This window comes from Bacillus sp. COPE52 (assembly GCF_003355115.1).
Taxonomy (GTDB): Bacteria; Bacillota; Bacilli; order Bacillales; family Bacillaceae_G; genus Bacillus_A; species Bacillus_A toyonensis.
Genome location: NZ_CP031292.1, coordinates 4,156,444 through 4,214,114, shown reverse-complemented (window position 1 = coordinate 4,214,114; position 57,671 = coordinate 4,156,444). Strand labels below are relative to the sequence as shown.

Annotated in this window: 65 protein-coding genes, 1 pseudogene and 2 other annotated features (2 of these 68 only partly in view); of the genes and pseudogenes, 15 read left to right on the top strand and 51 right to left on the bottom strand. The window is 35.9% G+C overall.

The features are described 5' to 3' along the window. From dnaK to gpr, 8 genes are all read right to left on the bottom strand, one after another. On the bottom strand, positions 1 to 136 hold the 5' portion of the coding sequence (dnaK, locus tag DPQ31_RS21165) for a chaperone protein DnaK (protein ID WP_199631972.1). It extends 1,691 nt beyond the left edge of the window; the window shows 136 of its 1,827 coding nt (coding positions 1–136); its start codon is at positions 134 to 136; its stop codon lies beyond the left edge, outside the window. 26 nt (positions 137 to 162) lie between these two features. Next, positions 163 to 729 (bottom strand): nucleotide exchange factor GrpE, encoded by a 567-nt coding sequence (gene grpE, locus DPQ31_RS21160; RefSeq protein ID WP_000392715.1) that lies wholly within the window; start codon positions 727 to 729, stop codon positions 163 to 165. Between the two features lie 114 nt (positions 730 to 843). After that, positions 844 to 1,860, bottom strand: a complete 1,017-nt coding sequence (gene hrcA / locus DPQ31_RS21155; RefSeq protein WP_000954961.1) for a heat-inducible transcriptional repressor HrcA — start codon at positions 1,858 to 1,860, stop codon at positions 844 to 846. A gap of 133 nt (positions 1,861 to 1,993) precedes the next feature. Continuing rightward, positions 1,994 to 3,133 (bottom strand): radical SAM family heme chaperone HemW, encoded by a 1,140-nt coding sequence (gene hemW, locus DPQ31_RS21150; protein WP_097958097.1) that lies wholly within the window; start codon positions 3,131 to 3,133, stop codon positions 1,994 to 1,996. Positions 3,134 to 3,184: 51 nt separating this feature from the next. After that, a complete protein-coding gene (locus tag DPQ31_RS21145) occupies positions 3,185 to 3,559 on the bottom strand; it encodes a winged helix-turn-helix transcriptional regulator (RefSeq protein WP_001293547.1) in 375 nt (124 codons plus the stop codon). 129 nt (positions 3,560 to 3,688) lie between these two features. Continuing rightward, entirely contained in the window at positions 3,689 to 5,512 is a 1,824-nt protein-coding gene (gene lepA / locus DPQ31_RS21140) for an elongation factor 4 (protein WP_001030961.1), read from the bottom strand. Between the two features lie 210 nt (positions 5,513 to 5,722). Beyond that, positions 5,723 to 6,088 (bottom strand): YqxA family protein, encoded by a 366-nt coding sequence (locus tag DPQ31_RS21135; protein ID WP_001214892.1) that lies wholly within the window; start codon positions 6,086 to 6,088, stop codon positions 5,723 to 5,725. Next, positions 6,085 to 7,188, bottom strand: a complete 1,104-nt coding sequence (gene gpr, locus DPQ31_RS21130; RefSeq protein ID WP_097958099.1) for a GPR endopeptidase — start codon at positions 7,186 to 7,188, stop codon at positions 6,085 to 6,087. Before gpr ends, DPQ31_RS21135 begins: the two co-directional genes overlap by 4 nt. A gap of 181 nt (positions 7,189 to 7,369) precedes the next feature. Here gpr and rpsT point away from each other — a divergent pair, with 181 nt between their 5' ends. Further along, a complete protein-coding gene (rpsT, locus tag DPQ31_RS21125) occupies positions 7,370 to 7,627 on the top strand; it encodes a 30S ribosomal protein S20 (protein ID WP_001274011.1) in 258 nt (85 codons plus the stop codon). 83 nt (positions 7,628 to 7,710) lie between these two features. Here the strand turns inward: rpsT and holA are convergent, their stop codons facing one another. Further along, positions 7,711 to 8,721 (bottom strand): DNA polymerase III subunit delta, encoded by a 1,011-nt coding sequence (gene holA, locus DPQ31_RS21120; RefSeq protein ID WP_208730960.1) that lies wholly within the window; start codon positions 8,719 to 8,721, stop codon positions 7,711 to 7,713. 348 nt (positions 8,722 to 9,069) lie between these two features. Between holA and DPQ31_RS21115 the strand changes: the two genes are divergently transcribed. Further along, a complete protein-coding gene (locus DPQ31_RS21115; protein WP_000997609.1) occupies positions 9,070 to 9,204 on the top strand; it encodes a YqzM family protein in 135 nt (44 codons plus the stop codon). Positions 9,205 to 9,235: 31 nt separating this feature from the next. Here the strand turns inward: DPQ31_RS21115 and DPQ31_RS21110 are convergent, their stop codons facing one another. The 3 genes from DPQ31_RS21110 to DPQ31_RS21100 form a co-directional block, all read right to left on the bottom strand. Beyond that, the gene (locus DPQ31_RS21110; RefSeq protein ID WP_208730959.1) at positions 9,236 to 11,557 is read right to left on the bottom strand and encodes a DNA internalization-related competence protein ComEC/Rec2; all 2,322 of its coding nucleotides are present in this window, start codon (positions 11,555 to 11,557) and stop codon (positions 9,236 to 9,238) included. Positions 11,558 to 11,571: 14 nt separating this feature from the next. Then, positions 11,572 to 12,129 (bottom strand): ComE operon protein 2, encoded by a 558-nt coding sequence (locus DPQ31_RS21105; protein WP_000439772.1) that lies wholly within the window; start codon positions 12,127 to 12,129, stop codon positions 11,572 to 11,574. 63 nt (positions 12,130 to 12,192) lie between these two features. Beyond that, entirely contained in the window at positions 12,193 to 12,789 is a 597-nt protein-coding gene (locus tag DPQ31_RS21100; protein WP_000989943.1) for a helix-hairpin-helix domain-containing protein, read from the bottom strand. A gap of 77 nt (positions 12,790 to 12,866) precedes the next feature. Between DPQ31_RS21100 and comER the strand changes: the two genes are divergently transcribed. Continuing rightward, complete coding sequence (gene comER, locus DPQ31_RS21095; RefSeq protein WP_001020545.1) at positions 12,867 to 13,694, top strand: late competence protein ComER; 828 nt, start codon at positions 12,867 to 12,869, stop codon at positions 13,692 to 13,694. 173 nt (positions 13,695 to 13,867) lie between these two features. Here comER and DPQ31_RS21090 read toward each other — a convergent pair whose 3' ends face one another. The 8 genes from DPQ31_RS21090 to DPQ31_RS21055 all read right to left on the bottom strand — a co-directional run bounded on the left by DPQ31_RS21090 (position 13,868) and on the right by DPQ31_RS21055 (position 19,000). Further along, on the bottom strand, positions 13,868 to 14,617 hold the full coding sequence (locus tag DPQ31_RS21090; protein WP_097958101.1) for a class I SAM-dependent methyltransferase: 750 nt from the start codon (positions 14,615 to 14,617) through the stop codon (positions 13,868 to 13,870). Further along, a complete protein-coding gene (gene rsfS / locus DPQ31_RS21085) occupies positions 14,614 to 14,970 on the bottom strand; it encodes a ribosome silencing factor (RefSeq protein ID WP_000653199.1) in 357 nt (118 codons plus the stop codon). The genes DPQ31_RS21090 and rsfS overlap by 4 nt, the downstream gene beginning before the upstream one ends. Further along, the gene (gene yqeK / locus DPQ31_RS21080; protein WP_001078252.1) at positions 14,967 to 15,536 is read right to left on the bottom strand and encodes a bis(5'-nucleosyl)-tetraphosphatase (symmetrical) YqeK; all 570 of its coding nucleotides are present in this window, start codon (positions 15,534 to 15,536) and stop codon (positions 14,967 to 14,969) included. The genes rsfS and yqeK overlap by 4 nt, the downstream gene beginning before the upstream one ends. Beyond that, the gene (locus DPQ31_RS21075) at positions 15,526 to 16,095 is read right to left on the bottom strand and encodes a nicotinate-nucleotide adenylyltransferase (protein ID WP_208730958.1); all 570 of its coding nucleotides are present in this window, start codon (positions 16,093 to 16,095) and stop codon (positions 15,526 to 15,528) included. The genes yqeK and DPQ31_RS21075 overlap by 11 nt, the downstream gene beginning before the upstream one ends. A gap of 138 nt (positions 16,096 to 16,233) precedes the next feature. Continuing rightward, positions 16,234 to 16,527: a ribosome assembly RNA-binding protein YhbY gene (yhbY, locus tag DPQ31_RS21070; RefSeq protein WP_000955228.1), complete on the bottom strand. Its 294-nt coding sequence runs from the start codon at positions 16,525 to 16,527 to the stop codon at positions 16,234 to 16,236. A 4-nt stretch (positions 16,528 to 16,531) separates the two neighbouring features. After that, positions 16,532 to 17,362, bottom strand: a complete 831-nt coding sequence (aroE, locus tag DPQ31_RS21065; RefSeq protein WP_000812081.1) for a shikimate dehydrogenase — start codon at positions 17,360 to 17,362, stop codon at positions 16,532 to 16,534. A gap of 15 nt (positions 17,363 to 17,377) precedes the next feature. After that, positions 17,378 to 18,484, bottom strand: coding sequence for a ribosome biogenesis GTPase YqeH (yqeH, locus tag DPQ31_RS21060; RefSeq protein ID WP_000140803.1), 1,107 nt, complete (start codon positions 18,482 to 18,484; stop codon positions 17,378 to 17,380). 3 nt (positions 18,485 to 18,487) lie between these two features. Further along, positions 18,488 to 19,000, bottom strand: a complete 513-nt coding sequence (locus DPQ31_RS21055; RefSeq protein WP_000765312.1) for a YqeG family HAD IIIA-type phosphatase — start codon at positions 18,998 to 19,000, stop codon at positions 18,488 to 18,490. Positions 19,001 to 19,246: 246 nt separating this feature from the next. On the opposite strand from DPQ31_RS21055, the gene DPQ31_RS21050 reads away from it, so the two are divergent. Next, positions 19,247 to 19,402: a sporulation histidine kinase inhibitor Sda gene (locus DPQ31_RS21050; protein ID WP_000850093.1), complete on the top strand. Its 156-nt coding sequence runs from the start codon at positions 19,247 to 19,249 to the stop codon at positions 19,400 to 19,402. Between the two features lie 139 nt (positions 19,403 to 19,541). Here DPQ31_RS21050 and DPQ31_RS21045 read toward each other — a convergent pair whose 3' ends face one another. Together DPQ31_RS21045 and sigK are read right to left on the bottom strand one after the other, a co-directional pair. Then, positions 19,542 to 20,330: a phosphatidylserine decarboxylase gene (locus tag DPQ31_RS21045; RefSeq protein WP_001254986.1), complete on the bottom strand. Its 789-nt coding sequence runs from the start codon at positions 20,328 to 20,330 to the stop codon at positions 19,542 to 19,544. A 294-nt stretch (positions 20,331 to 20,624) separates the two neighbouring features. Next, entirely contained in the window at positions 20,625 to 21,338 is a 714-nt protein-coding gene (gene sigK, locus DPQ31_RS21040) for an RNA polymerase sporulation sigma factor SigK (protein WP_000051382.1), read from the bottom strand. A gap of 260 nt (positions 21,339 to 21,598) precedes the next feature. Between sigK and DPQ31_RS29395 the strand changes: the two are divergent. Continuing rightward, positions 21,599 to 21,829, top strand: a pseudogene (locus tag DPQ31_RS29395) (hypothetical protein). A gap of 43 nt (positions 21,830 to 21,872) precedes the next feature. Here the strand turns inward: DPQ31_RS29395 and DPQ31_RS21030 are convergent. The 3 genes from DPQ31_RS21030 to DPQ31_RS21020 form a co-directional block, all read right to left on the bottom strand. Further along, the gene (locus tag DPQ31_RS21030; RefSeq protein WP_208730957.1) at positions 21,873 to 23,369 is read right to left on the bottom strand and encodes a YcdB/YcdC domain-containing protein; all 1,497 of its coding nucleotides are present in this window, start codon (positions 23,367 to 23,369) and stop codon (positions 21,873 to 21,875) included. 88 nt (positions 23,370 to 23,457) lie between these two features. Continuing rightward, positions 23,458 to 23,607, bottom strand: a complete 150-nt coding sequence (rpmG, locus tag DPQ31_RS21025; RefSeq protein WP_001265617.1) for a 50S ribosomal protein L33 — start codon at positions 23,605 to 23,607, stop codon at positions 23,458 to 23,460. Positions 23,608 to 23,742: 135 nt separating this feature from the next. Beyond that, positions 23,743 to 24,378, bottom strand: a complete 636-nt coding sequence (locus DPQ31_RS21020) for a nitroreductase family protein (RefSeq protein ID WP_141402749.1) — start codon at positions 24,376 to 24,378, stop codon at positions 23,743 to 23,745. A gap of 350 nt (positions 24,379 to 24,728) precedes the next feature. Here DPQ31_RS21020 and DPQ31_RS21015 point away from each other — a divergent pair, with 350 nt between their 5' ends. Then, entirely contained in the window at positions 24,729 to 25,379 is a 651-nt protein-coding gene (locus tag DPQ31_RS21015) for a GTP pyrophosphokinase (RefSeq protein WP_000456209.1), read from the top strand. Between the two features lie 28 nt (positions 25,380 to 25,407). On the opposite strand, the gene DPQ31_RS21010 is transcribed toward DPQ31_RS21015, so the two are convergent. Together DPQ31_RS21010 and DPQ31_RS21005 are read right to left on the bottom strand one after the other, a co-directional pair. Next, positions 25,408 to 25,875, bottom strand: a complete 468-nt coding sequence (locus DPQ31_RS21010; RefSeq protein WP_001210412.1) for a hypothetical protein — start codon at positions 25,873 to 25,875, stop codon at positions 25,408 to 25,410. Between the two features lie 54 nt (positions 25,876 to 25,929). Then, entirely contained in the window at positions 25,930 to 27,315 is a 1,386-nt protein-coding gene (locus DPQ31_RS21005) for an alkaline phosphatase (RefSeq protein ID WP_000714919.1), read from the bottom strand. 261 nt (positions 27,316 to 27,576) lie between these two features. Between DPQ31_RS21005 and DPQ31_RS21000 the strand changes: the two genes are divergently transcribed. Both DPQ31_RS21000 and DPQ31_RS20995 read left to right on the top strand, forming a co-directional pair. After that, positions 27,577 to 28,410, top strand: a complete 834-nt coding sequence (locus DPQ31_RS21000; RefSeq protein ID WP_199631808.1) for a GNAT family N-acetyltransferase — start codon at positions 27,577 to 27,579, stop codon at positions 28,408 to 28,410. A 15-nt stretch (positions 28,411 to 28,425) separates the two neighbouring features. Next, a complete protein-coding gene (locus DPQ31_RS20995; protein WP_199631809.1) occupies positions 28,426 to 29,310 on the top strand; it encodes an alpha/beta fold hydrolase in 885 nt (294 codons plus the stop codon). Between the two features lie 41 nt (positions 29,311 to 29,351). On the opposite strand, the gene DPQ31_RS20990 is transcribed toward DPQ31_RS20995, so the two are convergent. The 3 genes from DPQ31_RS20990 to DPQ31_RS20980 form a co-directional block, all read right to left on the bottom strand. Beyond that, on the bottom strand, positions 29,352 to 29,852 hold the full coding sequence (locus DPQ31_RS20990; RefSeq protein ID WP_000236610.1) for a DoxX family protein: 501 nt from the start codon (positions 29,850 to 29,852) through the stop codon (positions 29,352 to 29,354). A 264-nt stretch (positions 29,853 to 30,116) separates the two neighbouring features. Further along, positions 30,117 to 30,653 (bottom strand): hypothetical protein, encoded by a 537-nt coding sequence (locus DPQ31_RS20985; protein ID WP_000935637.1) that lies wholly within the window; start codon positions 30,651 to 30,653, stop codon positions 30,117 to 30,119. A gap of 18 nt (positions 30,654 to 30,671) precedes the next feature. Beyond that, positions 30,672 to 31,274: a histidine phosphatase family protein gene (locus DPQ31_RS20980; RefSeq protein ID WP_097855026.1), complete on the bottom strand. Its 603-nt coding sequence runs from the start codon at positions 31,272 to 31,274 to the stop codon at positions 30,672 to 30,674. Positions 31,275 to 31,443: 169 nt separating this feature from the next. Here DPQ31_RS20980 and DPQ31_RS20975 point away from each other — a divergent pair, with 169 nt between their 5' ends. Next, positions 31,444 to 31,782 carry a hypothetical protein gene (locus DPQ31_RS20975; RefSeq protein WP_000871278.1) on the top strand — a complete coding sequence of 113 codons (339 nt, stop codon included), beginning with the start codon at positions 31,444 to 31,446 and terminating at the stop codon, positions 31,780 to 31,782. A 70-nt stretch (positions 31,783 to 31,852) separates the two neighbouring features. Continuing rightward, positions 31,853 to 31,975, top strand: coding sequence for a DUF4023 domain-containing protein (locus tag DPQ31_RS20970; protein WP_000071861.1), 123 nt, complete (start codon positions 31,853 to 31,855; stop codon positions 31,973 to 31,975). A gap of 41 nt (positions 31,976 to 32,016) precedes the next feature. On the opposite strand, the gene DPQ31_RS20965 is transcribed toward DPQ31_RS20970, so the two are convergent. Further along, entirely contained in the window at positions 32,017 to 33,255 is a 1,239-nt protein-coding gene (locus tag DPQ31_RS20965; protein ID WP_208730956.1) for an eIF2A-related protein, read from the bottom strand. A gap of 230 nt (positions 33,256 to 33,485) precedes the next feature. On the opposite strand from DPQ31_RS20965, the gene DPQ31_RS20960 reads away from it, so the two are divergent. From DPQ31_RS20960 to DPQ31_RS20950, 3 genes are all read left to right on the top strand, one after another. Continuing rightward, on the top strand, positions 33,486 to 36,233 hold the full coding sequence (locus tag DPQ31_RS20960) for a S8 family peptidase (RefSeq protein ID WP_208730955.1): 2,748 nt from the start codon (positions 33,486 to 33,488) through the stop codon (positions 36,231 to 36,233). Positions 36,234 to 36,303: 70 nt separating this feature from the next. Next, positions 36,304 to 36,533 (top strand) — a binding site (T-box leader). Positions 36,534 to 36,584: 51 nt separating this feature from the next. Then, positions 36,585 to 36,812, top strand: a binding site (T-box leader). A 161-nt stretch (positions 36,813 to 36,973) separates the two neighbouring features. Then, positions 36,974 to 38,728 carry an aromatic amino acid hydroxylase gene (locus DPQ31_RS20955; protein ID WP_087970607.1) on the top strand — a complete coding sequence of 585 codons (1,755 nt, stop codon included), beginning with the start codon at positions 36,974 to 36,976 and terminating at the stop codon, positions 38,726 to 38,728. Further along, a complete protein-coding gene (locus DPQ31_RS20950; RefSeq protein ID WP_000979552.1) occupies positions 38,709 to 39,023 on the top strand; it encodes a 4a-hydroxytetrahydrobiopterin dehydratase in 315 nt (104 codons plus the stop codon). Before DPQ31_RS20955 ends, DPQ31_RS20950 begins: the two co-directional genes overlap by 20 nt. 15 nt (positions 39,024 to 39,038) lie before the next feature. Here the strand turns inward: DPQ31_RS20950 and DPQ31_RS20945 are convergent, their stop codons facing one another. After that, a complete protein-coding gene (locus DPQ31_RS20945) occupies positions 39,039 to 39,896 on the bottom strand; it encodes a VOC family protein (RefSeq protein WP_208730954.1) in 858 nt (285 codons plus the stop codon). A gap of 22 nt (positions 39,897 to 39,918) precedes the next feature. Beyond that, positions 39,919 to 40,323 (bottom strand): DoxX family protein, encoded by a 405-nt coding sequence (locus DPQ31_RS20940; protein ID WP_001071553.1) that lies wholly within the window; start codon positions 40,321 to 40,323, stop codon positions 39,919 to 39,921. A 156-nt stretch (positions 40,324 to 40,479) separates the two neighbouring features. Here DPQ31_RS20940 and DPQ31_RS20935 point away from each other — a divergent pair, with 156 nt between their 5' ends. Next, complete coding sequence (locus DPQ31_RS20935) at positions 40,480 to 41,025, top strand: helix-turn-helix domain-containing protein (protein WP_001020691.1); 546 nt, start codon at positions 40,480 to 40,482, stop codon at positions 41,023 to 41,025. Between the two features lie 38 nt (positions 41,026 to 41,063). Here DPQ31_RS20935 and DPQ31_RS20930 read toward each other — a convergent pair whose 3' ends face one another. The 13 genes from DPQ31_RS20930 to DPQ31_RS20870 form a co-directional block, all read right to left on the bottom strand. Then, positions 41,064 to 41,441 carry a hotdog family protein gene (locus DPQ31_RS20930; RefSeq protein WP_000025016.1) on the bottom strand — a complete coding sequence of 126 codons (378 nt, stop codon included), beginning with the start codon at positions 41,439 to 41,441 and terminating at the stop codon, positions 41,064 to 41,066. Positions 41,442 to 41,565: 124 nt separating this feature from the next. Continuing rightward, positions 41,566 to 42,024 carry a GNAT family N-acetyltransferase gene (locus DPQ31_RS20925; protein ID WP_000276121.1) on the bottom strand — a complete coding sequence of 153 codons (459 nt, stop codon included), beginning with the start codon at positions 42,022 to 42,024 and terminating at the stop codon, positions 41,566 to 41,568. A gap of 56 nt (positions 42,025 to 42,080) precedes the next feature. Beyond that, entirely contained in the window at positions 42,081 to 42,587 is a 507-nt protein-coding gene (locus tag DPQ31_RS20920) for a GNAT family N-acetyltransferase (protein WP_000469138.1), read from the bottom strand. A 308-nt stretch (positions 42,588 to 42,895) separates the two neighbouring features. Beyond that, a complete protein-coding gene (locus DPQ31_RS20915) occupies positions 42,896 to 43,291 on the bottom strand; it encodes an ankyrin repeat domain-containing protein (RefSeq protein ID WP_199631816.1) in 396 nt (131 codons plus the stop codon). Further along, on the bottom strand, positions 43,258 to 44,076 hold the full coding sequence (locus tag DPQ31_RS20910) for an ABC transporter ATP-binding protein (RefSeq protein ID WP_000626361.1): 819 nt from the start codon (positions 44,074 to 44,076) through the stop codon (positions 43,258 to 43,260). The genes DPQ31_RS20915 and DPQ31_RS20910 overlap by 34 nt, the downstream gene beginning before the upstream one ends. Next, positions 44,063 to 45,091, bottom strand: a complete 1,029-nt coding sequence (locus tag DPQ31_RS20905; RefSeq protein WP_208730952.1) for a FecCD family ABC transporter permease — start codon at positions 45,089 to 45,091, stop codon at positions 44,063 to 44,065. The genes DPQ31_RS20910 and DPQ31_RS20905 overlap by 14 nt, the downstream gene beginning before the upstream one ends. 5 nt (positions 45,092 to 45,096) lie before the next feature. Next, on the bottom strand, positions 45,097 to 46,044 hold the full coding sequence (locus tag DPQ31_RS20900; protein WP_000748487.1) for an ABC transporter substrate-binding protein: 948 nt from the start codon (positions 46,042 to 46,044) through the stop codon (positions 45,097 to 45,099). Positions 46,045 to 46,202: 158 nt separating this feature from the next. Then, positions 46,203 to 46,430 carry a YrhC family protein gene (locus DPQ31_RS20895; protein ID WP_033657341.1) on the bottom strand — a complete coding sequence of 76 codons (228 nt, stop codon included), beginning with the start codon at positions 46,428 to 46,430 and terminating at the stop codon, positions 46,203 to 46,205. Between the two features lie 123 nt (positions 46,431 to 46,553). Beyond that, positions 46,554 to 49,160, bottom strand: a complete 2,607-nt coding sequence (gene adhE / locus DPQ31_RS20890) for a bifunctional acetaldehyde-CoA/alcohol dehydrogenase (protein WP_208730950.1) — start codon at positions 49,158 to 49,160, stop codon at positions 46,554 to 46,556. A 260-nt stretch (positions 49,161 to 49,420) separates the two neighbouring features. Next, positions 49,421 to 50,554: a bifunctional cystathionine gamma-lyase/homocysteine desulfhydrase gene (locus tag DPQ31_RS20885; RefSeq protein ID WP_001201921.1), complete on the bottom strand. Its 1,134-nt coding sequence runs from the start codon at positions 50,552 to 50,554 to the stop codon at positions 49,421 to 49,423. Positions 50,555 to 50,557: 3 nt separating this feature from the next. Continuing rightward, positions 50,558 to 51,481 carry an O-acetylserine dependent cystathionine beta-synthase gene (locus DPQ31_RS20880; protein WP_097958118.1) on the bottom strand — a complete coding sequence of 308 codons (924 nt, stop codon included), beginning with the start codon at positions 51,479 to 51,481 and terminating at the stop codon, positions 50,558 to 50,560. Positions 51,482 to 51,563: 82 nt separating this feature from the next. After that, positions 51,564 to 52,259, bottom strand: a complete 696-nt coding sequence (mtnN, locus tag DPQ31_RS20875) for a 5'-methylthioadenosine/S-adenosylhomocysteine nucleosidase (protein ID WP_001217044.1) — start codon at positions 52,257 to 52,259, stop codon at positions 51,564 to 51,566. Between the two features lie 14 nt (positions 52,260 to 52,273). Continuing rightward, a complete protein-coding gene (locus DPQ31_RS20870; RefSeq protein ID WP_000536326.1) occupies positions 52,274 to 52,912 on the bottom strand; it encodes a class I SAM-dependent DNA methyltransferase in 639 nt (212 codons plus the stop codon). Between the two features lie 136 nt (positions 52,913 to 53,048). On the opposite strand from DPQ31_RS20870, the gene DPQ31_RS20865 reads away from it, so the two are divergent. Then, positions 53,049 to 53,264 (top strand): YrzA family protein, encoded by a 216-nt coding sequence (locus DPQ31_RS20865; RefSeq protein WP_000010979.1) that lies wholly within the window; start codon positions 53,049 to 53,051, stop codon positions 53,262 to 53,264. A 34-nt stretch (positions 53,265 to 53,298) separates the two neighbouring features. Here DPQ31_RS20865 and DPQ31_RS20860 read toward each other — a convergent pair whose 3' ends face one another. From DPQ31_RS20860 to DPQ31_RS20840, 5 genes are all read right to left on the bottom strand, one after another. Beyond that, positions 53,299 to 53,949 carry a YrrS family protein gene (locus tag DPQ31_RS20860; RefSeq protein ID WP_000897105.1) on the bottom strand — a complete coding sequence of 217 codons (651 nt, stop codon included), beginning with the start codon at positions 53,947 to 53,949 and terminating at the stop codon, positions 53,299 to 53,301. Positions 53,950 to 54,065: 116 nt separating this feature from the next. After that, positions 54,066 to 55,820, bottom strand: a complete 1,755-nt coding sequence (locus DPQ31_RS20855; RefSeq protein ID WP_098710854.1) for a peptidoglycan D,D-transpeptidase FtsI family protein — start codon at positions 55,818 to 55,820, stop codon at positions 54,066 to 54,068. 91 nt (positions 55,821 to 55,911) lie between these two features. Next, complete coding sequence (gene greA / locus DPQ31_RS20850; protein WP_000102593.1) at positions 55,912 to 56,388, bottom strand: transcription elongation factor GreA; 477 nt, start codon at positions 56,386 to 56,388, stop codon at positions 55,912 to 55,914. A gap of 274 nt (positions 56,389 to 56,662) precedes the next feature. Then, on the bottom strand, positions 56,663 to 57,301 hold the full coding sequence (gene udk, locus DPQ31_RS20845; RefSeq protein WP_000537080.1) for a uridine kinase: 639 nt from the start codon (positions 57,299 to 57,301) through the stop codon (positions 56,663 to 56,665). Positions 57,302 to 57,318: 17 nt separating this feature from the next. Then, positions 57,319 to 57,671: the 3' end of a peptidase U32 family protein gene (locus DPQ31_RS20840; protein ID WP_000217960.1), read on the bottom strand. It continues 928 nt past the right edge of the window; 353 of the gene's 1,281 nt are visible here — the last part of the coding sequence; its start codon lies off the right edge, out of view; its stop codon occupies positions 57,319 to 57,321.

Genomic DNA, 57,671 nt, shown 5'->3' with positions numbered 1-57,671 from the left:
CTTCATTTTTGAAAGCTACAACAGAAGGTGTTGTACGGTTTCCTTCTGGATTTGGGATAACCTTTGGTTCTCCACCTTCCATAACAGCTACACAAGAGTTTGTTGTACCTAAGTCAATACCGATAATTTTACTCATGGCGAATCCTCCTACTTTTATGTAAATTATTGATTTACTTTTACCATTGATGGGCGAATCACACGGTCTTTTAGTTTATAACCTTTTTGGAATTCTTCAACTACCGCGTTTGATTCAAATTCACTGTCTTCCACTTGCATAATAGCTTGGTGTTCATTCGGATCAAACTGTTTACCAACAGCTTCAATCGCTTCCACACCTTCTTTAGTCAACGCTTCTAGCAATTGACGATGCACCATTTCCATACCTTGTAACAAGGATTTCGTTTGCTCGTCAGTCGCTTCCACTTGCATCGCTCTTTCAAAATTATCAAGAGCTGGCAAAATATCTGAAACTAGACTTTGTGCTCTATATTTGTCAGCAGCCTGTTTATCCATTTGGACACGGCGCTTATAATTTTCAAAATCAGCTTGTAGACGTAATGTGCGACCTTCCGTTTCCGTTAGTTTCGCTTGTAACTCATCTACTTTTTCTTGTAAAAGAGCAGCCTCACTTTTTTCTTCTACAGTTTTTTCACTGTTTTCTGGCGTGACAGCTTCTTCAACTTGCGCTTCTTTCACTTCTTCTACCACTTGTTCGTTACGCTCTTCCACAATTTTCACCTCCTTAAAAGGTATTAGGTATCATGCTTAGCATGATTACCTAATCATTATATATTACACACAGCAATGAAAATTTCATTACTTGAGCGAATGTATTACTCTCATTTACTTTTTAAGTCCGTCTGTAAACTGTCTTGTAAATAACTGCAGTAAACTAATTACACGAGAGTATTGCATTCTCGTCGGACCTAAAATTGCAATTGTTCCAAGTTGCTCTTCTCCAATCGAATACGTTGCAGAAATCAAACTGCAATCCTCCATTGCCGTAGAAGAATTTTCTCTACCAATTTTCACTTGAATTCCGACTTGTTTATGACGCAAAATGTCATAAAACGCAGCCTCATTATCAATCATCGTCAGCAAAGATCTTACTTTATGAATGTCATGGAACTCCGGTTGCGAAAGCATATTCGCTTTCCCTCCAAAGTATATCTTTTCCGATAACGGAACTTGAAATGTACCATCTAACATTTTTATCGCACTATCGTAATTATGAACATACCCACGTAAAACTGTAACAATCTCTTTAAAGATTTTATTATGAAGTTCTGCCATCGGTACACCAGATAGCTTTTCATTTAAAATGTTAACCATTTTTTCTAAATCTGATAAATCAACAGATTCCGGAACGGTAATCGTTTTACTTTGTACATGCCCTGTATCCGTTACAATAATAGCGACTGCTGTTTGACGATCAAGCGGCACAATTTGTACGTTTTTAAGTTTATTTGTGCTTAACTTAGGCCCTAGAACAATCGCCGTATAGCTCGTAAGCTCTGATAAAATTTGAGCAGATTGCTGTGCAACTTTTTCTGCTTCAAAAATTCTTTCAGCAAATAAATCTTTAATTTGTACAATTTCATCGTTCGGTAAGTTTTGCGGCGCTAAAAGATGGTCTACATAAAATCGGTATCCTTTCTCAGAAGGAACCCGTCCAGAAGAACTATGTGTTTTTTCAATAAAACCTAATTCTTCTAAATCAGCCATTTCATTTCGAATAGTAGCTGAACTAAATGTGATTTCTTCTTTTTTAGCCAACGTTCTAGACCCAACGGGCTGCGCTGATCCAATAAAGTCATCAATAATTGTTTGTAAAATTAAGAGCTGACGTTCCGTAAGCATCTCATCATCACCTCTGTTAGCACTCTTTGTCTTCGAGTGCTAAATCTATTAATAACTTACCAAAATTGACATTCAATTGTCAACGGAAACGTCACGAAATAATGAATTTTTTTCACGTTTATGAAACATTTAATTAGTCAATCAAAAATGACTGGAACACTTCATTCCCTAATAATTTCCCTTTTCGTGTTAAACGCACATATCCATCTCTTTCTTCAAGCAACCCTTGTTCTTGATTGCCTTGTAACTGCTTCGCGAAAACTTGATCCATCTCCATATTGAATTTCTTTTGGAATGCTATTTTAGAAACACCTTTTGTTTTTCGAAGTCCTAAAAACAACTCTTCTTCCATTTTTTCCTTCTCAGTCACTTCATGAACATCTAAATAAGGAAATCCTGTTTCATCAATTTTCGTAAAATACTGCTTGAGCGGTCCTACATTTTGAATACGTTCTCCATTTACATAACTATGCGCTCCAGCTCCAAATCCATAGTACTCTTCATTATTCCAGTATGTGAGATTATGTCTACTTTCATTATCACCTTTTGAGAAATTACTAATTTCATACTGGTTATAACCGTGTTTCTCCATTTCATCCATTACCATTTCATACATTTTCGCTTCATGGTCTTCACCCGGAAGACGCAATTTCCCTTTATTCATTAAGTTATAAAACACTGTTTTGGGTTCCACAATTAATGAATATGCCGAGAAATGTTGTACACCAAGCGTAAAAGCAATGTCTAATGTTTCCTTCACATCTTCTATCGTTTGTCCTGGCAAAGCATAAATAATATCTACATTAATATTTTTAAAGCCTACTTCTTGAGCTTCTCGAATCGCTAGGAATGCATCTTCCCTCGTATGCTTGCGCCCGATTTTCTCCAGCAGTTCATCACGGAACGTTTGCACACCAAAACTAATTCGATTCACTCCACCTTCTAGCAGTACATTCAACTTCTCTTTCGGCAGATCTCCTGGATTCGCTTCAAATGTCAATTCACAATTCGGAGCAAACGGACGCAAATGACGATTAATAATCTCGAGTAATTTTTTTGTCTGTTCCATATTTAATGCTGTCGGCGTTCCTCCACCAACAAAAATCGTTTTCATACTATCAAACGGTACTTTTTGAACCGTATTTATTATTTCTTTCTCTAAGTACTCTAAATATTGATCTACCGGTTGGCGTTCAATAAACACTTTATTAAAATCACAATAGTGACAAATATGCTGACAAAACGGAATATGAATATATGCAGCTTGTACCAAATATAACTCCTACCTTTCTAAAAAGAAAACCTCCGCACTCCGGAGGGTTCTCTACTTCTCTAACGTATTACGGATTTGTTCCATTCGCATTTTTCCCCAATCATACATCATTTCAACGATTGGTAAAAGTGACATGCCTAGTTCCGTCATATAATACTCAACACGAGGAGGAATTTCGGGATATACTGTTCGATCAACAATCCCATCTTCCATTAACTCTTTTAATTGGTTCGACAAAACTTTATGAGAAATGCTTGGGAATAACCGTTGTAATTCGCTAAAACGATGAGGCCCTTCCACACCAAGATGCCACAGTATCACAACTTTCCACTTTCCACTAATAATAGAAAGCGTCAATTCCTTTTCACAATTAAAATTACCATTTTGTAGTTTCTCTTGAATATCTTTTCGAATATTTTCGGACATTAATAATCTCCTAACTCTGTATGAACTAAAAAGCTCTCTCACTATTGTAAATGAGAGATACTAAGATGTCTAAAAAGTAATGATACAGAAAAAAAGAAGCCGCATAAACGACTCCTTCTTTATTTTATATTAGTTGTCATCCATTTTCAGTACAGCCATGAATGCCTCTTGCGGTACTTCTACAGAACCAACAGACTTCATACGTTTTTTACCTTCTTTTTGCTTATCAAGAAGTTTACGCTTACGAGAAATGTCACCACCGTAACATTTTGCAAGTACGTTTTTACGCATCGCCTTAATTGTAGAACGTGCTACAACCTTGTTTCCAATAGTAGCTTGAATTGGCACTTCGAACTGTTGTCTTGGAATCAATTCTTTTAATTTCTCTACGATTACTTTACCACGGTCATACGCTGAATCACGGTGCACAATGAATGATAAAGCATCCACTTGTTCATTATTTAAAAGAATATCCATTTTCACAAGTTTAGACGGTTTATAACCAATTAACTCGTAGTCAAATGATGCATATCCTTTCGTATTTGATTTCAATTGATCGAAGAAGTCATATACGATTTCTGATAACGGGATTTCATATGTTAATGTAACACGCGTTTCATCTAAATATTGCATATCAATAAACGTTCCACGTTTACCTTGGCAAATTTCCATTACAGCTCCAACATAGTCATTCGGAACCATAATTGAAGCTTTAACAAACGGCTCTTCTACACGATCGATAGACTGTGGATCTGGCATATTAGATGGATTATCAACAATAACATCTTCACCGTTTGTTAAATAAACTTTATAAATAACGCTTGGCGCTGTTGTAATTAAGTCAATCTTAAATTCACGTTCAATACGTTCTTGAATGATTTCCATGTGAAGTAAACCTAAGAATCCACAACGGAAACCAAATCCTAGCGCTTGAGATGTTTCTGGTTCAAACTCAAGAGCAGAATCGTTTAACTCTAATTTTTCTAACGCATCACGTAAATCGTTATAACGAGCAGAATCAATTGGATACAGCCCACAGAATACCATCGGGTTTAATTTACGGTAACCTGGTAACGCCTCTGCAGCCGGACGTTTCGCATGTGTAATCGTATCACCAACACGTGTATCACCTACGTTTTTAATAGATGCTGCTAAGAAACCTACATCACCTACAGTTAACTCATCACGCTGCGTTGTTTTCGGTGTAAATACACCTACTTCTGTTACTTCAAACTCTTTACCAGTTGCCATCATACGTACTTTATCGCCAACTTTTACCGTTCCGTTTACAACACGGATATATGCAATTACACCACGATATGGATCATATAAGGAATCGAAAATCATACATTGTAACGGCTCTTCTGAATCACCCGTCGGAGCTGGTACTTTTTCAACGATTTGTTCTAAAATGTCCTCAATACCAATGCCTGCTTTTGCCGAAGCAAGTACAGCTTCCGATGCATCTAAACCAATTACATCTTCTACCTCTTGACGTACGCGTTCTGGATCCGCACTTGGTAAATCGATTTTATTAATAACTGGTAAGATTTCTAAATTATTATCAAGCGCTAAATATACGTTTGCTAATGTTTGCGCCTCAATCCCTTGCGCTGCATCAACAACAAGAATTGCACCTTCACAAGCCGCTAAACTACGAGATACTTCGTACGTAAAATCGACGTGTCCTGGCGTATCGATCAAGTGAAGAATATACTCTTCACCGTCTTTCGCTTTATACGTTAATTGTACTGCATTTAATTTAATTGTAATACCGCGCTCACGCTCTAAATCCATAGAGTCAAGCAACTGAGCTTTCATTTCGCGCTGTGTTAACGCGTTTGTTTTCTCCAAAATACGGTCTGCCAACGTTGATTTCCCGTGGTCAATGTGAGCAATGATGGAGAAGTTACGAATTTTGGACTGTCTTTTTGCTCTTTCTTCTTTATTCATCTATGTTCTCAACTCCTAATAGTCTCGCCAATATACACTAGCACTGATTATATCAATAGAGCAGCAAAGATTCAATGAAAACTCGTGCTGCTTACAAGACAAATCATTCTATCTATATCTTATGCGAACAAACCATAAGAGACAAACCTTTTTCAAATTAAAAAACGGCTGTCGTACAAAACGATAAGACAACCGTTCTTCCTGCTACTCTTAGCTAAAAATCTCTTTCACTTTCCCAACAACTATATCCGTTCCAAACTTTGTTATTTCATAAGCAACACTTGCTATCGCCATACCAATTCCTTCTACGACATTAAAACTTCTTAAACTTTCTAATTGTTTTTGTTTCTCAATAGTTGAAAACGAACTTCCCAAAATTTCTGATTCAGCACTCGCACCCTCTGTCCCTGTCATATGAGCTATTTGTTCATACGACAGCTGCTGATAACCTTTCATACTTTTCAAACCATGATTAGCAAGCGCAACTCCTGCTATCATCATAAGTAAACATAAAACTGCACTACATATACACAGAAGTGCAAAACGACTTAAACTATCATCGTCTCTCCCCCTCAATGTGTATATGCTCCTGTATTATCTTGGTCAATTTGATGATGCAGCGCTGCATTTAACCCACTCGCTATTACATTTGCCATATCCTCTATAAAAGCATCTACTTCTTTTGGGGTCACCATTAAATTATGACCGAGAGGAGACAGTACTTCATAGATCAATTTTCTTTTTTCTTCTTCTTCCAACGTACCAATAGCACCTAAAAACATATTCCGACTTTTTTCATCCGGCATATCTTCTTCTGTTAATTTTTTCTTTTCTCCGAATGAAAATCCCGCTGGTAATAAAGACCGTGACGGCTTATGTCCCTCTTTCATCTCTCTTCCAAAGTGCTTCAAAATAAAATCGATCGTATCACTCGTAATAGAAACTGCGTCTACTACAGTTGGAACACCAATCGCAATAACAGGGATTCCTAATGTTTCTTTACTTAGCTCCTTACGTTTATTCCCAACACCAGATCCAGGATGAATCCCTGTATCCGAAATTTGTATCGTACTATTTACACGTTCAATAGAGCGTGCAGCTAACGCATCAATTGCAATTACAAAGTCTGGCTTCGTCTTCTCAATGATTCCATAAATAACATCGCTCGTTTCAATTCCTGTAATTCCCATTACTCCCGGACGAATTGCACTAACAGGCCTAAAACCTTCTTCTATACTTTCAGGCTGCAATTGAAACAAATGTCTCGTTACCAATACGTTTTCTACAACTATCGGTCCAAGTGCATCCGGTGTTACATTCCAATTCCCAAGACCAACAATTAAACAGCTCGCTTCTTTTGTAACGCCAACCTCTTCTAAGAAATAAGAAAATTCTTTCGCAAAAATACGCTCTACCTTTTGTTGCAGTTCCGTATCTTGTTGACGTATACCTTGCACTTCAAGCGTTAAATAATTTCCAGGTTTTTTACCCATCGATTCAGATGCAACTTCATCAATTGTGACTTTTGTAATTGTAATACCCTCTTCTTCCCTCTCTTTTACAATAACTCCTTGTACCCCTTCTTGTTCTTCTTGGCGTTCTTGCAACATTTGATGCGCTTCTACAGCAAGGTCAGTTCTAATACTATATTTACTTAAATCTAATGGTTCTTTCATCGTATCTCCTCCGTAATTCATAGTAAATATCGTTAGATTTCCCAAAGTTATATAAGGTCATTCTTTCCTTTACGTGAAATTTCATTGATATACTATTGCAATTCTCTTCACCGTTTGATAGAATATCACTTGTTCTATGTTAAGAATCGAGTCATTCGATTGCACCAGGGAGGTGAAAAGTATGGCAAACATCAAATCTGCTATCAAACGCGCTAAACTTAGCGAAGAGCGTCGTGCACATAACGCTTCTATCAAGTCTGACATGCGTTCTGCTGTTAAAACTGTAGAAGCTTTAGTTACTAATAACGATCTTGAAAATGCTAAAGAAGCTTTCAAAACTGCTTCTAAAAAACTTGACAAAGCAGCTCGTAAAGGTCTTATCCACCAAAACGCTGCAGCTCGTCAAAAATCTCGCTTAGCGAAACAAGTAAACGCGTAAGGCGTTTAAAAAACGATCCATTTGGATCGTTTTTTTATATACAAAAAAGTTCACGTAACAAGTACATGAACTTTTTTGTATCACTACATATGATTTAGCCGCAGCAGGAAAAACTCAAGCACAAGTTTCTTATCCATTTTCCCCGTCTTCATACTATAATCAGCTTCCGCTAATTCTATAATAACTTTTTTTAATTCTTCAAAAGAGAAAAACTTCGTTTGATTCATCGCCAACTTTACACGATACGGATGTACACCAATATGAGACGCGATTTGATTTTGTCCGTAACCACGTTGTTGCAACTCTTTCACTTGATGCAGCAAGCGGAATTGACTCACTAATAACGCAAGCAATTTAATCGGTTCTTCCTGCTGCGTAAATAATCCATCTAAAATTTGCATTGCACCCGCAATATCCTTTTTCACTACTTTTTCTGTCAAAGCAAATACATTTTGCTCCACAGACTTCGGCACAAGCTCTGTAACAAGTTTTGGTGTAATCTCTCCGCCCATACCAACGTATAACGTTAACTTGTCCATTTCCTTCGCCAACATCGTTACATTACTTCCCACAAGCTCTAATAACAAACTAACAGCTGCATTATCAATATGCACATGTACTTCATCAGCACGAGCACCAATCCATTTCTGAACATCTTGCACTTGCATCGCATTCGCTTCTACTACATCCGCTGTTTTCTTTAATAGTTTTGTAATTTTTTTTCGTTCATCGAGTTTTTCGTAAGGCGCAACAAAAACAAGAATAGAAAATGGAGAAGGTTCACCAATATATTCTTCTAAAATTTTTATATTTTGTTCTAACTTTTCTTTTTGTGAAGTTAAAAAAAGTGGTGATTTCATTAATAGTACTTTCCGTTCCCCCAAAAAAGGAAGTGTACGCGCATCCTCAACCACATCTTCTAAATAGGATTCTTCCAAATCGTATGTCACAACATTAAATTCTCGATCTTCCTCTTCAAGTGCTTCTGTTGTAATAAGCTTTATCGTTTCATTTATAAAAAACGCTTCCGTTCCATACAGTAAATATAACGGAGCAAACTGCTTCTTTTTAATTTTTTTATGTATATCACTCATACTTTTTTCCTACTCCCTAACTTGGCAATATATATTTATACTAATGCCCTAGCTTTTGTTTTACAAGTACAAAGGAACAGGCTTTACAACCCGCCCCTTTATTTATATTAAACGCCACGCAATAAGTCCCGGGTTTCTTATTGGTGTGCGGTAATCACCTTCCCTTTATTATTCACAATAAAAATCCGAGTATAAGTGCCAACTCTTAACATGCTTGGAAACGAAAAACTCATGTCACTTAACGAACTAGAAAGTAGTAAAAATACTCGGTTCCTCTTCATATGGAAATTGTAGATTTTTTTCTGACAATATTTTATACTAAAGTGGAATGTTGGGGAGGGATTCTAAATGAATGATTTTGAACAAAATGTTCAAAGTAAACGCAATGACGCTATTGATTCAGGGGTAGGATTTATCGTCTCATTTGGTTTTTTCGCAACACTTTTCATTATTGCAACTGTTATTAAATTCATCGGTTCTTAAAGGCTGCCATTTCATGGCAGTCTTCTCTTTTTCATCTATTATGTATTTCATCATATGTGATTTTACTTTTAAAGGTTCCGGTTTCCCCTTTAAAAACATAGGAAATAGCACCTTGTTTATCCGTTCGCCATATTTCAGTACCCATCTTCTCAAAACGCTCTATCACCTCCTTATCCGGATGTCCATACCTATTCCGTTCTCCCACAGAAACAATCGCTATACTAGGCTGTATAAGCCTCAAAAAAGGTGCTGTAGATGACGTTTTACTCCCATGATGCGCAACTTTTAAAACATCCGCCCGTAAATATGGATATGTCGATGCTAAAAGTTCCTCTCCCTCTTCTTCTAAATCACCTGTAAACAGCCATGTTAATCCTCCTAATTTGGCCCACATTACAATTGAAGAGTTATTTTCACTTTTTTCTTTCCCTTTCGGAGCTAGTATAAAAAATTCCGCTCCATTTATACTCCAACACTCCCCTTCTTCCACTATACTTATTTTCACTTCTTTTTCTAATGCTTTTTTCTTTAACACCTTTTCTAATACTGTCTCTTGTTTCTTTTGACCAAATACAACTTCTTTTACAGTTATATACGATAATAAATCCGATGCGGCACCTATATGATCCGCATCTCCATGCGTTATGATTAATTTATCAATTGTTTTCACACCTTCCTTTTGCAAAAAAGGAACAAGAATATTGTGACCAACAGAAAATTCATGCTTTTTCCGTTGCCATTCTTCTTTATTTATCCGAAGTGTTCCACCTGTATCAATAAGATAAACCCCTTTATCATATGGAAGTCGAATTAATATTGCATCACCTTGTCCAACATCAATAAATGTCACACTCCCACTCTCGCGAAAATACGGGTATACATAATGACACGTGCTAATAAAAAGAAAGCCACTCATGACTATGAACACAATTTTTTTCGGCATCCCTCTTTCCAAGACGATCAATATACTAATAATTATTACACAATATACAACTATAAGAAGTATGGGTGTTTGCCCGAAAACTAGGCGGGTAAACGGTAAGCTTTCACAGTAACTTAGTAAATTATTAGAAATAATTAAACCTACTGACAGTACATTCGCAAGTCCTTTTGCGAGAAATGGGATAATTGGTATAAATACCAGAATAATAATACTACATGGTAATACAATTATAGATAAAAATGGAACGTATATGAAGTTGAGGAAAATACTATATGGAGAAAAATAACCAAAATGATATAACAAAATCGGGGTACTAACGAGCTGCGAGATAATAGAAATATAAATAGCATTTCGAATTACTCCATTACTACGCCTTAGTAGTATCGGAGCAGATAAAATTAAAGCGAAACTACCTACAAATGAAAATTGAAATCCTATATTAAAAACAAGATATGGGTCGTATATAAGCATACATATAGCCGTTATACTTAAGGCATCTAAACTAGATAAGCGAACAGAACAAATGAAAGCACCCAACAATAAAACACCTGTTATAGAAGCTCTTATAACAGATGGTGATGCGCCTGCTATAATCATGTACACTGGAATACAAACAATTAGAAATACTGTCGCCATCTCCTTCGTCACACCACTTCTCAGTAAAACAAAGTAAACTATCACCATTAACAGAACAATATGCGACCCTGAAATCGCCAATAAATGCACAAGACCAAATTGCTGATACTGTTCTTCAACTTCAAACGTCATTTGTTGTCGGTCACCAAATAATAATGCATTCATAAAAGCACCTGATTGCTCTGGAAACATTTCTGTAACTTTAAAGATTATGTGCTGCCTATAAAAAAGAATCCATTGCACAAATGATAATGATGTTTTTTGGCACTCAGAAATATATGTAGCATGGAATATAAAATGAATATTTTGTTTATATAAATAATCTCGGTAATCAAAACCATGAAAATTCCGAGCAGTTTGCGGTTCTTTCCTCTCACCTTTGAATACACAGGATACTCCCGCATATAATTGTTGTAATTGTTTCTTTTCCAAGGCTGATTTCATTTTGTAACTTAACTGCACTGTATTTTTATTCTGATCTTCAAATTGAAAAGATAGGCGATCCCCATTAATAAGAGGTGTATTTTGTATCACCCCTCTTGTAGCTTCATAGGGCTCCCCTAGAGGCTTATTTTGCCCTTGAACATACGAAGTGTACATAGCACCACTAAAACACGCTATCATACAAAAAATGAAGGTTTTACGCGAAGTACGATATAAACAGAAGAAAACATATAAAACGAAACAACAAGCAATCCATAAAAATGACAAGGAAAAGGCGATTGCAATCCCCATTATAAAAGAGATTGCAATATAGCCCCATTGTTCATGCAACTTATACTCACTCCTTATAGCATCATTTTTGCTTTCGTGAATACATGCTGTAATTCTTCCATTGATAAATTATCTTTTTCGAAAGACGCAAATAATTCTTTTAACTCCGTATAACGTTTTTGCTCCTCTAATGCAGCAATATCATATTCTAGTGGAACGTGCTTCACTGTTACATTCGCTTGTTCAAATAACTCTATGGCGTATGGATGATTTTTATAATCCTGCGCATAATAAACCGCTGTAATACCACTTTGAATAATTGCCTTACAACATTGTAAACAAGGGAAATGCGTAACGTAAATTTCTGCTTCCTCTGTTTTCGCACCAAACTTGGCACATTGTAATAAAGCATTCATTTCTGCATGAATTGTACGAACACAATGATTATCAATGACATAGCATCCATCATCGATACAATGCACCCCACCTTTAATTGAACCATTATAGCCGCCAGCAATAATCCGCTTGTCACGAACGATTGTTGCCCCTACTGCAAGTCTTGTACATGTACTACGTAAAGATAACAAATGACTTTGCGTCATAAAATATTGATCCCACGAAATTCGTTCCATATTTTTCACCTTCTTTTTTGTCTACTTGTAGTGTAGCGAATGAAGAAAAACTTCGTCAATCTTTTACGGAATAATAATTTGATCTTTTATTTTTTCCAAAGACTTCACACCAATCCCATCAATCTCTAATAAATCTTCTATTTTCTGAAACGGACCATGTTCCTCTCGATATTTCAAAATACTTTCCGCTTTTCGAGAGCCAATGCCTGTGATTTTTTCAAGTTGCTCTTTAGAAGCTGCATTTATTTGAACTTTCCCTTCCCCCTTTGAAGAGGTAGCCACATCTTGCACTTGCTCATTTTTATTGGGTACATAAAGAATCATTTGGTCTTGTACAATTTGTGCTAAATTCACCTTCTTTATATCTGCCTCGGGCAAAAAACCACCCGCCTTTTCAACGGCATCCTTGAACCGATCCCCTTCTTTCATTTCATACACCCCCTCTTTAACAACGGCCCCTTTCATATCAATTAGTATTTTTTTCTGTTCCTTTGCATCTAATATTTTCGGTTTACTTTTTTTCTCTACATCTTTCGCCTGAACATCCGTTGCAATGACCGATCGCTCTGTATGCTGGTTTGTTTTCCAGAAAAAAAGAAAAAGTACAGTTACAATAATAGCTACTAACCCCAACCATTTTTTCGGAAAATCCCACATCATTTTACACCTCTAATCATAAATTTATAACATCATTCATATTGTTTAGGAGAAAGCTGTTACGAAGGAGGGATGAAACATTGAACATAGGAATTATAGGGACAGGAAACATGGGGAATATACTAATCGATGCATTTTTAGAGACCCGTGCTGTCAAACCTTCGTGCCTTACAATCATTAATCGGACGCCTGCCAAAGCATATCATATAAAGGAAAAATACCCTTCTATTCATATAGCCAAAACAATCCCAGAAGTACTCGAACAATCACAACTTATTTTTATTTGCGTTAAACCGAAAGATATATACCCTATCCTACAAAAATATGCTGAATATTTTTCTGATGAAAAGTGCTTAGTTTCTATCACAAGTCCAATATCCCCATCACAATTAGAGACACTTGTACCTTGCCACGTCGCACGTATCATTCCGAGCATTACAAACCGCGCCCTATCTGGCGCATCATTATTTACATTTGGAAGTAAATGCTCTGAAGAGTGGCAACAAAAACTACTTCGGCTATTCAAAAAAATTTCTACTCCACTTGTAATAGAAGAAGATATAACGCGCGTTTCATCTGATATAGCAAGCTGCGGCCCTGCATTCTTTAGTTATTTATTACAATGTTTCATTAACGCTGCTGTAGATAAAACAAATATTACACATGAAGAAGCTACTACTTTAGTAAGTGAAATGGTCGTTGGAATGGGGAAATTACTTGAAAAAGAGATTTTCACATTACCTACCTTACAAGAAAAGGTATGTGTCAAAGGCGGCGTTACAGGAGAAGGTATTCTAGTTTTAGAAGAACATGTTGGAGATATGTTTCATAAATTAATCGAACGGACACACGAGAAGTTTGATGAAGATTTAAAATGCGTTGATCAGCAATTCAATAAACACACATAATAAATACGCCATCGCCATTCCAAATCCTTTTTATTAATACGTATCTTTTTTATGCTACATTTTCACTAAAACTAGCATTTTTGTACTTTACATGTATCATCTTTTTAATATTCTAGAAATAAAATCAAATCTTTTCTAAAAAAACAAAAGCAACCTTATCGGTTGCTTTTGTTTTATCCATTCTTCTTCGCCATAAAAAAGATGCGCTCTGTTTGTTCTGTCACTTCAATTCGTTCAAAGTCTCCTGTGACGCGAAGCACTGTAAATCCAGCCTCTTCAAGCCATTTCGTTAATTCTTCAACCGAATATGCTCGTTGCACGTGACATTCATCAAAACGATGATATACATCTTCTTCTGGATCTTGTACAAAGAATGTCAAATCATGTTCCACACTATTGGATTCTTCTCCAGGGAAACAGTTCCAAATAAGTGATATTTCCTCGCCATTCACTGTATATGTTTCATTTTGAAATACGTGATGTATTTTATATAAAGAGTGTACGTCGAATAAAAACAAGCCATCTTGACGTAAATGATGGAAGACTCTTCTAAACGTTTCTTGCACTCCACCTTCTTGCAATACATAGTTTAACGAATCACAAAAGATTGTTACACAATCAAATTCACCAGGAACATCAAGTTCTCTCATATCTTGTTGGTAAAAAGGAAGAAAATAACCTTCTCCTCCTAATTTCTGCTGTGCGACAGTTAACATTTCTTCTGAAAGATCGACACCAGTTAAATCATAACCTTTTCGCATAAGCGGTAGTGTTACGTTACCAGTTCCACATGCTACATCAAGAATTTTTGCCTCTTTCATGCCCGCATGCTGCAAACTTTCCTCTGTGAACTCTACCCATTTATCATACGGGACATCATTCATCAGTTCGTCATACAGTAATGCAAATTGTTCGTATTTCATTGATCTAACTCTTCAGTAATATCTTCACGTGGTACATCGCCCCATAGACGCTCTAAATTGTAGTGATCACGCTCATCTTTATGGAATACATGAGCAACCACATCACCAAGGTCTACTAATACCCAACGAGCCTCATCAAAACCTTCCATACGTTGTACATTAATTTCGAATTCATGCGCCTTCGCTTTAATTTCACGCGCAATTGCTTGCACCTGTTTATCAGAGTTTCCGTGACAAATAATGAAATAGTCTGCAATTGGTGAAATCCCTTGCATATTTAGTACAACCATATCTTCTGCTCTCTTATCATCAGCTGCTTTTGCTGCTAATACTAATAAATCTTTATCTTTCATTTAATAATTTCCTCCTTGATAACTGCATTGTATGTTTGGAATGTTAATGGATAAATCGTTTGATCTTTTTCCATTAAAAATTGAATTGTTCGCTTTAAAGCAAACAGTAACGCTTGATTTATATCTTTATATGCGAGTTTTCTCGCTTCTTCTACACCAGGAAACTTACGCCCCGGCTCAATGTAATCTGCTACATAAATCACTTTATCTAACATCGTCATTTTCTCATGACCACTTGTATGGTATGTAATAGCTTGCAAAATTTCAGGATCCGTAATGCCTACTTCTTTTTCTACTAAGTATGCCCCAACAGGTGCATGCCATAACTCTTTGTTATAGTGAAGTAGATCCTTCGGCAAACCTTCCCTCTTAATAATCTCTTCCATTTCTGAAATCGCTCTACATTTTGCATAATCATGAAAGATAGCAGCTGTTTCTGCCTTTTTCTCATCTACATCATATAAACGAGCCAGTTCAATCGCTGTTTCCATTACACCTATTGTGTGTACATAACGCTTTTCATGCATTTGTTGTTTGACAATATGAAGTGCTTCCTCACGATTCATACAACCCATTCCTCTCGATATATACCTGTACTTTTTCCGGAAGTAAATATTTGCACGTTTTCTTCTCCATATACCTCTCACGTAAAAAAGAAGAAGAAACTGCAAACTCTGGAATTTCCACTTTTACAATATTATAAGGCGTATGCAATGTATAACCTGGTCTCGTAACTCCAACGAAAGTTACAAGTGTAAGTAACTTTTCAATGTTATACCACTTTGGCAAATACTCAACCATATCTCCACCAATAATAAAGTGGAACTGCACATCCGGATACTTTTCCGTTAATTGTAACATAGTGTCATACGTATAAGATGGACCTTCTCTGTTTAGCTCTTCTAAACAAATTGAAAAGTATGCTTCTTCCTCAGTCGCAAGCTCTAACATCTTTAAACGACTTTCTACACTTGTAATATTCCGCCCTTGTTTATGTGGCGGAATTTGATTTGGCAGGAACCATACTTCTTCCAAGTCCAAAGCGTGATATACTTCATTTGCAATTAGCAAATGCCCATAATGAGGCGGATCAAATGTACCGCCAATGATGCCAATTTTTCTCAAAAGAAACGCCCCTTCCTTTTACATACAGCAACTCTCTTCCTATCAATTCGAAGAGAGTTCACTGTTAATAAAAGTTCAATTGGTTTCGCTCTCTACATCATTAAGCACTAGCAATAAAAGTACCGCATGCTAATCTTTTTATCGAGGAAGCTTAATTTGTTTATTTTCTCTTGATTCTTTATATAAAACAATTGTGCTTCCAATTACTTGAACGATTTCAGCACGTGCACCTTGTGCAAGTTCTTCTGCAACTTCACGACGATCGAATTCACAATTTTGTAGCACGCTCACTTTAAATAATTCACGAACCTCTAATGCTTCTCCAATTTGTTTCACCATATTTTCATTTACGCCGCCTTTTCCAACCTGAAAAATTGGTGTTAAATGATGTGCCTGTGCACGTAAAAATCTTTTTTGTTTTCCTGTTAACATATAATTAGCCTCCAAGCTTTCTCATTACTAATTGTTTCATTCTATCAATATTTGGCACGCGTCCTGTCCACATTTCAAATGCAAGTGCCCCTTGATAAACAAACATATCAATACCATTTTGAATGATTGCACCTTGCTCTTTTGCCTCACATAAAATTTTCGTTTCAAATGGATTATAAATTATATCTGATACAATTGTTCCTTCTTTTAACGAACAAATTTGTAATGGCGTATGTTCGACATGCGGATGCATACCTCTTGTTGTCGTCTGAATGATAATATCATAATTCCCTTGTTCTTCTGTCGCTTTTTCTAACGATAAAGCAACAGAATGAACATCAGCCGCACATGCAGCAATAAGTTCTTTCGCCTTATCGACTGTACGATTCGCTACATCAATTTCTTTCACACCTACATCAGCAAGAGAAAAATAAATAGCTCGGCTAGCACCACCAGCGCCAAGTAATAAAATACGTTTCTCTTGAAGTGGTTCACTACTAATTGACTGTAAGGCTCGGACAAAACCGATTCCATCTGTATTGTAGCCAATTAATTTTCCATCCTTATGAACCACTGTATTTACTGCACCAATTTGCCTTGCTAGTGGGTCAATCTCATCCAAATAATCCATAATAGCAACTTTGTGCGGAGTTGTTACATTAAATCCTGAAATACCTAACGCTTTTAAACCTCTTACTGCTTCCCCTAGCCCTTCTTCTACAAGAAACGCATGATAATGGGCATCCATATTCAAGTGTTCAAATGCATCGTTATGCATAACGGGCGATAATGAATGTCCAATTGGATTTCCGATTACACCATATAATTGTTTCATAAATCCCTCTCCATATTAAATTAAAGATTTACGCAATGAAACACTTACTCCTTTTGGTACGTGAGCAACAATTTTTGCTCCTGATTCGTTTACAGTAACCCATCCTAATCCAGAGAATACAACGTCCGTTTTCGGTTCACGAATATTAAACTCGTATTTCACCAGCTCAGGCATATTTTCTAATTCTTCTGGTGTTGGCGGGCTTAGTAAATCTCCGGCATGATTTTTATACAATTCATCTGCTTTCTCAAGCTTTGTACGATGAATTGTTAAACGATTTGAGAAGTGACAAGTAAACGCACGACGACCACCACTTACATAATCAAAGCGTGCCAATCCACTAAAGAATAATGTTTGTTCCTCATTTAATTGGAATACCATCGGCTTAATTTCTTTTGTTGGTGTAATAAGCTTTAAGCTTTCCTTTCCAACATAATGAGCCATTTGATGGTGGTTAATAATACCTGGCGTATCATATAAAGAAGATTCTTCGTCTAATGGAATATCAATTAAGTCAAGTGTTGTTCCTGGGAAATGAGATGTTGTAATTACATTTTCAGTCTCATCACTAAATTCTTTAATCATACGATTAATAAATGTAGATTTTCCTACATTCGTACATCCAACAACGTAAACATCTTTGCCGTCGCGATAATACTCAATAGCATCCGCTAATTCAGCAATCCCTTGTCCCTTCGCTGCACTAATTAAAAAGACATCCTCTGGCTTTAATCCTAACTGCTTTGCACTATAGCGCATCCAATGCTTTACTTTATCATGTTTTACTGACTTAGGAATTAAATCCGCCTTATTTCCTACAAGTAATACTTTATTATTTCCTACGAAACGATGTAAGCCAGGTAACCAGCTACCATTAAAATCAAAAATATCTACAATCTTGACTACTAATGCATCTGACCTTCCAATTCCATTTAGAATGCGTAGGAAGTCATCATCTGTTAGCGATACATCTTGAATTTCATTGTAATGTTTCAAGCGAAAACAGCGTTGACAAATCACTTGCTCTTTTTCTAAAGATGAGGCAGGCGCATACCCAACTTCATTTTTATTTTCTGTTTGAATTTCTACACCGCAACCAATACATTTAATTGTTTCAGTCAAACTTTATTCCTCCCAGTTAATTAAACCTTTTTTCTTCATATTTTTCATAATTCTTCGTTCAATTTTTCGATTAAAGCGAGTCACCAATCCATCAGTTTGCGCTACTGGCACAACTAAGATTGTATGAAGTCCTACACGATTTCCACCAAGCACATCTGTAAGCAACTGATCCCCAATTACTACAACTTCATCCGGCTGCAGGTGCATCTCTTGTATCGCACGCTTAAATGCACGAACAAATGGTTTACGTGCACTATGAATAAATGGAATATTTAATGGATCAGCAAAGTCTTTCACACGTTGCTCATTATTATTCGAAACGACCGTTACTTGAATGCCTTGCTCTTTCATTTTTAAAAACCACTCTTCAAGTTGCGGCGTTGCATTTGGACGATCCCATTCAATTAACGTGTTATCTAAATCAGTAATAACTCCTTTAATTCCACGTTTTTTCAAATCTTCTGGTTGAACATGATATACATTTTTCACATATTCATTTGGTAAAAATAATTTCAATTTCTTTCACCTCTTTGAGGATTTTTCATAAAATTTTTCGACAACATTTTTCGATATACAACCTGTGGATAAAATTGTACACACTTTCCACATTAATTTTTCAGTCAATTTGGAATTTACTAACAATCTATACACAATTTATCCACTGTGGTATGTGGATAACCACTTGTTTGTGACTGTCATATTTTTTTGGTACATTAAATGCAACAACGAATCAATCCTTATATTATTAGGAGGTGACTCACCTTGAAAACAAAACATATGGAACAGTTATCTACTGAGTTACTCACTGAGTCTTATTATAAAGCAAAAGAACTAAAATTAAATCCCGACTTCATTTTACTTATAAAACAAGAAATTATTAGACGCTCATTAGAGGACAAGCTTGCCAAATCTTCTTGAGTACATATAGATTACTAATAACCTGTAAAAAGAGCCATCCTACGATGGCTCTCGAATAAACAAGTACTCCCATCTAGGGGGATTTCATCATTAAGCATCTTTGTCCATAACTCTTATTTACGATTATAAAATCTTCTCTTTACTTGTGAGTTAATCGAGTAGCAATTTTTTCACCGAGACGAAGTTCTTGTCCGCTCTTCAAATTCTGCACTACTTCTATCATATCTTTTTCAAACAATAATACAACTGTTGAACCAAATGTAAAGTATGCCATTTCTTCACCTTTTTGAACAGTACTTCTTTCATGCAAAAGCTCAATACTATTAACAAACATAGCCCCTACTTTTACAAGTGCCATATGTTCGCCGTCACTATTCACTTCTGTAACAGAACGATAATTTTTTGACAGTGGTTCTTTACCGTATTCCATACCAGCTGCATTTACCGGATATGATTTTCTACCGAGTACAAATCTTTCAGTCACAGCCCCAGAAAGTGGACTATGAATGCGATGATAATGACTTGGACTCAAATAAATGACCATGTATGTACCGCCTGCATATCGCTTTGCACGTTCTTCATTACCTAGCATATCCACAATTGAATAACGCTTACCTTTAATATCAAATGTTTTTGTATCCTCAATAGGACCGTGGTCAGCAAAAACACCATCAACAGGGCTAACGATACTCGATGTATCTGTATCAATACTACGCTTTCCTTCTTTTAGCCTACGCGTAAATAAGTCATGCAATGTTCTATATTCCTTCAAACCCTTTTCCATCTCATCTTGATTAATTTGAAAAACTTTCGCATATGATGGAATTATGATGGAGCTCAAACGAGATTGTGCAAATTTACGTAATATATAAGAAGTAAAGCGACCATTTGTAAGTTCTATCATAAGTCGATATAATGTACGTCGCAAATTGCGAAACCTCCTAACCAGTCTATAACTTTAGTTTTCCCTTATTTTCTTTCTATATCATATGTAAAACTGGTTCTTATTCCCACATATCATATAGAACTGTTCATTATGCAAATCGAAAACTAAGTTAAGTATGGTATTATTCTTAAATTGTTTAGCACCCTCTAATATTACAGATAGAATCCGTCATTTTCAACAGTGAACATGTATTTCTTCTTAATACAACTCGTTTTCTTTCCTTATTTACAAAAAGAAAAGCAGCCCATTTTAAAATTTGGCTGCTTGCAATGCACATTATTCTTTCGCTTTTTTCTCTTTCTCTGCTCTTACAAATTCATGGAACATTTTCATTAACGCACGCTTTTCAATTCTTGATACGTAGCTCCTTGAAATACCAAGTGCCTTCGCAATCTCCCGCTGCGTTTTCTCCTTATCAAGCCCAAGTCCAAAGCGCTTTACGATAACTTCTTTCTCTCGTTCGTCTAAAATATCGATATACTCTTTAATCTTTTCTAACTCCATACTAAGCTGAATCATATCAATTACATCTTCAGACTCAGATTTTAATATATCAATAAGCGATATTTCATTCCCCTCTTTATCTTGCCCGATCGGATCATGAAGTGAAACGTCTTTTTTCGTTTTCTTTAGTACACGTAAATGCATCAAAATTTCGTTTTCAATACAGCGTGCTGCATACGTCGCAAGCTTTGTTCCTTTCCCTGCTGAATAACTCTCAATTGCTTTAATGAGCCCAATTGTACCAATTGAAATTAAATCTTCTGCATCTTCTCCTGTGTTTTCAAATTTTTTAACGATATGAGCTACAAGCCGTAAATTATGTTCAATTAAAAGATTTCTCGCTTGAGCATCACCTTGCTCCATTAACTCTAAGTACTTTCTCTCATCATCTGATGATAACGGCTGCGGGAACGCATTATTCTTCACATAAGAAACAAAGACAAACACTTCTCGAACCATATATCCAATTGCGGCGAATAGACTCAAACCTTTCACCTCCGCCAAAATAGTGGTCTTTATTATGTGTATGTGGGCGTGAGGTTGTTTGTGTCTGTACGATATCATTCCAATATGTTTTTACACATAATATTTGTCTCAAAAAGCTTTGCTACATATACTTAAACAAAAGATTGGAGAGTGGAATATGAAACATTTCATTACCCTCTTGTTCATAAGTAGCTTGTAAGAGATGAACTCCTTGTACGCTCTTGCAAGCTACTTGTACTACAAGGAGTGATTATACAAATATGAAATTTGAAAGAACACGTGCTTATACAAGGCACCAACGTCAGCGTACGATGCGCCGAAAGATGATTATCGTAAAACATGCATGAGGACATACACCTAAAACAGCTGGTATTTTTGCAAAAAGAAAAATTCACTGTTCCTGTGGAATGTGCACAACAAAGTGGAGAACAGAAGGACCACCTGCTAGTGTACAAAAGTGGTTATACAAAATCGATATATACGAAGAATAAATCGTTATTTCTAAAAAAAGGTCTTCTCTCGAAGACCTTTTCCTTATTCACTCCAAATTTTCTCCCCAGTATGCGCATCAATATAACGAATTTCTCGACTACAATCGAAGGATTCTTTATGATTTTCATCCGTTGTTTGTTTATACAATAGTACGTAGTTCGTTTCCTCTACATCATTTTCTAAAAACCATTCTAAATTCACTCGCATGGCCCCTCTGTATATTTCTAGCGCTTTTTCTTTTGTTATTTTTATTGTTGTTTCATATGTAAGTAATTCTTTTATAAAGTTGCTAGACTCTCCGGAGTAGTGCATCACAGCACCATTTTCTGCATTGATATTGACCCTAAATTGGTTATACTCTGCTGGAATACCATTCACATATACGGAAAAGGTAAACCTTTCAATCCCATCTTCTGCTTCTTCACGTTCTTCCCAAAGTCGTAGATATTGTGTGACATCTGGAATAACTTGTTCCAAAAATTGAAGTGCTTTTTGTATGCATTCCTCTCTAGACAGTATTTGCTTTACTTCATTATCGTCTGTCAGTTTTATAAAACCAGTTAATTCATTGGTAGATTTATCAATCATAACGCCAACAAAATTATTATATTTTAACATCGGTAAATGCTTTTTAAAAAATTCATTCATTAAATATGGATTCTTTTCTTCTTTCTGTTTCTGTAATTCCTCTTTCGGAACAAATTTCATCCTTATTTCATAATCATTTTCCTTCTCAGCTACTTTTGTAAAATTTTCTTTATCCCAATCAAACAAATCGAATATATCCTCTTGTCGAATACCTTTTTTCGGGTTTTCAACAGCTACAGTTAGAGGCAATTTATAATGATCTGTTCCAAACAAATCTTTACCTGTACTTACATCAATAAACGCATGACTAGGTTCTGGTTCATATACAAGATGATACCCTTTTACTTCCTCACCATTTTCATATTTACATGAAGAATGTGTTAAATCTACAAATACAAGTCTCATATCTTGTCTAGCTTTCAGATTTTCTAAAACGACGTTCTCCTCAACAATTTCACTTGGCCATAACGGTTTTTTCTCAATAGCTTTTTGTCCATTATAACGAAAATGTACAACATTGCCTGAAGGATGAACTCGCACAACACACCCTGCATTCGGTAATGGGTAGCCATTCACTTCTTGCATATAATTTACTTCTTTCCACCCACGCCTGTCATCCTTAACCGTTATATATGTATAAAACTCATATCCTTCTTTTGTATATTTTTTTAAGAATGCATTTGCAATCTCTCTTGCTTTATTCTCATCTATCGCTTCCTTACCACTCGAAAAATAAATTTCATCATCTATACTAAATTCAATTAAATTACCAGTATGTCTATTCAACGTAATTTGTATCGTTCTCTCCTCATCCTCTTTATGCTCCCACCATACTAGATGATATGGGTCATCCACACCTTCTTGATCATCTACAACAAGCCTATATTCATCTGGAATGTCAATCATATGAGCCACTTGCTCTTTTCTTTCTTTATCTTTTTGATTCATCATACCTCTCCTCGAGTTACAATTTAAGGTAATTATAACAAACAAATCCAAAACTTATTAATAAAAAAAGACTAGAGAAATCTCTAGTCTTTTACTTCGTTTCACGATGTAACGTTACTCGCTTTAATCGTGGACAATATTTTTTTAGTTCGATGCGCTCGGGATTGTTTCGTTTATTTTTTTTAGAAATGTAATTACGATCACCGCACTCCGTACAAGCTAATGTAATATTTACACGCATATGTAATTCTCCTCTCTTTCAAAGATTGCAACTAAAACGTAATGATTACGATTTATATATTATATAACTTCATTCTATTTGTCAATTACACAACAAAAGGATTCTAAATAGAACCCTTTTGTTTTTAGTAATCTATCATTTTGATGAAAACGATTCGTATGTAACGAACTCGCTAATTGGCTTTCGATATCCTCTAGGACGAATTTTAGTAGTATCACTTTTCCCTATCGTAACCATTAAAACAGGTACTATATGCCCTGGCATATTCAACTCATTTTGTACTGCTTTTTCATCAAAACCAATCATTGGACACGTATCATAGCCGTAATATTTAGCAGCGTACATAAAAGTCATTGCGCTTAACGAAGCATTTCTAATCGCTTCCTCTTCCATGAACCGCTCTCCTTTTCTTTCATATAACCCTTTCGTTTGCCTAATTGTATCTTCATATTCACATTCATCAATCATTTTTAAAACCTTCATACCAAAATAAATATTTTCAACATTTTGATACGCTCTCTTATCACCACAAACAAGCACTACAGCAGATGCACTCGCTACTTTATATTGTCCGAAAGCTAATTCTTTTAATTTTTCTTTTCGCTCTTGATCACGAATTACGACATAATGTGCATGTTGCAAATTATAACAAGAGGGGGAAAGCTTTGTTAACTCAAATATTTTTTTAAAATCCTCATCAGGGATTTCTATGCCTTGTATAAATTTCATTGCGGAACGCCTAGCAGTTGCCAATTCTTCAAAGTTCACCATATATCCTCCTTAATAACTATAAATTTAAATATACATTAATTTATATAAATGAATAAATCAAATTAAAACACTTTAAATTACAGATAATAATTATGATTTACAAAAAAAAGACAAAAAGCTGAAACAATTAGTTCATACGAAATTCACATGAATCTATTACTATAGAAGTTGTACATAGTGAATTTATTAACAATCACGTTTACTCATATAGAATCTCACTCGAAAGGAGTTGAAAGTATGAAAACTAAATATCGTTTTATGATCTCATCATTTGCTGCTTGTGCTTATATGATTTGGTATTTAGTATAAATAACAACCTCACTTGTAAATAGGAAAAGGTGTGTATATAAATGGAATATAATCAATCAACAGTTAACTACTGGAAAGCTTTTGTATTACCGTATACATTTGCTTTAGAAGAGTTAAAAACAAAATTTGAAATTATGAACCGGGAAGCTCAATTTTTAGAGGATTACAACCCGTTTGAACATATAAAAACTAGACTAAAACAACCTGAAAGTATTATAAAAAAGCTAGAGCGAAAAAACTTATTGCCAACAATTGAAAATGCTCAAACAAATTTGCAAGATATCATTGGTATTCGTATTACATGTTGCTTCGTAGAAGACATCTATCATTTAAAAGAAGTAATTCAAAAGCGTGAGGATATGGAAGTCATAGAAGTAAAAGATTATATCGCTAACCCAAAAGGAAACGGATATAAAAGTTTACACATGATTATTAAGTATCCCTTATCACTAAATTCTGGTACAAAAGATGTATTTGCAGAAATTCAATTACGTACACTTGCAATGGACTTTTGGGCAAGTTTAGAACATAAACTTTATTATAAATATGAAGGAAATATACCTGAATATTTAAAAGATGAACTACATGATGCAGCAATGAAAGCTGAAGATCTTGATAATAAAATGGCAACAATTCGTCAAGATATTGATGACATTGAAGCATGCTCAAATCAAATTCTGTTACCACTATAAAAAAGGTTCTCTTCAAGGAGAACCTTTTTTATTTCTTCTCTATCGTGCGGACCTCTTCGATCTTCCAGGTCTCATCTTCTTTTCCAAGCGCATACTGTACTTTCTTTTGAATAGCAATTTCCCCATCTAATTCTTTTTCCTTTGTTTCAACAATAATATACCCTGCTTTACTAGCTTTCATATCTATATGTTCCAATTCAATTTTTTTATTTCCCTTTTGAAAAGCTGCTTCTTTTTGTGTTTTTAAGTCTTCGGCACTAGGTAGCTTCTTTGAAAATAACTCCATATGTTCAGCAAATTTTCGTTCATTCGTCGTCCGTACAAATGCCTCAATAACATCTTGAATAGACTGTTCTTCCTCTTTCGTTATCTGTACTTTTTCTTCAGTTTTTTTCGTAGTAGATTTTTGTTCTATATTATTCTCTTGAGGTTGACATCCAACTAGCAATAATACAAAGAATAGAAGAAAACTTAAATTCCGTAAAAAAAATCTCATCTGTCCATCTCCTAAAAAGAAAAGTGAGGCATTTTGCCTCACTTTCGTTCATAATTAGCGTCTTCCTTTATTCGGGTCGCCACCACCAACAATATCAAAGACACGTTTCGCTATATTTGTATTCTCTTGAACACCGGAGAATAAGTATTTACCTGGTCCAAATGCATATACGTTTACATCTTCACCTGTATGTCCACCTGTTGTCCACCCTGTAACCGAACGCTTATTGAAGATATCTTCAATCGCATTATCAATCTTCGTTACATCTTTTGATGGAGCTATATCATTTACAGCTTTAATTTCTTCTGGTGTTAATTGTAAATCGATATATTTTTTCAATGTTTCTTCTACATTTGCACCTTTTGCAATCTCATTTGCCATAAAGTCTGGTGTACGTTTTGCAGCTTTAATTGGATCTACTTTAAAGTTGTACTCACCATTCGCACCTAGAGATAATCCACCTGTAGCGTGGTCTGCGGTTGCAACGACTAACGTATTTTTATCTTTTTTCGCAAACTCAATCGCTGCTTTAAATGCTTTTTCAAAGTCCTCCATTTCACTCATTGCACCGACAATATCATTATCATGCCCAGCCCAGTCGATTTGACTTCCTTCAACCATTAAGAAGAAACCATCTTTGTTTTTGTTTAAACGTTCAATTGCTGCATTCGTCATTTCTTCTAGTGAAGGTGTTTTCTCATTGCGATCAATCATTTTATCTAAACCGCCTGGTGCAAATAAACCAAGGATTTGATCATTTTTATCATTTAACAATTGATCTCGATCTGTTACGTAGCTATAACCAGATTTCTTAAACTCTTCTGTAAGATTACGATCTTTTCTAACAAAGTTCTTTACACCGCCGCCAAGCATAACATCAACTTTATGCTTCCCTTTAATTTTTTCATCAAAATAATCATTTGCAATTGCGTCCATATTTTTACGGCTAATATCATGAGCACCGAAAGCAGCTGGTGTCGCATGTGTAATTTCAGAAGTCGCAACAAGTCCCGTTGATTTCCCTTTTTCTTTCGCTTGTTCAAGAACAGTTTTCACTTCTGCTTTATCATTATCAACCGCAATTGCCGCATTATATGTTTTAATCCCTGCTGACATAGCTGTTGCCGCTGATGCAGAGTCTGTAATATTTTCATGTTCATCTTCCGGATATGTTTTTTGTGTTCCTACAAGATGCTTATCAAATTCTGTAGATTCCATCTCGAATGTTTTTGGATTATCCTTCATATAACGATGAGCCGTCATATATGAAGGACCCATGCCATCTCCAATTAACACAATAACATTTTTAATCTTTGCATTGTTTCCGCTCTCATCTGCATTAACCTCACTAGAACGTGTAAAATTCCATGTTGCTACCGAAGTAACTGCTAACGACGCCACAACTGCAAATGGCCATGCTTTTTTTACAAACTTTTTCACTGTCTTGTCCCCCTAATTAGGTTATTCATTTCCCACTATCAAATTTAATAGAAGACTGTTAAGGGAAAATTAGTTATATGTAAATTTTTTGTTAACTTATGTAAATATCAGTTATAATTTGTATAAGTTTGTCTTTTCATATCAAGCATCGTTCCCTTTACAATCTAAATATAAACAAGTTGGATTTCCTTTAACGTAAACCTCTTATTTTACATTTCGAATCTATTTTTATGAAAACAAATAGAAATGTGGTGTACTTTTATGAAAATAGTAAAGCTAAATGAATCTTTCATTTTTGAATTACTCAATCTTTGCAAATCTGTTGGATGGTTACAAGATGAAATCTTTATGAAAAAACAATTCAAAATGTACCTCTCTATTGGCACACTTGTAGGTTATATTCATGAAAATAAACTCATTGCAACTGGAGGTGTATTTCCCTTTACAAGTAGCTTTTCTTCCATTGGCATGTTAATCGTTCATCCTCATTTTCAAGGACGAGGAATTGGACGTATGTTACTAGATAGCTGTTTGAAACACGCTCACTCAAAACAACCAATTGCACTTATTGCAACAAAAGCTGGCGAGCCCTTATACACATCATGCGGATTTCAAACAGTAACGACGATACATCGTTTTGAAAAACAAACTACTAAGACGAATACCATTCAAACACAACAAGTGAAAGAAAAAGACCTTATCTCTATTACCTCTCTCGATGAAATTGTAACTGGTGCCAATCGCTCTCTACTCTACTCATTATTATTACCAAGAGCTGTACACTCTTTTAAAATTGAGAGAAATAACTGTATAGAAGCTTTTTCCTTCTGTATACAGAAAGGGAATATTTTATGTATCAATCCACTTATCGCAAAACAAGAGGAAGATGCTATTCGATTATTAAAAAAGATTTGTGAGTGTTGGCATGGTATCGTACGAATTGATGTCCCGCATTCACAATTTACATTTCGTAACTTTCTTCAAACAGACAATTTCCAAGAAACGCTCCTTTCACCTCTTATGATAAAAAATGGTAGCCAACTTCCTGGAAATCGTAATATGCTATTTGCTGTGATAGATACAGCATTATGTTAGAAAGGAGACAACTAATTGAAGCAGTTTAGCTATTTTATGGTAGGTTGTCTTACTCTTACACTATTAGTAGGATGTATTGCAGCAGAAAAGCCAGTAGAACAAGTAAAACAAGTTAAAAATACAATTACAGCAAAACTAGCTACCGAGGAAAAAATGGTAGAAATAGACGGTCAAACGATTTACTTTAAAAAAATCGGTAATGAAAAACCACCTTTACTTATGATCCATGGATTTGGAGGATCATCAGATGGTTTCCAAAAGATTTATTCCGATTTAGCAAAAGATCATACGATTATTTCTGTAGATGCTTTAGGATTCGGGCGTTCATCTAAGCCGATGGATTTTTATTACTCTTTCCCAACTCATGCAAATTTGTATTATAAATTAATGAAAAAACTAGGGTATGATTCATTCGCAATATTAGGGCATTCGATGGGTGGAGAAATTTCTCTTAATTTAACATATTTATACCCTGAAGCGGTTACCCACCTTATTTTAACTGACGCTACAGGTGGCCCTCATACATTCGTTCATAAACAAGGATCACCAAAGCCACAGTTGTCGACTGATTTAAGTGCCGTTTCTTCAATTGCAGATTATGATGAGAGCAAAGTGAAATTCAAGCGTAATGATGAAGAGCATTATAATAAAATGAAGTTATGGCCTAGACGACTTAAAATCAATGCAAATGAAATGAAACAACCAACTTTAATTATATGGGGAAGAAATGATAGTAGCGTTTCTTGGAAAGAAGGAGAAACGTATCACCAATTCTTAACAAACAGCACTTTACATATTATTGAAAAAGGTTATCACGCACCATTTCGCCAAGAACCACAAGAATTTGTAGGGTATGTAAAAGACTTCTTTAACAATAATCCGATCCAATTTGAAAAATAACATAAACGGGTATCTCATTTTGAGATACCCGTTTTCATATATTAAGCAGCTTGCTTTTGACGTTTTTGAGTTTTTGATCCCAATACTTTCGGGATAATGAAACCATCCATTCCAAATTTCCCAGCGTTCATACCGGAAACAAGAACAAACATAGATAAGATAACCATCTCAGGGTTCACACCGATTGACCCACTAAACATATAGGAAAAGTTCATTACAAGGCCAAAAAAGACCGCTGTTTTTGTTAAACAGCCTACAATTAAACCAATTCCAACTAAAATTTCTCCCCATGTTACAAGTGTATTAAACAAATCTACATTTGGAATTGCAAATTCTTGTAAAAATGATGCCCACCAAGATTGAACAGCCGGTTGTGCTCCTTTAGATTTTTCAATTGCACCTTGTAAATAACCCGTTGCATCGAATCCTTTTCCTTGTAGTTTACCAATTCCAGCCATTAACCATGTGTAACCAAGATATACTCGAATTACTGCTAATACAAAAGAAACTGCTTTGTTTTCTCTTAAAAATTGAATAACCATATCTTCCTCCTAAAGGTGTAATTAAGTCAGTTACAGATAATATAATAACATTAGTTACTTATTTTTCAAACGTTAATTATGAATAATTTGTGTCATACATATTAAACATTAAAAACTAACGTTTATATAGTAACTTTTATTACCTATAAAAACTTGAACATATCATACCACAGCTGATAATCATTTTCATTGAAAAAATTGTAAAAAAAATGTGTGCTAAATGTGAAACGTGTTTATTCTATATTTAAATAAATACGTCTCGCACTACTTATATAATCGAAAAGTATCGGTCTCTTCATCAATTAATCTCGCTTCTTGAAAGGCTTCTTCTAACGTTTTGTCATGGTTAATAACACTGTAAAATAAGCGTATTGTAAACATAAGCGCTGCATTCCCATCTACGTAATCTATCGACCCAATATACGATTTCGCGCCACTATATAAAAATGATTCTGCTAATTTCCCCTCCCCTAACGTGCACCCACTATTTACAATATGTGTATTATGCAATTTTGCATATTTATAAATTTCTTTCGCTCCAAAGTTCCCTCTCGGTTCATCTTGTTCGTAAATATCTTCACCTAACTCTTCCATGACAAACTTTCCTTCCTCACCATGAAAGCAAAAAACAACATAATTGATATCGTTATATAAGTTCTTTCCAGAAAGAATTTCCACGAAATCATTCGGCCTACCAATCCAATATGTCACAACTCTTGCCCCAAAATATTCAAGCGATGCTCGGATTGATTGTGCCTCTAAATCAGAATTAAAGCCAACTACTAGTGCAACATTCAACATACACCCTCCATCCTATAATTAGATCTCCTCAATCAAACTTTTAAGGGATACATCCATTTTATATATACCCGTTTCTTTCAAAAAATCAGATCTAGTTAAAACGACTTTCTGTAAATATTGCCGATACGCTGTAATTGTCCCGTCGTGAGATACAATGCAAATTCTTTCCGCCCCCAGCTCATAACACCAAAGAAGAAATTCATCTACTATTTGCTGAAAACGATTCTCTGAAATAGTATTTATACCTTCCGTCCATAACTGCTTATTTGTACTTTTCGCAATCGAAAAATGTGGAAATAAATTTGTTATTATTCCTTGATCTACTATGTGATCACATGGTAATGTTTTCGCTCCTTCTCGATAAGGAAAAATACGTGGGGATGCATATGGATGAACGATTTTTTGACAAGCTACTTTCTCACTCCATATCGCCGCCGTTTGTAAAGTTCTAAGTGTAGGGCTAGCGATTAATATATCTGTTTTCTGTAATGGTACATTGAATTGAATGAATCCAGCCTGATTCCTTCCCTCATCCGTTAATGATGGATTCAACATTTGTAAACTTGCCGGCAAATCCTTTGTATGTTCTCCTTCACCGTGCCGAACAAAGACGAGTTTCATACCCATCCTCCTCTCTCCATAAAATCCTTCAACATAATTTCTTCCCTATCTCATTCATTATTCCTGCTATAAAAAAACAATATGTAAAAAACATTTGACATAAATAACAGGAAAATATTACAATTGCATGTGTAAAATACTTTTTACAAGGGAGAGGGGAATTATAAATATGAAATGGATAACCATCTTAATTGGAATGATTATATGGGGATATATAAACGGATTTTTTAGTAGTGATAAAACTGCTAATCCTTGGATTACAGATGATGAACGAGAAACAAAAATTAAACAGAAAGCAATTATTGCAAGCTGGTCCGGTGTTTTTATGTTTTGTACCATTAACCTCTTAAACAAATGGTTAGGTGTAGAAACAAACAATACATCACCTTACTTACCATCTTCTATCGCAACTATTTTAAAAGAAAATATAGAGTTACAAATTTTATTTATGCTATTTATTACGTATGGCATCTTTTACATATACTACCGAAGAAAATTAAGCGCTTAACTTTTTATCTCATGATTATCCTCCTAAATGGTTATAGTAATTAGGACGAAATGAAAGGAGCGATAGAAAAATGAGTAACTCGAATGATTTTTTAGATACACTGCATGAAAAACAAGCAAAAGATGAACAAAATAGAAAACGTCAGGGGAACGGAAACCCAGCGAAAAAGAAGCCAAATAAAACACATAAATAACAATAAAAAACCTGCCTAAAATTATCTTTTAGGCAGGTTTTTTATTCTTCTTTCACCGAGATAACATTTTCCCAATTCCATTTCTCGTAATACCACTCTGGTACATCTATATTTTCAATCCACTTCATTTCATGCTTCCCATCTTTATGAGCAAGCCATACATCCGCTTTCTTACGGTCTGAACGTATCCATATTAATTGATTACTATTATTCATGAAGAGCGGATGATAATCTCCTTGCCTATGAGGTGGCTTTGTAATTCGATGTTGTTCGTCGCTTGTACTATCGATTTCATATAAAGATGGTAGTGGTCTTTTTTCTGGTGGAGTTTCTATCCCCGCCTCTTTTGCTCGTGAAACGATAATTACGTTATCATTCTTCCATGTAAAATCCCAATCGACATATCCTTTCGGTGTAAATGTGTTCTGTTGAAGTGCTGGCAATTCTTTTACTTTTAAATGTTTATTCTCTAACGCAACTCTCCCGCTTCCTTCAATATAGGCCAATATATCGTTGGCTGGCGCCCATTTGAACCATTGTGTGTTTAATAACATTTGATCTACCTTTTCAAAACGACTACCATCTGCACGAACTAAGCAAAGCGTATTGCTATCAGCTGACCATGAAGCTGTCGGTACTGCTAAAAATGAAATCCACTTTTGATCTGGCGACCACTGAAAGCCACTTGCAACTAATGCTAGGAAATCATCATGTTCATTTGGTAATGCATACAAATGCTTCATTTTGTGAGGATTCATATGTGCATCTTTTTGTACTTCATATAGCTGGGCTCCTGTCCACCCTGTTGGAAGTAAATGTGCTTCAGAGGATACAAAAAACTTCTTTCCACCAGGATACCATGCATAATCTCCTACACCTGCCGATACATTTTCAAAATCTGTATTCTTTTTTTCTACATCAAATGTATTTAATGTACCTGTAAATATAAATGCAATTATATTTTCTGTTGGTGACCATTGATAATTCGATGCTTCTGAGTGAAACGGCGTAACTTTCTTTCCATCTTTCAGCCGATATAACTCAAGACTACCTTCTTTCTTTCCTTTTACATATGCCAGCCACTCTCCATCATGAGACCACTTTGGCCCTGTTATATACTCTCCTTTTGTAAGTTGTTTCTCTTTCCCCTCAACTTTAATCCAGAGGTCATGATGACGAATAAAAGCAATTTTCGCTTCATTATTTTCTGCGCTACTATTAATGATTGAACATAAAAATAAGACTAACATTGTACCAACGCTTACTATGAACCGTTTCATAATACCCCTCCATTTCCCTCATAGCATTCCTCAATGTCCACCTACAATATGTAAAAAATACCTATTCGACATAATCAGAAAAAATTTCCCAAGAAATTTTAAATTCATAGAGGATTGGTATGAATTATGTCGAAAATATAGTTTATCTAACATCCGATTATGTAATTCGAGAAAAATTTGTAAGATTAGTTTTTCGGAATATTGACACTTTTTTATCAAGGGGAGTTTCTATGAAAAAAACTACATCTACACTACTGAGTATGGCGCTCGTCTTTTCCAGTTTTGGAGCTTTAAGCGCCCATGCTGAATCACTGCAAAAAGAGAAGCAATTTAGTTCACAGTTAAAAGCAAACATTACACAATGGGGAGAAAATAAAATTGCGCAAAATGTTGAAACAAAAACATCAAAAGAAATATCTGTCATTGTAGAATTGCAACATGCTCCACTCGCTTCACAAAGTAACATTCAACATGCTCCAGATTTACAAAATAATAATGCCCAGTCTTATCATGCGCAACTAAAAAAAGCACAAGAAGATACTACTAAGAAAATAAAAGAAAAAGCACCGAAAGCAACGATAAAAGAAACGTATAGTACGTTATTTTCTGGGTTTTCTATCTCTATCCCAGGGGATCAAATTACCGCTCTAGCTTCTTTACCTGAAGTAAAAGCAATTTATCCAAACTTAACATACAAATTACATGAAACGTCAAAAAGTCCGGCTAATCAAGAAACACCAAATATTGGAGGACCGACAGTTGGTGCGCCTGAAGCTTGGAATTTAAAAGATCCGACTGGCAAACCACTTGATGGAAAAGGAATGAAAGTCGCTATTATCGATTCAGGTGTAGACTATACACACCCTGATTTAAAAGCAAATTATATCGGCGGCTATGATACAGTCGATGAAGATAATGATCCGATGGACGGAAACGTACACGGTACTCATGTTGCTGGAATTATCGCTGGTAATGGAAAAATAAAAGGGATTGCTCCAAATGCCTCTATACTTGCTTACCGTGTCATGAATGATGGGGGTACTGGTACAACCGAAGATATTATTCAAGGTATTGAGCATGCTATTCAAGATGGTGCCGATGTTTTAAATCTATCTCTTGGTCAAGATTTAAATGTACCCGATCAACCTGTAACAATGACGCTAGAACGTGCGGCGAAACTTGGTGTTACTGCGGTCGTATCAAATGGAAATGATGGACCCAAACCTTGGTCTGTAGATGCACCTGGGAATGCAAGTAGTGTCATCTCTGTTGGAGCATCTACAGTTTCTATTCCATTTCCAACATTCCAAGTAGCTGGTTCCAATAAATCTTACCAAGGATTACCGTTATCAAAATCGGATTTCCAAGTAGGAAACGATGCCCAGCTTGTATATGTTGGATACGGTAATCCAAGTGATTACGCTAAACAAGATGTAAAAGGTAAGTTCGCGCTTGTCTTACAAGGGACTTCGAGCACGTTAGTAAAAGCAGAACAAGCAAAACAAGCTGGCGCTCTCGGCGTGCTACTAATTTCTAACGAAAAAGAAATTAATATTATGCCAGAATATTTTGGTCGTGAAGAAGTAGCTCTTCCTGTTATGCAGCTATCCAATACGAATGGCGAAGAGTTGAAAAGTTTAATTACAAAACGAAAGAAAAATATAAAAATTGGACAACCAAAACAAACAGAACTTATTGGTAATTTTAGTTCAAGGGGACCATCACAAGGAAGTTGGCTTATAAAGCCTGATGTTGTTGCACCTGGCGTACAAATTACAAGTACAGTACCAAGAGGTGGCTATGAATCTCACAATGGGACAAGTATGGCTGCGCCGCAAGTAGCTGGAGCCGTTGCTCTATTACGTCAAATGCATCCTGATTGGACGACAGAACAATTAAAATCATCTCTTGCCAATACAGCCGAAACATTAAAAGACGTAAATGAAAACACATATCCTGTTATGACACAAGGATCGGGCTTAATTAATATTCCAAAAGCAGTAAAAACGGACGCATTAGTTACACCAAACAATGTAAGTTTCGGTCTAATTAAACCAAATAGCGGAAAAGTAAAATTAACACAAAATATTACATTACAAAATCTTTCTAGCAAAAAGAAAAACTTTTCAACTCGCATTGAACTATTAGATACAAAAACGAAAGTTCAAACTTCTTTCGCTTCTTCTGTGAGCGTAAAACCGAATAGTAACATAGAAAAACCTTTTACCATTACTGTGGATAGTTCTTTGCCACAAGGTGTATATACAGGGAATGTATATGTAAAAGAACAAGGTAAGACAGAAGAAATACGTATTCCATTTACATTTAGCATTGATCCAAAAGAATACAAACGTATTGATGGCCTTGAAATTGTTAATTCTACTTTCAGTCCAAATAATGACCAAATACTAGATGACAACCTTATCAATTACTATTTAGTTACACCCGTTGAGGATGTAACGTTTCACGCTAATTTAATTACGAAAGACCGAGTAACCTATCAAGGTATCGTTTATCAAGGTAAAAATGAAACACCAGGTTATAAATCTTTCAAATGGAATGGTACAAAAGTTGGTGGATCCCCTCTGCCTGACGGCTTATACCAAATTGAAGCTGTTGCTTCTAATTCTGGTGGAGAAACGAAACAAACTGGGGCTGTGTTTGTCGACCGCACTGCACCTAAATTAACACACGAAGTTGATCAAGAAAATCTCATAATTAGAGGGAAAGTAACTGATATACTGTTAGATTGGATGACAGAATCCGGATGGGTTGCTCCAGGGCATCCTGTCACGATACAGTATGAAATTAACGGGAATGGTATATGGGAAAATGCATTCCTGAACCATTGGGAGAAAAACTACGAAATTTATTTCGATCGTAGTCAATTACAGCAAGGAAAGAATACAATTCACATTGTAGCAACTGATGCCGCTGGAAATACATCTAATTTGAATGTTGATTTAGAAGTGAAATAATTAAATTATTGTTGACAATCTTTTAAAAATAGTTTTATAATACGAAACATAGTTTAGTTGAACGAATTATATATCGGCTTTGAAGGAATACTAGTAGCGACTTATATCCCTGTCTCAGAGAACTGATGGTTGGTGTAAATCAGTACATATACAAGCGTGAATTACAATTCTGGAGCTTCTTTCCCGTAGTGCACATAGTGCATGAAGAGGAAGACGGATCTTTCCGTTATCTTAAAGTGAGTGGTAAACAATTTTTATGTTTACAATTAGGGTGGTACCGCGATTTTTATCGTCCCTATCGGATTTTCCGATAGGGGCTTTTTTGCGTCCTTCCCTTTTATACAACTTCATATATACGCATTGAAAGAATCGCAGTAGTATATTATATCCCTGTTACAGAGAGCTAGTGGTCGGTGGAAATTAGCACATATATAAGTACGAATTACAATTCTGGAGCTTCTTTTTCGTAGTGCTTTTATGCATGAAGGAAAAGACGGAGTTTTTCCGTTATCATGAATTGAGATGTAAGTGTATTTTCACTTACAAATAGGGTGGTACCGCGATTCTTTCGCCCCTATCGGATGTTCCGATAGGGGCTTTTTCTATTTCTCAAAGAAACAAATGTTAAATAATTCCGAATCTTATGATAAAATTTTATAAGCGCTTACAATTTGAAAAGGGGTGATATAAGCTATACGAAACTCATATTCAATTTTATAGAAAACAAGGAGGATGTCTAAATGACAAAGAAAATAGAAATCCCATCGCATTTAAAACCATTCGTATCCACACAACATTATGATCAATACACACCGGTGAATCACGCTGTGTGGCGTTACATTATGAGACAAAATCATAGCTTCTTAAAAGACGTTGCCCATCCAGCCTATGTGAATGGACTACAATCATCTGGTATTAATATAGATGCAATTCCAAAGGTAGAAGAAATGAATGAATGCTTAGCACCAAGCGGCTGGGGAGCTGTAACAATTGATGGCCTTATTCCTGGCGTCGCATTTTTCGATTTTCAGGGGCACGGATTACTACCAATTGCAACAGATATTCGTAAAGTAGAAAATATCGAGTACACACCAGCTCCAGATATTGTACACGAAGCGGCAGGACACGCACCGATTTTACTTGATCCTACATATGCAAAATATGTGAAACGTTTTGGGCAAATTGGTGCAAAAGCTTTCTCTACAAAAGAAGAACATGATGCATTTGAAGCTGTTCGTACATTAACGATTGTCAAAGAAAGCCCTACTTCTACTCCTGATGAAGTTAAGGCTGCTGAAAATGCTGTAATTGAAAAACAAAACTTAGTTTCTGGTTTATCAGAAGCTGAACAAATTTCACGTCTTTTCTGGTGGACAGTGGAGTACGGATTAATTGGAAATATTGACGATCCAAAAATTTACGGTGCTGGTCTTCTTTCCTCTGTCGGCGAAAGCAAACATTGCTTAACAGATGCTGTAGAAAAAGTTCCTTTCTCAATTGAAGCTTGCACAGGGACAACTTATGATGTGACAAAAATGCAACCACAGCTATTTGTTTGTCAATCATTTGAAGAGTTAACTGAGGCGCTTGAGACGTTCTCTGAAACGATGGCATTCAAAACAGGTGGCACAGAAGGATTAGAAAAAGCAATTCACTCCGAAAATCATGCCACAACTGAGTTAAGTAGCGGATTACAAATTACGGGTACATTTACAGAAACAATTAAAAATGATGCCGGCGAAGTCATTTACATGCGAACAAGCTCTCCAACTGCATTAGCAATTCATAATAAGCAGTTGGCAAATCATTCTACCTCTGTACACAGTGATGGATTCGGGACACCGATCGGATTACTAAATGGTAATATCGCACTAGAAGATTGTACAGAAGAAAAGTTACATTCATTAGGCATTACAATTGGAAACAGCGCAGATTTTACTTTTGCAAGTGACATTCATGTAAAAGGAACAGTAACTGATATTGTAAAGAATGATAATAAAATTGCCCTTATCTCGTTTATAGATTGTACAGTTACTTATAAAGATCGTTTACTATTTGATGCTTCATGGGGCGCATTTGATATGGCTGTTGGCTCACAAATCACTTCAGTATTCCCAGGTGCCGCAGATGCAGCAGCATTTTTCCCAATGGATGAAGAAGTTCAAGAAATTCCTGCTCCACTTGTACTGAATGAACTTGAACGTATGTATCAAACAGTTCGAGATATTCGAAGTGAGGGGATTTTACACGACGCGCATATCGATCAATTAGTAGCAATTCAAGAAGTATTAAATACATTTTATGCGAAAGAATGGCTGCTTCGCCTTGAAATATTAGAATTACTTTTAGAGCATAACAAAGGGCATGAAACATCTGCAGCATTACTACATCAACTTTCTACTTTCACAACTGACGAAGCTGTAACACGCCTTATTAACAATGGTCTTACGTTACTTCCAGTAAAGGGTGTGAGAAATGATGCTAAGATTAACTGAAGAAGAAGTTCGCGAGGAGTTATTGAAGGTAGATAAATGGATGGTAAAAGATGAGAAATGGATTGAACGAAAATATATGTTTTCCGACTACTTAAAAGGAGTCGAATTTGTCTCTGAAGCCGCCAAACTATCAGAAGAACATAATCACCATCCATTTATCCTTATCCAGTATAAAGCAGTTATTATTACTTTGTCATCTTGGAATGCAAAAGGTTTAACGAAACTAGATTTTGAGCTTGCAAAACAATTTGATGAACTATTTTTACAAAACGAAAATGCAATTATAAGAAAATAAAAAAGAGAAGCCTTTTTAGGCTTCTCTTTTTATTTTGAAATGGATACAATGTCCAAATGGATCCTCGACTTGTAATATTCCATCTTTGTACGTAGCAATTTTGCCAATATTTTTTAAGCTTTCACATACTTGCTCTTTTTGTTTTTCATCCGCTAGTACAATTGTGAAATATTTCAAACCAACAGAACCTGGCATTTGCGGTGGTACCCCTTCACCTTGCCACGTATTTAAACCGATATGATGATGATAACCACCTGCTGATACGAACAACGCTCCATTACGAGCTGGGATCGTTATTTCAAAACCAAGACCATCAACATAGAAACGTTTCGCTTCCTCTAAATCAGCTACATGGAAATGAATATGCCCCATCACAGTACCAGCTGGAAATCCATTCCATGTACTTCCTTGCTGTAATAATTCTTCACCAGCTAACGGGTTACTAACAAATGGGAGTTCTCCATTCTCATCACGCCAAACTTCTTTTTGTCGATCATGATAAATTTCAATCCCGTTTCCATCTGGATCAGCTAAATAAAGAGCTTCACTAAAGTAATGATTGGCTCCACCATGTAGTGGATATACCATCTCTACAAGATGACGAAGAACATTCGCTAAATCCTGCCTACTTGGTAATAAAATTGCGTAATGATATAACCCTGTTCTTGCTCTTTGCTTCGGAAAAGCTTCTTTCTTTTCTTCAATGATAAGAAGTGGTTCATCATTTTCATTCCCAAATGTAACGACTGCTTCTTCTTCTTTTAGCACCTTCATACTTAGTACTTCCGTATAAAACTCTAGTGATTTCTTTACATTAGATACGTATAAATGAACAACATCAAGTGTTGTATCGGGATGAAGTTGAAAACTCATCTTGTTAGCCCCCCCATTTAAATTAGTTCTTCTTTGACATTTTTTCTTTTAAGAAATTATCTACAAAACCATCAGCTTTTGCAACAAATAAGTATGCACCCATTGCTAATAATGCAAGTTCTAATTCGAAACCAGGATTTTTTCCATCTCCCAATAAACCAGCTGACCATTTCACTTTTACGATTGCCCCAACCATAACAAGTGCAAATAATAATCCAATATATCTTACACCTAAACCTAGAATTAATAATAGGCCTCCAACTAATTCAAATGTTGCTACACCGTATGCCAGTCCTCCTGGTAAACCAATGCTTGTAAACCATCCTGCAATATTGTCAATTCCTGATTGGAATTTTGTTAAACCGTGCATAAAGAACGTTACCCCTAACACGATACGAATAATTAAGTTACCAATATGTTGATTCATTTCTTTCTCTCCTTTATAGTTTTCTTATACAAAACTTTTATTCATATTACAAAACATACACTAATTTTTTTTATTCGTCAATTCATTTTCATTGGGAAAAAATATTTTTTTTTTGCTATGATACAAATAGTTGTTTACAAAAAGGAGCTTGATTTTATGAATATTGGTTCTGCAATACGTGAAATTCGTCAACGTAGAGGCATAACAATTGCACAAATTTGTGAAGGAACAGGTCTTTCTAAAGGCTTTATGAGTCAGGTTGAAAATAATAAAACATCACCATCTATCTCAACGTTAGAAACGATCTCAAATTTTTTAAACGTTCCCCTTCCCTATTTATTGTTAGAACAAAAAGATCGATTGAAAATTGTTAAAAAAGAAGAACGAAAATACAGTGTATACGGCAAAGATGAGCAAAGAATTGAACATGTTGCGGAGCAAGGTGGCCTTCGCCTGAATCTCGTAGAAATTCCTGCCGGGTTTCCGAAAGAAAACTCACCAAATGCCCATGAAGGTGAAGAGTGCCATCTTGTATTACGCGGAAAGCTAGAAGTTCAACATGGTGAAGATATTGCAATTGTAGAAGAAGGTGATTCTTTCTCTTGGAATGCATGCGTTCCACATATTGTTCGTAATGTAGGAAAAGAATCCGCACTATTACTTATCTCTAGTCATGCGGAGAATCGAAAACGCGTTTACTAATCAATAAAAAAGAAGCCTGCTTCAAACAGGCTTCTTTTTTATTCTCGTATAATCCCGTAACTTGTCCCAACTAGCACCGTCTTTTCATGTTGATTGCGATAAACTGATTCGATTGAAACTTTTTTATACCCTTCCATTTGCTCTATATTTGTTAAAGTTAATTCACAAGTAATCGTATCCCCTGTAAAAACTGGTCTAATAAACTCACTTACTAATTCTCTTGCTATGTAATGTAACTCTTCGCCTACTTTCGTTCCAATGCTAGCAGTCAATAAACCATGAACCATTAATCGGCCATTCTCATCATATTCCATATGATGTCTCCCTTTATCACCTGTAATATTTGCAAATTCGAAAACTTCTTCCTCAGTAAATCTTCTTTCATATTTAAATACTTCCCCAACTTTTATACTCATTTTTATCCCCCTATTAATAAACTGAATTTTCTTTCATTTTATCATGAAATGAGTCTTAATTCATTTTCTATTACAAAAAATAATTAGAAATACTTATAACTGTATTTCTTTACTTTTCACCCATTTACCGATGACCATCTCTTTTTGCGATTTGGTATCCATAATACGCACATGTACCATTTCTGGATAACTCTCTAACTTCAAATCCACAACTTCTATAAAAATCAAAATTGTTCGCAGATGTATGTGCAAACCAATCACCATGGGGAAGCTTTTGTAAACAAAGAGCTACAAGTTTCTTACCCAATCCTTTCCCCCTATACTCACACTTCACAACCAAATTTACTATGTTAGCAACCATCATTTGATCAGAAATCACTCTAACCATCGCAACCATTTCTTCTTCATCCCAAATTGTGAAAGCCCATGTTGAATTTTCAAATGCAAGCGTAAATTTTTCAATTTGCCAAGAAGGGATATTATCATTACTCCAACCGGCATCTTCAAATAAAGTTTTAATTGCATATGCTGGTACTCCATTCGTTCCTTCACGGATAATAAGCCCATTATGGTAAATATACATGTAATCCCCCCTTTATTTTTATATACCATTCTTCAAAAGATGCAATTTACCTTTTTTCATCCAACTCGCTTAATCGAATAAACAAGAACATCCATCCCCTGAAATGAAGTTGTTTTCTCATAACTAAGCCCTGTTTTTCTAGCAACAAATATTGAGGCGGGATGGTTCGGATTAATAAGAGAAATTAATTTATTCATTTGTAATGCTTGGAAACCGTAGTCTCGAAATGCCGCAGCTGCTTCTTTCGCATACCCTTTTCCCCAATACTGAGGAAGTAACCAATAACCAATTTCAATTTCCTCTTTTCCATCTATCTTCTGCTTTACTAGTCCCGCATGACCAATTCGTATTCCCGTTTCCCTTTCAATCATTACAAATAAACCGAGACCATTTTTATAATTAGGAATTACCCACTCCTCCAAGCTTTTTTTGCATTGCATATATGTTTTTAACGTCCCATTTCCAATATAGCGCATTACCTTCTCGTTTCCCCATAGTGAAGCGTAGAACTGTAAATCATCCATTGTATATTTGCGAACTTGTAAACGATCTGTATGAAACATTTCTGCACTCCTTCCCACTAATGTGTTCTTTATTTCACGACCATATTTTACATGTATAATAAGTATTACTACCTATTATAAATGAACGAAACAAAAAATGCAGAATGTTCATTCTTTTACCCGATAAAAAAAGCAGTAGACAAATATTGTCTACTGCATCCATATCATAACTAGCACAAAGAAAACTACAATTGAGGGGGGTGTAGGATTTTCAAATATACTAGATACTTATCCCGTTCTAACGGGCGGTAAACTTTTCAATTATTTGAAAGTGAAAAGTTTACCGCACATAAGAACTTTTGCGGTCATTAAGAGAGCACTGTTAAGTAATCAAACACACGCTGTGCTTTTTCTCCACCCATTCGCGCATGTTGAAGAAGGGAAATACCATGTGGGCCAGATGCACGTAATGCTTCTGGTTGTGCTACTAAAATAGCTTGTACAACTTCTAACTCTCCAAGCATAGCTGCAGCAAAAATATCCATGCGAGCACCCTTTTCCAGTAAATAAAGAGCAATATCTTTACGACCTACATGTGCCGATGCTCCTAAGGCACTTTCCCAATCTAATCCGCCCCAATTGTAAGAGGCATGAAGTAAGCTGGGCGATTCAACCAACAGTTCCTGTACTTTTTCTAAATTTCCGTGAGCTGCCATAACAAATTCTCTTACTAACTCAGTGGTAATACGCTCTTCTGTATGCATCGCTCTTCTCCTTTTTTAGAAATTCGTTTCGGTGTAAAAAATGGTTTGTCACTTCCTTGAAAAATATCCACTTCTATACCAAATACATATTGAAACATTTCATGACATAATACTTCTTCTGGTACACCGTCATACTGAATCTCCCCTCGCTTTAATACGAGTAAACGATCACTATATTGAGTAGCTTGGTTAATGTCATGTAAAACCATTACAATTGTCATACCAAACTCCTCATTTAATCGTTTCACAAGTTCCATTACTTCCAACTGATGAACGATATCTAAAAAAGTTGTTGGCTCATCTAATAATAAAACATTCGTGCGTTGTGCTAGCGTCATTGCAATCCAAGCACGCTGCCTTTCTCCTCCTGATAAAGATTGTAAAAGACGATATTCATACCCTTCAAGATTTGTAACAGACAATGCCCAATTAACAATTTCTTCATCTTCTTTATTTAAGCGAACACTCCATGATTTATGGGGGCCTCTTCCAAATTCAATTAATTCTTTCACTGTTAAATCTAATTGATGATCATGCATTTGTGGTAACATCGCTAATTGCTTCGCTACATCGGCACTCTTCATCGTATGAATATTTTTCCCATCTAAAATGATTTCCCCTTCGCTTTGTTTAAGTAGCCTTGCCATTAAACGAAGCAAAGTAGATTTCCCCGATCCATTCGGTCCAATTAAACTAACAACTTCTCCAGCTTTAATATGTACATTCATATTTTGCATTTGAAATCTTTCAGAATGTGCGTAAAACACTTTTTCAACGGAAATCACGTTGTTTTCCTCCTCTATGAATTAAATATAAGAAGAACGGACCACCTAAGAAGGATAATAAAATACCAACAGGCAATTCGATTGGATCGAACCAACTTCGAGCTATCGCATCCGCAAAAACAAGTAATACCCCGCCGCCAAGACATGATAGAGGCAGCAAATATTTATAATCATTTCCAACTAATAAACGTAGCATATGCGGTACAACAAGACCGACAAACCCAATAAGTCCAGAAACACTAACTGCTATTCCAGCTAATAATGTACTTACTACGATTAAATAAAAACGACTTTTTTCCACGTTATGTCCTAATAACTTTGCCATTTCATCTCCAAGCATTAATAATCGAATATGCTTAATACCAAAGAAGGCTAATATAATAGCAAATATCGCATAATAAATAATCATATTTAAATGTGCCCAGCTTACACCACCAATGCCACCAGCTAACCACGGTAAAACAGATTGTACTTTGTCACTATGTAATAACATTAATGCTGACGTTGCAGCACCAATCAATGCATTAATCGACACACCGACTAAGACAATTCTTGAAGGTGGTGCCCCTTTTTGCCATGATAAAGCATAGATGACCATTGCTGTGATGAAAGCTCCTAAAAACGCCCCTAGCGGTAAAAAAGCCATGTGCTGAGGAAATAAAATCATAATTATAATTGCTACAAGACCCGCTCCAGATGAAACCCCGATAATACCAGGGTCTGCAAGAGGGTTTCTCATAACCCCTTGCAATAATGCACCTGATGCCGCTAAACACGTTCCTACTATAAATCCAACGAGCACCCTTGGTATACGAAGATCCCATACAATTCGATGAACTATCGAACCTTCATCTTGCATCCCTGTTAGGATGTCTCGTAAAGAAAAGGATAAACTTCCCGCGAAAAGACCGTAAAAAAGACCTAGAATCGTTAATACGACTAAAATAACTGCTATTCCCCATCTTTTTTTCGCAAAAGGATGTTCCTTTTCTCTTACTACTTCATTACTCTCCATACTTATCATTTCCTTACATCTTGTATACTTTTATACATAAAGTCCATAGCTTCTGTTACTTTTGTTCCAGGATTTGATCCAAATAAGTCTGGTGGTAAAATAACTACACGATTTTGTTTTACTGCATCTAAATTTTTCCACGCTTCATTTTTCATCATTTCGCCTTCAAATGCTTTTTTCACGCTATTCGGGTCTCCGTGTGTAATTAAATAAATTACATCTGGATTCGCCTCAATAATACGTTCTACACTTAGCTGTGCATATTGCGGATATTCTTTCATTTCTGGAAAACCAGCTGCAATATTTTTTCCGCCCGTTTTCTCTAAAATGTCACCTGACAGAGATGTTGGTAATGCTGCTAAATAAGTTCCTGGTGCTCCATACACTAGCAATGCTTTCACATCACTCTTTTTCTCATATTTCTTCATTTGATCATTCATTTTTTGATTCAGTTCTTTTGCTTTATCTTCTTTCTTCATTACTGCTCCGTATATTTCAATATTCTTTTGAATATCTTGTACAGAATTTGCAGTAGAAATGACTACTTTCGTCCCTTGACCTTCAACCGTTGGAACATTCTTTTGGAATCCATTGTTAGCAACAAGTACATCTGGCTTTAAGCTAGCAATTTGCTCAAAATTCGGCTGATGTGCATTCCCAATTACTTGCGCTTTCTTTAACTCCTCCGGAAGAGTTAATTTCGTATCTGGACGACCTATAATCTTTCCGCCTAAAGCATGAATAATATCCATATCACCCATACTTAATGTTGCAAAGCTCTCTGGTGTTTTATCGAATGTTACCTTTCTTCCCGATAGGTCGGTAATTTCGATTTTTTCTTTTCCTTTTTCTGTTTTGGTTGCAGATGCTTTGTCGTTTCCCTTTGCATTGCAACCTATTAATAAGAAAAAAACAGATAAAATCGCTGTAAATAGCGTAATAGACTTTTTCATTCTTCCACCTCTAACTGATAATGATAATCATTAACTACTATTCCACTTTAATTGATAAAGATTATCATTGTCAACAAAAACGCATACATTTTCTTCAAAAAAAAACAAAAAGCGCTACAAAAAGATCCTTTCTTTTTGTAGCGCTCTATTTAATACTATTACTCACATTCATTTTCCTCCAACTGGTCACGCATCACTTTTACACGCTGAAAGAAAAAGAACGATAAACTTAAAAATATAACGATGCTCCCCATCATAACAAAAAATTGTATCGTTTCTTTTGCTCCATTCGGAATCAATAAGCCAACCATTAACAATGTGCTTACAGCGAGAAGGATCTGTCCGAACCGAGTATAATCTTCTATTTTCCCTTGTAATTCTTTCATCATATTCTCACTCCTCCATTTCACTGTATCATATTCTATGAAACTGAAAGACAAGAAAATGCAGCCATTCGGGGAGATGTTTTCCAAAAGAAAAAGAGCCGCTTAATTGCGACTCTTTCCTATCTATTCCACACCTTTATATGCTTCCATATAAATTTCTTTCAACTCTGAAATGAGCGGTAATTTCGGATTAGCTGTTGTACATTGGTCTTCAAAAGCCCGTTCTGCTAATACTCCAACAACCTCTTCAAATTTCTCTTTATCGACTCCTTGCCCCATAATACTCATATTAATATTCAAGCTTTTTCCAAGCTCAATAATTGCTTGGACAAGTGATTCCACCCCTTCTGCTGCCGAACTTGCTGGAAGCCCGAGCATTCTCGCTATATGTGCATATCTTTCATCTGCCACAAAGTACTCATATTTTGGGAACAATGCGTGTTTTCTTGGCTTAATAGCATTATAGCGGACTACGTGCGGCATTAGAATGGCATTTGCGCGTCCGTGCGGAATATGGAATTCTGGTCCAATCTTATGTGCTAAGCTGTGATTAATACCGAGGAAAGCATTTGCAAATGCCATCCCTGCAATTGCAGAAGCGTTATGCATTTTTTCTCTTGCTTCTTCATCATTTCCATCTTTGTATGCTCTCGGTAAATATTTGAATACGAGATCAATAGCTTTTAATGCTAATCCATCTGTATAGTCATTTGCCATAACAGACACATACGCCTCAATTGCATGTGTTAAAACATCCATACCAGTATCTGCTGTTACATGTGGTGGTACTGTCATTACAAATTGCGGATCAACAATCGCTACATCTGGTGTTAATTCATAATCTGCAAGCGGATACTTTATATTATTTTTCTTATCTGTAATAACCGCAAATGGTGTCACTTCTGACCCTGTTCCTGATGTTGTTGGAATGGCAACAAACTGCGCTTTATTTCCTAATTCCGGATATTTACATGTACGTTTTCTTATATCTAAAAATTTCTGTTTAATGCCATAGAATGATGTTTCTGGATGCTCATAGAATAACCACATCCCTTTTGCCGCATCCATAGCTGAACCGCCACCAAGTGCAATAATTACATCAGGCTTAAAGCTTCTCATCATTTCCGCACCTTTAAAAACAGTTTCATCTGACGGATCTGGCTCGACCTCAAAGAACACTTCAACTTTCACATCATTTGCATGCTTACGTAAATAGTGCGTAACTGTGTCTACATAGCCGTGCTCAACCATTCCTGGATCCGTTACAATAAATGCGCGTGAAATGTTAGGCATATTTGCTAAATACGCCGTAGCATGTTTTTCAAAATAAATTTTTGGTGGCAACTTGAACCACTGCATATTCTTTTTTCTATTTGCCAGCCTTTTTATATTTAATAAATGAGTCGCTGTTACGTTTTGAGAAACTGAGTTTTTCCCGTATGAACCACAACCAAGTGTAAGCGATGGAATAAACCCATTATATATGTCACCTATTCCGCCTTGTGATGAAGGTGCATTTACAATAAGACGGCAAGCTTTCATACGTAAACCAAATTGTTTTTGTACTTCTTTATTTGTAGAATGAATGACTGCTGAATGCCCTAAACCTCCAAGATTCAACATTTCTTCGCAATATGTAAATCCTTCTTCTAATGAATTCGCTTTTACACAAGCTAATACTGGGCTCAGTTTCTCACGAGATAGTGGATACGCTGCCCCAATTCCTTTAATTTCAGCTACAAGTATTTTTGTATGTTCAGGCACAGTCATCCCAACTAATTCGGCAATATACTGTGCAGATTTCCCTACAATATCACTATTTACTGCACATGTATTTTCATTTATAACGAGCTTTTCTAATTTCTTTCTCTCTTCCTCTGTTACAAAGTAACAATTATTTGCAATCATTTCTGTTTTAACATCATCATAAATTTCTTTATCGATAATGATTGCCTGTTCCGATGCACAAATCATACCGTTATCAAATGTTTTCGATAAAATTAAATCATTAGCAGCTCGTTTTACATGTGCTGATTTCTCTATATAACACGGTACATTACCAGGACCTACACCTAGTGCTGGTTTACCAGTAGAATAAGCCGATTTCACCATACCAGCGCCTCCAGTTGCTAGAACGAGTGCGACACCATCATGGTTCATTAATTGTTTCGTTGCTTCGACAGATGGTCTTTCAATCCATTGAATACAATGCTTTGGCGCACCCGCCTTCACCGCTGCATCATATACTGTTTTGGCCGCTGCAACGGAACAATTTTGTGCAGAAGGATGAAATGCGAAAATAATTGGATTTCTCGTTTTTATCGCGATTAATGCTTTAAACATTGTTGTTGACGTTGGATTCGTTACTGGCGTTACTCCAGCTACTACACCGACTGGTTCCGCAATTTCTATTATTTCTTCATGAGGATCTTCATGAATAACTCCTACCGTTTTATCTTGCTTTATACTATGCCAAATATATTCAGTGGCAAAAATATTTTTTATGCATTTGTCTTCATAGACACCACGGCCTGTTTCTTCAACAGCCAATTTTGCAAGCGACATATGTTGATCAACACCTGCTAGTGCCATTTCATGAACAATGTTGTCAATCTGTTCTTGTGTAAAACTTTCTAATGCTTGTAAAGCTTCTTGACCGTTATTTACTAACGTATCAATCATCTCTTTTACCCCTTGCATTTCATTTACAACTTTCTCTTTGACTACCATGTAAATTTCCTCCTATTCTGTTATCACGGTCTTTATAAGTCCCTATAGGTCATAATAAGTCCCGATTAGCGAAAAAAAATAGAGTTACCGTCCTACATGAATCCCATTGTTTGTGAAATGTTTCACAAGTTTATTCGTGAATAACATTTCATGAATTCAATATACATGAAATCATTTCATTTGTATATGTCTAATTTGTGAAATATTTCACAAATTAACATAATAAAAATGCACTGCTCCACATTAGCAGTGCATTTTTATTATGCTAGCGCTTGTGCTAAATCTTCAATTAAATCTTCACCATCTTCAATTCCAACAGAGATACGAATTAATGTATCTGTAATTCCTAATTCTTTACGACGATCTGCTGGGATTGATGCATGTGTCATTTGAGATGGGATAGAAATTAAACTTTCGACTGCTCCTAGGCTTTCAGCAAGTGTAAAGTATTGCAGTTTCTCAAGTACTTTATTTAATGTTTCCTCACTATCTACATCAAATGAGATGATAGCACCAAATCCGTTTGCTTGTTCTGTTGCTAATTCATGGTTTTGATGTGATTCAAGGCCTGGATAATACACTTTATTTACTTTTGGATGATTATTTAAGAATTCAGCAATTGCGCGTGAATTCGTTTCATGTTCTTCCATACGAATTCCTAACGTTTTTAAACCGCGAAGTAGTAAAAAGCTATCTTGTGGTCCAAGAATACCTCCCGTTGAGTTTTGTACAAAGTGAAGGTCTTCTGCTAGTTGTGGGCTATTTACCACTACTAGACCTGCAACTACGTCACTATGACCTCCTAAATATTTCGTTGCACTATGAAGTACAATGTCTGCTCCTAAAGAAATCGGCGACTGCCAATATGGCGTCATGAATGTATTATCAATAATTGTTAATAAATCTTTCTCTTTAGCAAGAGTAGATATTTTCTTAATATCAGTAATTTTTAGTAGTGGATTCGTTGGTGTTTCCACATAGATCGCTTTCGTATTTGGACGAATTGCTTCTACAACTTCCTCTAAGTTTGTTGTATCTACAAATGTATGCTCAATACCGAAGCGGTTTAATACTTTCGTAATAACACGATACGTTCCCCCATAAACATCATCTGTTAAAATAACGTGATCACCTTTTGAGAACAACATAATTGTTGCTGTAATAGCAGCCATTCCCGAACCAAATGCAAATCCAGCATGACCGTTTTCTAATACGGCAATCATTTCTTCTAAAGCTGCTCGTGTTGGGTTGCCTGTACGTGAATATTCATATCCTTGATGCTTACCAACTGCTTCTTGTTTATACGTACTTGTTTGATAAATCGGTACGTTTACAGATCCAGTTGAAGGTTCTCCTATGCGAATACCATGAATTAACTTTGTCTTTGCTCTCATTTTTTATTCCCATCCTTTGTATATGTCTTTACTTAAATAGCGCTCACTACTATCAGGAAAAATCGTTACAATATTTGTACCTGGTGTTGCTTTCTCTGCCTCCAGTAAACTTGCATGAAATGCTGCTCCTGAAGAGCTCCCAACTAAAAGTCCTTCTTTTTGCGCTAATTCTTTTACTCGTAAAAATGCATTTCGATCAGAAATCGTATGAATTTCATCAAAATAAGATGTTTTCAAAAATGGTGGAATAAATTCAAGACCAATTCCTTCTGTTTCATGTGAACCAGCTTTACCACCATTTAAAATAGATCCTTCTGGTTCTACAATAACTGTTTTAATATCTATATTTTTTTCTTTCAAATAAGATGCAGTTCCCATGAATGTACCGCCGGTTCCTGCTCCAGCAACAAATATGTTAATCTCTCCATTCAATGCATTCCAAAGTTCAGGACCTAATGTTTTGAAATAAGCACGTGGGTTTGCTTCATTCGCAAACTGACTTGGAGAGTATGAATTCGGTATTTCATTTACTAACTCTTTTGCTTTTGCAATTGCTCCGGTCATTCCTTGCTCAGTCGGTGTATGCACGACTGTTGCGCCTAGCGCTTTCATTAATTCTTGTTTCTCAATACTAAATTTCTCTGGTACACAAACAATAACGCGTAAATCATGTTCTAACGCTGCAAGTGCCAGTCCAATACCAGTATTCCCAGCAGTCGGTTCAATAATTGTTCCACCCTGCGTGACAAGCCCTTTTTCTAGTGCGTCTTCGATTAATTCTCTTCCTAAACGATCCTTAACGCTTCCACCTGGGTTATAAAATTCAAGCTTCGCAAATAAACGGACCCCTTCTGGAAGTGAAAACCGAGTAACTTCTACAATTGGTGTATGACCAATTAACTCATGAACTCCACGATATACATTCATCGTGTTCTCCCCCTTATTTGCCAATAAAGAAAAGGCAACTGTATGTATTTTCTTTATATGAGACAGTTGCCTTTTTGTTACATTACTTTAACTCTTCTAGTACTTTTACGATAAAGTTTGTAGAATGAAGGGCTGCTTGATCTAAAAATTGATCAAATGAAACATTTGATTCTTTACCAGCAATATCGGAAAGTGCGCGGATGATAACAAACGGAACTTCGTATTGGTGGCACACTTGTGCAACAGCTGCCGCTTCCATTTCTACTGCATAAAGATTTTCAAATTTATCACGAATTGCTGCAACGCGGTTCGGATCACTCATAAATGAATCACCTGTTGCAATCATACCTTTTACAACTTGAATATTCTCTTCAGCTTGCATACATTTCTCAGCTAATGCAACTAACGCCTCATCAGCTTTAAATCCAGGCGGCATTCCTGGTACTTGGCCATATTCATAGTTAAATGCTGTTACATCTACGTCATGGTGACGAACTTCTGTTGAAATAACTACATCTCCAACATTTAGAGAATGATGGAATCCACCAGCTGAACCAGTATTAATTACTTTTTCAGGCTTATATTTTTCTAATAAAATTGTCGTTGACATCGCTGCATTTACTTTACCAATACCAGACTTTAACAAGATTACTTCATGTCCTGCTAATAGTCCTTTCGTAAATTCACAACCCGCAACCGTTTCTGTTTTTGCTTGTTCTAATTTGTCACGTAAAATACGTACTTCTTCTTCCATTGCTCCAATTACAGCAATTCTCAATCTAATCCCTCTTTCTATTGCTTAGTTGCCTCCATTACCCAAACGAAATGATTTAATCTCGTAAACGTTACATGGAAGCCATTGTTTTCAAATATAGTCTGCATGATCGGAATACGTGTATAGTATTCCGTTTGCAAATCGTTTGCTAACTGGTGAAAACCTCTTTGTTTTGCTGTTTCAACAGTTTTATCATATGCATCTTGATCTGCAAATATCGTATCAGCAAACACTATTTTACCACCTTTGTTTAGCAATTGACTATACTTCGCAACAGCTACATTTTTTTCATCATCTGTTAAATGATGAAATGCATAGGTGCTTACAATGGTATCAACTGAATTCGGAACTTCAAACGAAAGAAAATCACCTTCTGTAATAGAAAATTCCTTTGGCAATTTCTCTTTTGCAATCATGCGCATTTCACGCGACGGTTCTATACCGTAAACTGTACGACCGGCAAGTAATAATTTATTTGTTAAATTGCCAGTACCAACACCAAATTCTAATACGTTACCAAATGACTTGTTAACTACATCCTCTAAAATGTCCTCATAATGGGCGAAAACTTCTTTATATTGTATATCTTCGCCTTGTACGAATGAGTCGTACGTATGAGCCCACTCATCAAATAAACCATTAAATTCTGTGCCCATAAAAATTCCCCTTTTTCTTATCGGTTTTATCAGTATGATATTCCCTCTTTCTAAAAATGTCAATTGAAATGCACATGGTATTTCCTTCTTTTCTTTGTTACACTGTAGTTGATTACATAGGAGAGGGGGCATCTTCATGTCATTTACCTTTGAAATGTTAGAAGATAAAATAGAATTTTTTGAAGCGGGAGACTTAGCTTCCTTAGAAAGAAAAATTAGTGAACAAATTGATAATAATAAAGCACTTATGCTTGAAGTTCATCACATCTCGCATCAAATGGTTATGGATCCTGAAAGCAAAAGACCGTATTACAGCGCGGTTGTTCATTTTAAATTAAAGAAATTACGCTAACTAAAAAAGAGAAGCTCCTAGGAGCTTCTCTTTTTTAGTTTAGAGTTTGAACAAGCACTGGTTTCCAGCCCTCATTCTCTACCCAATCAATATTTACATAATATTTTTTACCTGATTGCTTATCTTGTACGTTGCCGTAAGCTTTATTCTTACCGTTATTTCCGATTCTATGAATAACCAATTGCTCTACCGGAACGTCGATTGCAGCGGAAATCGCTTGATTCATCTCATTCCAATCTGCTGTACCTTTGTTAAACGTCATCGCAGGTGTTGCACCTTGCTCTGTACCTACTGGCTTCCAAGAAGGTTTCGTATAAGCATCTGTTGCCTTTGGCTGTGTTTTTTCAGCTGCCACTTTCTCATTAGCTTTCGCTTCTTCTTCAGCTTTTTGCTTTTCTTCTTCAGCCTTTTGCTTCTCTTCTTCTTCCTTCTTCTTAGCCTCTGCCTTCTCTTGTTCGTCCTTCTTCGTCTCTTCTTTACCTTTAGCTTTCTCAGCTTTATTTTCTTTTGTTGTTTGCTGAGCTACCTTTTTATCATTAGAAGACGCTTGCTCTTTTGTGTCAGGAACGAACAATTGATATGCTACAATAGCTACTGCCACTAATACAATAGCGATTGCAATATTTAAAACACCGTTTTGACGACGTTTTTGTTGTTTCTGTTGGAATCTAGATCCTCCTGCCATTCTTCAAACCTCCATGCAGTTTTTCATACTTGCTATTGTAACATTAAATCTAGAAAGGTTGAACATTTACAATAATATTTTCATGAAATGAAAACATTTCACTATGAATTGCAAGATTACTTTTCATTCTCTAATCGATGGATTTCTTCTACGATATCTTTGAAAATGGATGTGACTTTATTTACACTGCTGTCCGTTTCTATATCAACGACAACTAAAGCATATCTTGGATTTTCATATGGAAAATAACCTGCAAACCAGCGATTGACCTTCATCCCTTTTCCTGTTTGTGCTGTCCCAGATTTTCCAGCAACACTTAGTGGCAACGACCTGAATGCTGCTCCTGTTCCTTTCTCTGTTATTACAACGCCTCTTAATAACTCTTGTAATGTTTTTACTGTTTCATAAGAAAGCTGTTTTCCATTTAATTTATGGTTTTCAAATGTAAAAAAGTCACTTCCATTTTTATACACTATTTTTTTAACAGCTTTCACTTCCATTTTTTCTCCATTCCTAGCAATCGTCGCCATCATATTAGCGATTGCTAGAGGTGATATACGTACATCTTTCTGTCCAATTGCTGTTTGCGCTACCGCTTTTTTACTAGTCTTATTTTCCTCACTCCCCCAGATAATAGCACTCTTCTCCTCTGGCATTTGCTCGAAACGCGATGTATGAAATACCGAACCGTTCCAACCAACCTTTCCAACTGCTCCTAAAGCCGCTACGTACGTTTCTAACACCATCTTATCCTTTTGTATTAGCTCGTTACCTAACTGTGAGAATGCCCTGTTACAGCTTCTAGCAAAGCTCCCTTTAAAACTAAGTGTTCCCATCAAAACTTGTGGGTCGTTTTCACCATATAAATCTTTATTACAATTAAATGTGCGATTCAATACATTTATATTTTGATCAATCGCTGCCGTTGCAACTACTGTTTTAAAAACAGAACCAGGAAAATGCGGTGTTAACATTTGATTTTCAAGTGTAGCTTTATATAATCTTTCGTTTTTAACCTGTAAAGATGGTTTGCTAACCATCGCTAGTATTTCATTTGTTTTTACATCAAGTAATACTAATCCCCCCTTCTTTATTTCACTTTTTTCAATTGTCTCTTCAGCTTTTTGCTGCAACTCTTTATGTAAAGTAGTTTGAATTGTAACTGGATAAAATGGATTTCCTGGCGAAGTGTATTTCGCCTGTTTTCCAAAAATCGGTTCTCCTTGCCGGTCCACTTGATACAATACTTTTGCCTCTCCATCAGTTAATAAAAATTCATCAAAAGATTGCTGTAATCCCGAAATACCAATTGGCGTTTGTTTTGAAATTTTTTCTACTTCTCCATATCGCTTTTGGAATTCTCGTTCATTCTCCCCCACTTCACCCACTAAATGATTTGTCCCTCCAGTTTGTTTTAATCGAACTTCAGCCGCTACAATGCCCAATACATTTAATTGATTAATCTTCTCCATCTGCTCTCGTACTAAAGGAAATGGCTCATTTCCTCTTTGGAGTATAAATGCATTTTTTTTATCTTTCATTTGTATTTTGATCTCTTGTCTCGACACACCAATGATATGCGCAATTTTCTTTAACATGTCATTTTTTATTTGTAAAAAAGGAAAAATAATTAAAACTGGGTATTTCTCTTCACCAATTTCTTTATCATTCCGATCTGTAAAATGTCCTCTTCCATTATCTACTGTAAGTGATTGTGTTCGTTGCGTAACGCTTCTTTCGATTAAATTAATATTTCGATCAGTAAAAGATTCAGTATCTATAATCTGTATTTGGAGTAAACGACAAAGTAATAAAAACATCACACATATAAAACAAATTAAAGCAACTGTAATTCTCCGTCTTATTTTCATAAAAAAACACCTCGTCTATTATAGTTTGGACGAGGTGTTTAACCTTTTATACAAATAAAAAAACCACTCGTTTTTACACGAGTGATTTTTATTATTTAACAGAGATAATCTCTACTTGCATTTCTCCGCCTGGCGTTTGAATTGCTACCTTCTCACCAATTTGCTTACCTAATAAGCTCTTTGCGATTGGAGAATCGTTAGAAATTCTTCCTTCGAATGGGTCAGCTTCCGCGCTACCGACGATTGTGTAAGCTTCTTCATCTCCATTTGGTAATTCTTTAAATGTTACTGTTTTACCTAATGTAACGACAGTAGATTCTTCGCCATTATCTTCGATGATAACTGCGTTACGAATCATGTTTTCTAATTGTGTAATACGTCCTTCTACGAACGCTTGCTCATCTTTCGCTGCATCGTACTCAGAGTTCTCAGAAAGATCGCCGAAGCTACGCGCGATTTTAATACGCTCTACTACTTCTTTACGTCTTACTGTTTTTAATTGCTCAACTTCGTTCTCTAATTTTTGCTTACCCTCTTGCGTCATAGGGTATGTTTTTTCTGTTGACATATTTTCCACTCCTTTTATATACCAATCCCCCGAAAAAAGAGGAGTTCCATATGAAAACTCCTCCGCTTCCATTGTTAGCGGAGGTTTCTAGTACCCTTGCACTAGCGGAGTTGTCACATACAACCCCGTATTTCCAATTCTTCTTTTAAAGAAGATATGTATGGAAAGTTGATATAAATATGCCCTCACCTATATATAGATGAGGTTGCATGCTTCATTGTATTCGATAGGAAGGGAAAAAATCCCTTCCTATCGTATATCTTTTACTATGCTATTACAAATTTACTTTTTGTTCAAGAATTGTTGCAATTTTTGTCACCATAATATCAATTGCAACATGGTTTTGTCCACCTTCAGGGATAATAATATCCGCAAATTTCTTAGAAGGCTCAATAAATTGATTGTGCATTGGACGCACAACAGTTACGTATTGATCAATAACTGAATCCATCGTACGACCGCGCTCTTTAATATCACGCTGCATGCGGCGCAGGATACGAAGATCTGCATCTGTATCAACGAATAACTTAATGTCCATCAACTCACAAAGACGTGGGTCTTCTAAAATAAGAATTCCTTCTAAAATGATTACATCTTTCGGCTCAACTGGAATAATTTCTTCTGAACGCGTATGCAATGTATAGTCATATACAGGCTTATCAATTTGCTCATATGCAAGCAACTGCTGCAAATGTTCAATTAACAGATCATTATCAAACGCAAGCGGATGATCATAATTTGTTTTTAAACGCTCTTCCATCGGTAAATGGCTTTGATCTTTGTAATAATAATCTTGCTCCAAGATTAAAATGGAATGACCTTTAAAATGGTCAAAAATCGCTTTCGTTACACTTGTTTTTCCTGATCCTGAACCACCAGCGATTCCAATTACAACAGGCTTATTCGTCCCCATTCGACTACCACTCTTTCTTATTGAAGTATGTTTTTGCGCATCATATTATTCACATACACTGGTTGATCCACTTTGAATTTCACGATTTGCAACGGATGTCTCGCTGCATCTAATTCGTTTCCATCCTCATCCCAAATTTTCTCCACCGTCTGCGTAAAGTTTTCTATTTCTGGTCCAAAGAACTCCACTTCATGTCCTGGTTTGAAGTGATTACGTTGCTCAAGCGTTACGATGCCCGTTTCTTCATTATAATCTAACACTAAACCAGCAAAATCATACGTTGTTTTCTTACTATGATTTCCAAACATTTGCTCTTGATGTCCTGGAACCCCTTCAAAGAATGCAGGAGCTGTATCACGATTTGCACATT

Coding starts and splice junctions, on each gene's coding strand:
- hrcA (WP_000954961.1), bottom strand. CDS start 1,860: ATGCTTACGGAACGTCAGCTCTTAATTTTACAAACAATTATTGATGAC.
- DPQ31_RS21145 (WP_001293547.1), bottom strand. CDS start 3,559: ATGTCCGAAAATATTCGAAAAGATATTCAAGAGAAACTACAAAATGGT.
- lepA (WP_001030961.1), bottom strand. CDS start 5,512: ATGAATAAAGAAGAAAGAGCAAAAAGACAGTCCAAAATTCGTAACTTC.
- gpr (WP_097958099.1), bottom strand. CDS start 7,188: ATGAAAGAACCATTAGATTTAAGTAAATATAGTATTAGAACTGACCTT.
- rpsT (WP_001274011.1), top strand. CDS start 7,370: ATGGCAAACATCAAATCTGCTATCAAACGCGCTAAACTTAGCGAAGAG.
- holA (WP_208730960.1), bottom strand. CDS start 8,721: ATGAGTGATATACATAAAAAAATTAAAAAGAAGCAGTTTGCTCCGTTA.
- DPQ31_RS21115 (WP_000997609.1), top strand. CDS start 9,070: ATGAATGATTTTGAACAAAATGTTCAAAGTAAACGCAATGACGCTATT.
- DPQ31_RS21105 (WP_000439772.1), bottom strand. CDS start 12,129: ATGGAACGAATTTCGTGGGATCAATATTTTATGACGCAAAGTCATTTG.
- DPQ31_RS21100 (WP_000989943.1), bottom strand. CDS start 12,789: ATGATGTGGGATTTTCCGAAAAAATGGTTGGGGTTAGTAGCTATTATT.
- DPQ31_RS21090 (WP_097958101.1), bottom strand. CDS start 14,617: ATGAAATACGAACAATTTGCATTACTGTATGACGAACTGATGAATGAT.
- rsfS (WP_000653199.1), bottom strand. CDS start 14,970: ATGAAAGATAAAGATTTATTAGTATTAGCAGCAAAAGCAGCTGATGAT.
- yqeK (WP_001078252.1), bottom strand. CDS start 15,536: ATGAATCGTGAGGAAGCACTTCATATTGTCAAACAACAAATGCATGAA.
- yhbY (WP_000955228.1), bottom strand. CDS start 16,527: ATGTTAACAGGAAAACAAAAAAGATTTTTACGTGCACAGGCACATCAT.
- aroE (WP_000812081.1), bottom strand. CDS start 17,362: ATGAAACAATTATATGGTGTAATCGGAAATCCAATTGGACATTCATTA.
- DPQ31_RS21030 (WP_208730957.1), bottom strand. CDS start 23,369: ATGATGAATCAAAAAGATAAAGAAAGAAAAGAGCAAGTGGCTCATATG.
- rpmG (WP_001265617.1), bottom strand. CDS start 23,607: ATGCGTGTAAATATTACATTAGCTTGTACGGAGTGCGGTGATCGTAAT.
- DPQ31_RS21020 (WP_141402749.1), bottom strand. CDS start 24,378: ATGGTGAACTTTGAAGAATTGGCAACTGCTAGGCGTTCCGCAATGAAA.
- DPQ31_RS21015 (WP_000456209.1), top strand. CDS start 24,729: ATGGAATATAATCAATCAACAGTTAACTACTGGAAAGCTTTTGTATTA.
- DPQ31_RS21010 (WP_001210412.1), bottom strand. CDS start 25,875: ATGAGATTTTTTTTACGGAATTTAAGTTTTCTTCTATTCTTTGTATTA.
- DPQ31_RS21000 (WP_199631808.1), top strand. CDS start 27,577: ATGAAAATAGTAAAGCTAAATGAATCTTTCATTTTTGAATTACTCAAT.
- DPQ31_RS20990 (WP_000236610.1), bottom strand. CDS start 29,852: ATGGTTATTCAATTTTTAAGAGAAAACAAAGCAGTTTCTTTTGTATTA.
- DPQ31_RS20985 (WP_000935637.1), bottom strand. CDS start 30,653: ATGTTGAATGTTGCACTAGTAGTTGGCTTTAATTCTGATTTAGAGGCA.
- DPQ31_RS20980 (WP_097855026.1), bottom strand. CDS start 31,274: ATGAAACTCGTCTTTGTTCGGCACGGTGAAGGAGAACATACAAAGGAT.
- DPQ31_RS20975 (WP_000871278.1), top strand. CDS start 31,444: ATGAAATGGATAACCATCTTAATTGGAATGATTATATGGGGATATATA.
- DPQ31_RS20970 (WP_000071861.1), top strand. CDS start 31,853: ATGAGTAACTCGAATGATTTTTTAGATACACTGCATGAAAAACAAGCA.
- DPQ31_RS20965 (WP_208730956.1), bottom strand. CDS start 33,255: ATGAAACGGTTCATAGTAAGCGTTGGTACAATGTTAGTCTTATTTTTA.
- DPQ31_RS20960 (WP_208730955.1), top strand. CDS start 33,486: ATGAAAAAAACTACATCTACACTACTGAGTATGGCGCTCGTCTTTTCC.
- DPQ31_RS20955 (WP_087970607.1), top strand. CDS start 36,974: ATGACAAAGAAAATAGAAATCCCATCGCATTTAAAACCATTCGTATCC.
- DPQ31_RS20950 (WP_000979552.1), top strand. CDS start 38,709: ATGATGCTAAGATTAACTGAAGAAGAAGTTCGCGAGGAGTTATTGAAG.
- DPQ31_RS20945 (WP_208730954.1), bottom strand. CDS start 39,896: ATGAGTTTTCAACTTCATCCCGATACAACACTTGATGTTGTTCATTTA.
- DPQ31_RS20940 (WP_001071553.1), bottom strand. CDS start 40,323: ATGAATCAACATATTGGTAACTTAATTATTCGTATCGTGTTAGGGGTA.
- DPQ31_RS20935 (WP_001020691.1), top strand. CDS start 40,480: ATGAATATTGGTTCTGCAATACGTGAAATTCGTCAACGTAGAGGCATA.
- DPQ31_RS20930 (WP_000025016.1), bottom strand. CDS start 41,441: ATGAGTATAAAAGTTGGGGAAGTATTTAAATATGAAAGAAGATTTACT.
- DPQ31_RS20925 (WP_000276121.1), bottom strand. CDS start 42,024: ATGTATATTTACCATAATGGGCTTATTATCCGTGAAGGAACGAATGGA.
- DPQ31_RS20920 (WP_000469138.1), bottom strand. CDS start 42,587: ATGTTTCATACAGATCGTTTACAAGTTCGCAAATATACAATGGATGAT.
- DPQ31_RS20915 (WP_199631816.1), bottom strand. CDS start 43,291: ATGCATACAGAAGAGCGTATTACCACTGAGTTAGTAAGAGAATTTGTT.
- DPQ31_RS20905 (WP_208730952.1), bottom strand. CDS start 45,091: ATGGAGAGTAATGAAGTAGTAAGAGAAAAGGAACATCCTTTTGCGAAA.
- DPQ31_RS20900 (WP_000748487.1), bottom strand. CDS start 46,044: ATGAAAAAGTCTATTACGCTATTTACAGCGATTTTATCTGTTTTTTTC.
- DPQ31_RS20895 (WP_033657341.1), bottom strand. CDS start 46,430: ATGAAAGAATTACAAGGGAAAATAGAAGATTATACTCGGTTCGGACAG.
- adhE (WP_208730950.1), bottom strand. CDS start 49,160: ATGGTAGTCAAAGAGAAAGTTGTAAATGAAATGCAAGGGGTAAAAGAG.
- DPQ31_RS20885 (WP_001201921.1), bottom strand. CDS start 50,554: ATGAGAGCAAAGACAAAGTTAATTCATGGTATTCGCATAGGAGAACCT.
- DPQ31_RS20880 (WP_097958118.1), bottom strand. CDS start 51,481: ATGAATGTATATCGTGGAGTTCATGAGTTAATTGGTCATACACCAATT.
- DPQ31_RS20870 (WP_000536326.1), bottom strand. CDS start 52,912: ATGGGCACAGAATTTAATGGTTTATTTGATGAGTGGGCTCATACGTAC.
- DPQ31_RS20865 (WP_000010979.1), top strand. CDS start 53,049: ATGTCATTTACCTTTGAAATGTTAGAAGATAAAATAGAATTTTTTGAA.
- DPQ31_RS20860 (WP_000897105.1), bottom strand. CDS start 53,949: ATGGCAGGAGGATCTAGATTCCAACAGAAACAACAAAAACGTCGTCAA.
- DPQ31_RS20855 (WP_098710854.1), bottom strand. CDS start 55,820: ATGAAAATAAGACGGAGAATTACAGTTGCTTTAATTTGTTTTATATGT.
- greA (WP_000102593.1), bottom strand. CDS start 56,388: ATGTCAACAGAAAAAACATACCCTATGACGCAAGAGGGTAAGCAAAAA.
- udk (WP_000537080.1), bottom strand. CDS start 57,301: ATGGGGACGAATAAGCCTGTTGTAATTGGAATCGCTGGTGGTTCAGGA.